At 63.5% G+C, this 56003-nt stretch carries 53 protein-coding genes, 4 tRNA genes and 2 pseudogenes (1 of these 59 cut by a window edge); 32 read left to right on the forward strand and 27 right to left on the reverse strand.

Features of this window, described 5'->3' with window-relative positions; translation table 11 throughout:
• From ACMUOY_RS06125 to greB, 4 genes and pseudogenes are all read left to right on the forward strand, one after another.
• Positions 1–280 (forward strand): annotated as a pseudogene (locus ACMUOY_RS06125) (heat-inducible transcriptional repressor HrcA); the annotation flags it as partial.
• 40 nt (positions 281–320) lie between these two features.
• Positions 321–397: transfer RNA gene (locus ACMUOY_RS06130), tRNA-Ile, on the forward strand.
• 29 nt (positions 398–426) lie between these two features.
• A tRNA-Arg gene (locus ACMUOY_RS06135) sits at positions 427–503 on the forward strand.
• Between the two features lie 75 nt (positions 504–578).
• The gene (gene greB, locus ACMUOY_RS06140) at positions 579–1133 is read left to right on the forward strand and encodes a transcription elongation factor GreB (RefSeq protein ID WP_413891818.1); all 555 of its coding nucleotides are present in this window, start codon (positions 579–581) and stop codon (positions 1131–1133) included.
• 14 nt (positions 1134–1147) lie between these two features.
• Here the strand turns inward: greB and ACMUOY_RS06145 are convergent, their stop codons facing one another.
• From ACMUOY_RS06145 to ACMUOY_RS06160, 4 genes are all read right to left on the reverse strand, one after another.
• Positions 1148–3409 (reverse strand): RelA/SpoT family protein, encoded by a 2262-nt coding sequence (locus ACMUOY_RS06145; protein WP_413891819.1) that lies wholly within the window; start codon positions 3407–3409, stop codon positions 1148–1150.
• A gap of 94 nt (positions 3410–3503) precedes the next feature.
• The gene (gene rpoZ, locus ACMUOY_RS06150) at positions 3504–3707 is read right to left on the reverse strand and encodes a DNA-directed RNA polymerase subunit omega (protein WP_413891820.1); all 204 of its coding nucleotides are present in this window, start codon (positions 3705–3707) and stop codon (positions 3504–3506) included.
• A 14-nt stretch (positions 3708–3721) separates the two neighbouring features.
• Positions 3722–4342 (reverse strand): guanylate kinase, encoded by a 621-nt coding sequence (gene gmk, locus ACMUOY_RS06155; protein WP_413891821.1) that lies wholly within the window; start codon positions 4340–4342, stop codon positions 3722–3724.
• Between the two features lie 35 nt (positions 4343–4377).
• Positions 4378–5295 carry a YicC/YloC family endoribonuclease gene (locus tag ACMUOY_RS06160; RefSeq protein WP_413891822.1) on the reverse strand — a complete coding sequence of 306 codons (918 nt, stop codon included), beginning with the start codon at positions 5293–5295 and terminating at the stop codon, positions 4378–4380.
• An 89-nt stretch (positions 5296–5384) separates the two neighbouring features.
• Between ACMUOY_RS06160 and ACMUOY_RS06165 the strand changes: the two are divergent.
• The 5 genes and pseudogenes from ACMUOY_RS06165 to hemW all read left to right on the forward strand — a co-directional run bounded on the left by ACMUOY_RS06165 (position 5385) and on the right by hemW (position 10002).
• A pseudogene (locus tag ACMUOY_RS06165) lies at positions 5385–6382 on the forward strand (serine/threonine protein kinase).
• The gene (locus tag ACMUOY_RS06170; protein WP_413891823.1) at positions 6379–7281 is read left to right on the forward strand and encodes a PP2C family protein-serine/threonine phosphatase; all 903 of its coding nucleotides are present in this window, start codon (positions 6379–6381) and stop codon (positions 7279–7281) included. Before ACMUOY_RS06165 ends, ACMUOY_RS06170 begins: the two are co-directional and overlap by 4 nt.
• A 65-nt stretch (positions 7282–7346) precedes the next feature.
• Positions 7347–8075 (forward strand): ribonuclease PH, encoded by a 729-nt coding sequence (gene rph, locus ACMUOY_RS06175; RefSeq protein ID WP_413891824.1) that lies wholly within the window; start codon positions 7347–7349, stop codon positions 8073–8075.
• Between the two features lie 45 nt (positions 8076–8120).
• On the forward strand, positions 8121–8720 hold the full coding sequence (gene rdgB / locus ACMUOY_RS06180) for an RdgB/HAM1 family non-canonical purine NTP pyrophosphatase (RefSeq protein WP_413891825.1): 600 nt from the start codon (positions 8121–8123) through the stop codon (positions 8718–8720).
• A 34-nt stretch (positions 8721–8754) separates the two neighbouring features.
• Entirely contained in the window at positions 8755–10002 is a 1248-nt protein-coding gene (hemW, locus tag ACMUOY_RS06185; RefSeq protein ID WP_413891826.1) for a radical SAM family heme chaperone HemW, read from the forward strand.
• 138 nt (positions 10003–10140) lie between these two features.
• Here the strand turns inward: hemW and ACMUOY_RS06190 are convergent, their stop codons facing one another.
• From ACMUOY_RS06190 to ACMUOY_RS06265, 16 genes are all read right to left on the reverse strand, one after another.
• Entirely contained in the window at positions 10141–10944 is an 804-nt protein-coding gene (locus ACMUOY_RS06190; RefSeq protein ID WP_413891827.1) for a metal ABC transporter permease, read from the reverse strand.
• A complete protein-coding gene (locus ACMUOY_RS06195; protein WP_413891828.1) occupies positions 10941–11846 on the reverse strand; it encodes a metal ABC transporter substrate-binding protein in 906 nt (301 codons plus the stop codon). The genes ACMUOY_RS06190 and ACMUOY_RS06195 overlap by 4 nt, the downstream gene beginning before the upstream one ends.
• Before the next feature lie 10 nt (positions 11847–11856).
• Positions 11857–13281 carry a hypothetical protein gene (locus ACMUOY_RS06200; RefSeq protein WP_413891829.1) on the reverse strand — a complete coding sequence of 475 codons (1425 nt, stop codon included), beginning with the start codon at positions 13279–13281 and terminating at the stop codon, positions 11857–11859.
• A 150-nt stretch (positions 13282–13431) separates the two neighbouring features.
• Positions 13432–13749 carry a hypothetical protein gene (locus ACMUOY_RS06205; protein ID WP_413891830.1) on the reverse strand — a complete coding sequence of 106 codons (318 nt, stop codon included), beginning with the start codon at positions 13747–13749 and terminating at the stop codon, positions 13432–13434.
• Between the two features lie 94 nt (positions 13750–13843).
• Positions 13844–14704, reverse strand: a complete 861-nt coding sequence (gene ygiD, locus ACMUOY_RS06210; protein WP_413891953.1) for a 4,5-DOPA dioxygenase extradiol — start codon at positions 14702–14704, stop codon at positions 13844–13846.
• A gap of 96 nt (positions 14705–14800) precedes the next feature.
• Positions 14801–15865, reverse strand: coding sequence for a pirin family protein (locus ACMUOY_RS06215; protein WP_413891831.1), 1065 nt, complete (start codon positions 15863–15865; stop codon positions 14801–14803).
• Positions 15866–16060: 195 nt separating this feature from the next.
• Positions 16061–18517, reverse strand: coding sequence for an apolipoprotein N-acyltransferase (lnt, locus tag ACMUOY_RS06220; RefSeq protein ID WP_413891832.1), 2457 nt, complete (start codon positions 18515–18517; stop codon positions 16061–16063).
• A 13-nt stretch (positions 18518–18530) separates the two neighbouring features.
• Positions 18531–18860 (reverse strand): hypothetical protein, encoded by a 330-nt coding sequence (locus tag ACMUOY_RS06225; protein WP_413891833.1) that lies wholly within the window; start codon positions 18858–18860, stop codon positions 18531–18533.
• A gap of 375 nt (positions 18861–19235) precedes the next feature.
• Positions 19236–20324: an SGNH/GDSL hydrolase family protein gene (locus tag ACMUOY_RS06230; RefSeq protein WP_413891834.1), complete on the reverse strand. Its 1089-nt coding sequence runs from the start codon at positions 20322–20324 to the stop codon at positions 19236–19238.
• Between the two features lie 189 nt (positions 20325–20513).
• Positions 20514–20601 (reverse strand) — tRNA-Ser (locus ACMUOY_RS06235).
• A 47-nt stretch (positions 20602–20648) separates the two neighbouring features.
• A complete protein-coding gene (ureG, locus tag ACMUOY_RS06240) occupies positions 20649–21308 on the reverse strand; it encodes an urease accessory protein UreG (RefSeq protein ID WP_413891835.1) in 660 nt (219 codons plus the stop codon).
• A gap of 42 nt (positions 21309–21350) precedes the next feature.
• Entirely contained in the window at positions 21351–22058 is a 708-nt protein-coding gene (locus ACMUOY_RS06245; RefSeq protein ID WP_413891836.1) for an urease accessory protein UreF, read from the reverse strand.
• Positions 22055–22690: an urease accessory protein UreE gene (gene ureE / locus ACMUOY_RS06250; protein ID WP_413891837.1), complete on the reverse strand. Its 636-nt coding sequence runs from the start codon at positions 22688–22690 to the stop codon at positions 22055–22057. The genes ACMUOY_RS06245 and ureE overlap by 4 nt, the downstream gene beginning before the upstream one ends.
• 14 nt (positions 22691–22704) lie before the next feature.
• The gene (gene ureC, locus ACMUOY_RS06255; protein ID WP_413891838.1) at positions 22705–24423 is read right to left on the reverse strand and encodes an urease subunit alpha; all 1719 of its coding nucleotides are present in this window, start codon (positions 24421–24423) and stop codon (positions 22705–22707) included.
• A gap of 87 nt (positions 24424–24510) precedes the next feature.
• On the reverse strand, positions 24511–24816 hold the full coding sequence (locus ACMUOY_RS06260; RefSeq protein ID WP_413891839.1) for an urease subunit beta: 306 nt from the start codon (positions 24814–24816) through the stop codon (positions 24511–24513).
• 140 nt (positions 24817–24956) lie between these two features.
• A complete protein-coding gene (locus ACMUOY_RS06265; RefSeq protein WP_413891840.1) occupies positions 24957–25259 on the reverse strand; it encodes an urease subunit gamma in 303 nt (100 codons plus the stop codon).
• A 398-nt stretch (positions 25260–25657) separates the two neighbouring features.
• Here ACMUOY_RS06265 and urtA point away from each other — a divergent pair, with 398 nt between their 5' ends.
• The 20 genes from urtA to ACMUOY_RS06365 all read left to right on the forward strand — a co-directional run bounded on the left by urtA (position 25658) and on the right by ACMUOY_RS06365 (position 44351).
• Positions 25658–26935, forward strand: coding sequence for an urea ABC transporter substrate-binding protein (gene urtA / locus ACMUOY_RS06270; RefSeq protein WP_413891841.1), 1278 nt, complete (start codon positions 25658–25660; stop codon positions 26933–26935).
• Between the two features lie 70 nt (positions 26936–27005).
• Complete coding sequence (gene urtB / locus ACMUOY_RS06275; RefSeq protein ID WP_413891842.1) at positions 27006–28595, forward strand: urea ABC transporter permease subunit UrtB; 1590 nt, start codon at positions 27006–27008, stop codon at positions 28593–28595.
• Entirely contained in the window at positions 28592–29707 is a 1116-nt protein-coding gene (urtC, locus tag ACMUOY_RS06280; RefSeq protein WP_413891843.1) for an urea ABC transporter permease subunit UrtC, read from the forward strand. Before urtB ends, urtC begins: the two co-directional genes overlap by 4 nt.
• Complete coding sequence (gene urtD / locus ACMUOY_RS06285; protein WP_413891844.1) at positions 29704–30582, forward strand: ABC transporter ATP-binding protein; 879 nt, start codon at positions 29704–29706, stop codon at positions 30580–30582. The genes urtC and urtD overlap by 4 nt, the downstream gene beginning before the upstream one ends.
• A 21-nt stretch (positions 30583–30603) precedes the next feature.
• Positions 30604–31296 (forward strand): ABC transporter ATP-binding protein, encoded by a 693-nt coding sequence (gene urtE / locus ACMUOY_RS06290; RefSeq protein WP_413891845.1) that lies wholly within the window; start codon positions 30604–30606, stop codon positions 31294–31296.
• A gap of 72 nt (positions 31297–31368) precedes the next feature.
• Positions 31369–32238: a glutathione-dependent disulfide-bond oxidoreductase gene (gene yghU / locus ACMUOY_RS06295; RefSeq protein ID WP_413891846.1), complete on the forward strand. Its 870-nt coding sequence runs from the start codon at positions 31369–31371 to the stop codon at positions 32236–32238.
• The gene (locus ACMUOY_RS06300) at positions 32235–32369 is read left to right on the forward strand and encodes a hypothetical protein (RefSeq protein ID WP_413891847.1); all 135 of its coding nucleotides are present in this window, start codon (positions 32235–32237) and stop codon (positions 32367–32369) included. Before yghU ends, ACMUOY_RS06300 begins: the two co-directional genes overlap by 4 nt.
• Positions 32370–32662: 293 nt before the next feature.
• A complete protein-coding gene (locus ACMUOY_RS06305) occupies positions 32663–33979 on the forward strand; it encodes a tyrosine-type recombinase/integrase (protein WP_413891848.1) in 1317 nt (438 codons plus the stop codon).
• 23 nt (positions 33980–34002) lie between these two features.
• Entirely contained in the window at positions 34003–34341 is a 339-nt protein-coding gene (locus ACMUOY_RS06310; protein ID WP_413891849.1) for a type II toxin-antitoxin system RelE/ParE family toxin, read from the forward strand.
• Positions 34338–34658: an addiction module antidote protein gene (locus tag ACMUOY_RS06315; RefSeq protein ID WP_413891850.1), complete on the forward strand. Its 321-nt coding sequence runs from the start codon at positions 34338–34340 to the stop codon at positions 34656–34658. Before ACMUOY_RS06310 ends, ACMUOY_RS06315 begins: the two co-directional genes overlap by 4 nt.
• Before the next feature lie 12 nt (positions 34659–34670).
• Positions 34671–34877, forward strand: coding sequence for a hypothetical protein (locus ACMUOY_RS06320; protein WP_413891851.1), 207 nt, complete (start codon positions 34671–34673; stop codon positions 34875–34877).
• 163 nt (positions 34878–35040) lie between these two features.
• Entirely contained in the window at positions 35041–35646 is a 606-nt protein-coding gene (locus ACMUOY_RS06325) for a hypothetical protein (RefSeq protein ID WP_413891852.1), read from the forward strand.
• 55 nt (positions 35647–35701) lie between these two features.
• Positions 35702–35941 carry a hypothetical protein gene (locus ACMUOY_RS06330; protein WP_413891853.1) on the forward strand — a complete coding sequence of 80 codons (240 nt, stop codon included), beginning with the start codon at positions 35702–35704 and terminating at the stop codon, positions 35939–35941.
• A 152-nt stretch (positions 35942–36093) separates the two neighbouring features.
• Entirely contained in the window at positions 36094–38613 is a 2520-nt protein-coding gene (locus tag ACMUOY_RS06335; protein WP_413891854.1) for a DEAD/DEAH box helicase family protein, read from the forward strand.
• A 43-nt stretch (positions 38614–38656) separates the two neighbouring features.
• The gene (locus tag ACMUOY_RS06340) at positions 38657–39376 is read left to right on the forward strand and encodes a DUF6946 family protein (protein WP_413891855.1); all 720 of its coding nucleotides are present in this window, start codon (positions 38657–38659) and stop codon (positions 39374–39376) included.
• Between the two features lie 571 nt (positions 39377–39947).
• Entirely contained in the window at positions 39948–40718 is a 771-nt protein-coding gene (locus tag ACMUOY_RS06345) for a hypothetical protein (RefSeq protein WP_413891856.1), read from the forward strand.
• 134 nt (positions 40719–40852) lie between these two features.
• Positions 40853–41377: a hypothetical protein gene (locus tag ACMUOY_RS06350; RefSeq protein ID WP_413891857.1), complete on the forward strand. Its 525-nt coding sequence runs from the start codon at positions 40853–40855 to the stop codon at positions 41375–41377.
• A gap of 415 nt (positions 41378–41792) precedes the next feature.
• Positions 41793–42416, forward strand: coding sequence for a hypothetical protein (locus ACMUOY_RS06355; RefSeq protein WP_413891858.1), 624 nt, complete (start codon positions 41793–41795; stop codon positions 42414–42416).
• Positions 42417–42514: 98 nt separating this feature from the next.
• On the forward strand, positions 42515–43333 hold the full coding sequence (locus ACMUOY_RS06360) for an OST-HTH/LOTUS domain-containing protein (protein ID WP_413891859.1): 819 nt from the start codon (positions 42515–42517) through the stop codon (positions 43331–43333).
• A 151-nt stretch (positions 43334–43484) separates the two neighbouring features.
• Positions 43485–44351, forward strand: coding sequence for an HNH endonuclease (locus ACMUOY_RS06365; protein WP_413891860.1), 867 nt, complete (start codon positions 43485–43487; stop codon positions 44349–44351).
• A gap of 227 nt (positions 44352–44578) precedes the next feature.
• Here ACMUOY_RS06365 and ACMUOY_RS06370 read toward each other — a convergent pair.
• The 6 genes from ACMUOY_RS06370 to ACMUOY_RS06395 all read right to left on the reverse strand — a co-directional run bounded on the left by ACMUOY_RS06370 (position 44579) and on the right by ACMUOY_RS06395 (position 51229).
• A tRNA-Thr gene (locus ACMUOY_RS06370) sits at positions 44579–44654 on the reverse strand.
• A gap of 11 nt (positions 44655–44665) precedes the next feature.
• Positions 44666–45685: a class 1 fructose-bisphosphatase gene (locus tag ACMUOY_RS06375; RefSeq protein WP_413891861.1), complete on the reverse strand. Its 1020-nt coding sequence runs from the start codon at positions 45683–45685 to the stop codon at positions 44666–44668.
• A gap of 39 nt (positions 45686–45724) precedes the next feature.
• Positions 45725–48397: an aminopeptidase N gene (gene pepN / locus ACMUOY_RS06380; protein WP_413891862.1), complete on the reverse strand. Its 2673-nt coding sequence runs from the start codon at positions 48395–48397 to the stop codon at positions 45725–45727.
• A complete protein-coding gene (locus ACMUOY_RS06385; RefSeq protein ID WP_413891863.1) occupies positions 48384–49058 on the reverse strand; it encodes an HAD family hydrolase in 675 nt (224 codons plus the stop codon). The genes pepN and ACMUOY_RS06385 overlap by 14 nt, the downstream gene beginning before the upstream one ends.
• Positions 49058–50162 (reverse strand): peptide chain release factor 2 gene (gene prfB, locus ACMUOY_RS06390; protein WP_413891864.1). Its coding sequence is split into 2 segments (ribosomal slippage): positions 49058–50080 and positions 50082–50162, totalling 1104 coding nucleotides; the frame shifts between segments, so codons are not numbered across the junction. Before prfB ends, ACMUOY_RS06385 begins: the two co-directional genes overlap by 1 nt.
• 137 nt (positions 50163–50299) lie before the next feature.
• Entirely contained in the window at positions 50300–51229 is a 930-nt protein-coding gene (locus ACMUOY_RS06395) for an alpha/beta fold hydrolase (protein WP_413891865.1), read from the reverse strand.
• Between the two features lie 26 nt (positions 51230–51255).
• Here ACMUOY_RS06395 and ACMUOY_RS06400 point away from each other — a divergent pair, with 26 nt between their 5' ends.
• Entirely contained in the window at positions 51256–53073 is a 1818-nt protein-coding gene (locus tag ACMUOY_RS06400) for an acyl-CoA synthetase (protein ID WP_413891866.1), read from the forward strand.
• 87 nt (positions 53074–53160) lie between these two features.
• The gene (locus ACMUOY_RS06405) at positions 53161–54219 is read left to right on the forward strand and encodes an aldo/keto reductase (RefSeq protein ID WP_413891867.1); all 1059 of its coding nucleotides are present in this window, start codon (positions 53161–53163) and stop codon (positions 54217–54219) included.
• Positions 54220–54289: 70 nt separating this feature from the next.
• Here the strand turns inward: ACMUOY_RS06405 and ACMUOY_RS06410 are convergent, their stop codons facing one another.
• A complete protein-coding gene (locus tag ACMUOY_RS06410) occupies positions 54290–55351 on the reverse strand; it encodes a hypothetical protein (RefSeq protein ID WP_413891868.1) in 1062 nt (353 codons plus the stop codon).
• Between the two features lie 252 nt (positions 55352–55603).
• Between ACMUOY_RS06410 and ACMUOY_RS06415 the strand changes: the two genes are divergently transcribed.
• Positions 55604–56003: the 5' portion of an aminoacyl-tRNA deacylase gene (locus ACMUOY_RS06415; RefSeq protein WP_413891869.1), read on the forward strand. Its footprint extends 92 nt past the window's final position; only the first 400 of its 492 coding nucleotides appear in the window; its start codon is at positions 55604–55606; its stop codon lies off the right edge, out of view.

The raw sequence follows: 56003 nt of genomic DNA on the forward strand, positions 1-56003 counted from the left end.
TCTGCGCCGCCTGTTCGATCTGTTCGAGCAGAAGACCCAGCTGATGCGCTTGCTCGACGTCTCCAGCCAGGCTGAGGGCGTGCGGATCTACATTGGCGGCGAAAGCCAGATCGTGCCCTTCGAGGAGCTGTCGATCGTGAGTGCACCCTATGAAGTGGACGGGGTCGTGGTGGGCACTCTTGGCGTGATCGGGCCGACTCGAATGCCCTACGACCGGATGATCCAGATTGTGGACATCACGTCGAAATTGGTCAGCAATGCACTGAGCCACTTCAAGTAGAGCACCTACAATCAAGATTGAAGGCGCGAAAATTTTGCGAGGGGCGTTAGCTCAGTTGGTCAGAGCAGAGGACTCATAATCCTTTGGTCGTTGGTTCAAGTCCAACACGCCCTACCAGCAAATTCAGTGGTATAATATGAGACTTGGCGGCTGTAGCTCAGCTGGATAGAGTACTTGGCTACGAACCAAGGGGTCGTGGGTTCGATTCCTGCCAGCCGCACCAAAAAGACGAAAAGCCTGCAACGAAAGTTGCAGGCTTTTTCGTTGGTCGTTCATTGTCTTGGGTTGGAGTACTGTCATGAGCAAGGCCTTTACCCGCGAAGAGACGGCGGACGATGACGACGCCGCCGTGTTGCCGCAGGTTCCAGCTGGTACCCGCAACTACATCACGCCGGCCGGATATGCGCGATTGCGGTCCGAATTGCTGGACCTGATCGACGTCGAGCGGCCGAAGGTGGTCGACGTCGTGCACTGGGCCGCCAGCAACGGGGACAGGTCGGAAAACGGCGACTATCTCTATGGGAAAAAACGGCTGCGCGAGATTGATCGCCGCATCCGTTTCCTGACCAAGCGCCTCGAAGTGGCCGAATTGACCGACCCTTCGGTACACCATGGAAACGAGCAGGTTTTTTTCGGCGCAGAAGTGACCTACATCGACGAGGACGGCATGCGAACTACCATCGTGATCCTCGGCATCGACGAAGCCGACAGCGCGCGAGGCGAGGTCACCTGGGTTTCACCGATTGCCCGGACCTTGCTGAAGGCCCGTGTCGGCGACGTGCTCAGATTAGTCACCCCAGGAGGGACAAAGGAAATCGAGGTGGTGGGTGTCCGCTATCCGAAAGGCATTTGAACGGCGCGGCAAGCTCAGCTGGCAGGTCGGGTACGGTTTGCGCGGAGCACCGACGTCGTGCGGTTCAGGGCGCGGAGCACCCCATCAAGATGGGTGCTGTCGCGAACGGCGATCAGGAACCGGAGATCGGTGGCTTCTTGTGCGGCCTCCTCACCCATGTCCATGTGAATGATGTCTGCCTCTGCGCCTGCAAAGGCCGACGCGACCCGCGCCAGCACACCCTTGCCGTTGGTCACCGTGACGATCACGCCGGTCTCGAACGGTCGCGCGGGCTCGTCCGCCCATTCCACATGGATGAACCGCTCCGCATCCTTGTGACGCAGGCGTGACGCGACGGGGCAGTCCGCGATGTGGACCACCAGGCCTTCGCCGCGACCAAGGTATCCCACGATGGGATCACTAGGAACCGGACGGCAACACGGTGCATACTGGACCGAGGCATTTTCGGCCCCGTCGAGCGAAACGGCACCTTGGGAGACGGTTTCATGGGCCGTGTAGCGTTCGCGGGTCATCAGCAAGGCATCGGGCTTTTCCCCGCGTTCGCCGAGCATCGTGACCAAGCGCTTGGCCACGATGCTGGCGATACGCCGGCCAAGTCCGATGTCGGTCAGCAGCTCGGCCTTGTTCCTGTTGCCAGTGAACCGGATCAGCTTTTCCCAGATGGGCTGATACACGGCGTCATCTGAAGGCAGTTTCTCGATGCCTTCTGCGCGAAGCGCTTGAGCAAGCAGTTTTTCGCCTAGCGCCTGTGACTCTGCCTGTGCCATCGTCTTCAGGTGGTGGCGAATCTTGGAGCGTGCCCGCCCGGTGCGCACGAAGCCGAGCCAGGCCGGGTTGGGCGTTGAGACGGGGGCAATGATGATCTCCACCACATCGCCGTTCTTCAGTTCCGTGCGCAGCGGCACCTGCTCTCCATTGATCTTGGCAGCAGCGGTGTGATCACCGACATTGCTATGGATGGCATAGGCGAAATCCACCACCGTCGCGCCTCGAGGAAGGGCCATGATCTGGCTTTTCGGGGTGAAGACATAAACCGCGTCCGGGAACAGATCGACCTTGACGTGGTCCCAGAACTCCGCGGCGTCACGGGTCTCATCCTGGATGTCCAGAAGCGACTGCAGCCATTTGACCCCCAGACGTCCGGCTGTCGGACTGTTAGGGTCTGTTGCCTTGTACAACCAGTGCGCGGCCACTCCCGACTCGGCGACCACGTGCATGGCCTCGGTCCGCATCTGAAACTCCACGTTGACACCCGCAGGGCCGACCAGCGTGGTATGGAGCGACTGGTAGCCGTTGAGCTTGGCGATGGCGATGTAGTCCTTGAAGCGGCCGGGAACCGGCTTGTACATCTGATGAAGCACACCGAGCGCCGTGTAGCAGTCCGTCACGGTGGGGACGATGACCCGGAACCCGTAGATGTCGGTCACCTGGGCAAAGCTCAGGTGCTTCTCATCCATCTTCCGGTAGATTGAGTACAGGGACTTCTCGCGTCCGGCGATCCTGACCTTCATGCCGATGGAGGCAAAGGCCGCTTCGACTTCACGCCGGACTTTCTGAATGAGATCGCGCCGTCGGTTGCGCGCCCGGCCCACCGCTTTGGACAAGACCGCATAACGCCACGGGCGCAGGTAGCGGAACGACAAGTCCTGCAGTTCCCGGTAGGTCTGGTTCAGACCCAGGCGGTGCGCGATGGGCGCGTAGATCTCAAGGGTTTCCGCCGATATGCGGGCCCACTTGGACCGCGGCATGTCGCCCATGGTGCGCATGTTGTGGGTTCGGTCGGCCAGCTTGATGAGGATCACCCGGACGTCCCGCGCCATGGCCAGCAGCATCTTGCGAAACGACTCGGCCTGGTTTTCTTCCCGGGTATGAAACTGAAGGCGGTCGAGTTTCGTCAGTCCGTCGACGAGTTCCGCCACCGGGGCGCCAAAACGCTCGATCAGGTCCGTCTTGGTGACGCCGCAATCCTCCATCGCGTCGTGCAACAACGCAGCCATGAGGGCCTGCGCATCAAGCTTCCATTCGGCGCACTGGACGGCGACTGCGATCGGGTGCGTGATGTAGGGTTCGCCACTGTTGCGGAGCTGTCCCAGGTGTGCCTCGTCCGCGTAACGGTAAGCGCGCCGAACCTGCTCGATGTCGCCTGCACTGAGATAGTCGAGACGTTCGGTCAGCGCAGCAAAGCTGGCCGCAGCCGCGTTGGCGGCAGCCAGAGGCCCGCCTTCCTTCTTTCGGGAGGCAACAGGCAGTGAGGTGGGGGGGACGACCGCGCTCATACCCTTACTGTAGCTCGGTCAGGGAACAAATGGGTCTGGCAAGAAAAAAGCACCGCCGAGCGGTGCTTTCTGGTCGGGTGCGAGGCCGCCGAACTCAGCCAGGCACCTTCTTCAGCATTTCAAGGCCGACCTTGCCCGCAGCAATCTCGCGCAAGGCAGTGACACCCGGCTTGTTGCGGCTCTCGATCTTTGGCGCGTGGCCCTGGCTCAGCATGCGCGCCCGGTACGTGGCGGCGAGAACCAGCTGGAAACGGTTCGGGATCTTCTGCAGGCAGTCTTCAACGGTAATGCGGGCCATGGTGTTCCAGGTGACTAGTCGATGTTGAGGGCTTTGAAGGTGTCGGCACGGGCGCGGCGCTGGGCCGTGTACTTGAGCCGTTGGGCATGAACGATCGCTTTGAGGTCGAAAAGTGCCCGTTCAAATAACTCGTTGATTATAACGAAGTCGAATTCGCGCACCTGGCGCATCTCCTTTTCGGCATTTCGCAGTCGCAGTTCGATCACTTCGGCGGCGTCTTCGCCCCGGCGTTCCAGCCGGGACCGGAGCTCTTCCCAGCTTGGGGGAAGAATGAAGATCAGGACGGCATTCGAAAAGATCCGCTTGATCTGGATCGCACCCTGGAAGTCGATTTCCAGCACCACGTCCGCGCCGGTCGCGATCCGGTCTTCGATGGCCTTGCGCGATGTGCCATAGCGCCGACCGTGGACATGGGCCCATTCCACAAAGGCTTCGCCAAGGACCATCGCGTCGAACTCGGGTTCAGAGACGAAGAAGTACTCCCGGCCGTGTTTCTCCTGGCCGCGCGGCGGGCGTGTGGTGTGCGAGACCGACGGTTGCACACCCGAGTCGAGTTCCATCAAGGCCTTCACCAGGCTGGATTTCCCGGCGCCGCTAGGCGCGGCGACCACAAACAAGTTGCCTGGATAGTCCATAAGTCGATTCAATGCGTTGCGTTTCGGAGATGCGTTCACTCGATGTTCTGAACCTGCTCGCGCATCTGCTCGATGAGAACCTTCATGTCGACCGAGATGCGGGTCATCTCGAGCGTGGCCGACTTGGAGCCCAGCGTGTTGGCCTCCCGGTGCAGTTCCTGGATCAGGAAATCGAGCCGCTTGCCGATTTCCCCGCCCTTGCCGACCAGACGTTCGATTTCGTCCAGATGCGAGTTCAGGCGCGTCAGCTCCTCAGCGACGTCGATCCGGATGGCGAATGCGGTCGCCTCGGTCAATGCCCGGTCCTGGGCGCCTTCCGGCAAGGTAGTGCCGTCCGTCAGGGCCATCGCCTCGCGCCAGCGTTCCAGAAAACGGGCCTGTTGCGCGGCCACCAGCTGGGGAACCAGCGGCACCGCCCTCAAACCCAGTTGTTTCAACTGGCCAAGGCGATCCATCAGCATGCTGGCCAGGCGGGCGCCTTCACGTTCGCGCGCCTCCAGCAGGGCCGTAACGGCGCGTTCGGCCAGCGGCAGCAGATCCTGCCCGGGATCGCTCGCCTGCGTGGATTCCGTCGAGGACAGCCGGATCACGTCGGCAACGCTCAGGGGGGTCGCGTCAGGCAGCCAGGCGCGAACGTTGTCCTGCACCGCATTCAACCGTTGCAACAGCCGTGGCGATGGCTCTGTGACGGCTGAGGCCGAGCCGGCGTCGATGGCGGCCCTGACTTCGACCTTGCCACGCTTGATGTGGCGGGTGATCAGCTCACGCAGGGCGGGTTCGTGCTGGCGCAGCTCATCTGGCAGACGCAGGCTCAGGTCCAGAAACCGGCTGTTGACCGAACGAATCTCGAGCCCGAGCCGCTGGACCGGTGTCGATCGGGACTCGGGCCCGGCCGGACTCTGGGGTGCACTTTGCTGTACGCCCGCATAGCCGGTCATGCTGTAAACTGACATTGAGGATCCCTGTTGGTGGTTGCGAGCCGCGTTTTCTGAGTCTTTGCCGGGCACTCAAACCTGTACCTGTGGTCGATACATCCCAAATTATGTCAAAGGTCAAGCCTGCCCCCCTTCCGCCCGACACCGTCATCGGTGGCTATCGGGGCTTGCTGCAGGCGGTTTTGGAGTGGTTTACCTGGCTGTCGACAACGAAGGGCAGCAGGTTGCGGTCAAGGAATACCTCCCGTCGTCACTGGCGACCCGGCCACCGGGCGAGTTGTTGCCACAGGTACAGCCCGAGAAGCTGTCTCTCTACCGCCTGGGCCTGAAGAGTTTCTTTGAAGAGGGACGTTCTCTGGCCCAGATTTCGCACCCCTCCGTCGTGAGCGTGCTGAACTTCTTCCGGGAGAACGAAACGGTCTACATGGTGATGAACTACCTGGAAGGCGCCACGCTACAGGATTTCATCGTCACTGCCCGCGATCTCAAGAAACAGAAGGTCTTCCGCGAATCCACCATCCGTTCCTTGTTCGACGAAGTTCTGCGGGGCCTGCGCATCGTGCACCAGCACAAGATGCTGCATCTGGACATCAAGCCCGCCAACATCTTCATCACCGACGAGAACCGCGCCGTGATGATCGATTTCGGCGCCGCACGCGAGGTTCTGAGCAAGGAAGGCAACTTCATCCGCCCGATGTACACGCCCGGATTTGCCGCCCCCGAGATGTACCGGCGCGACTCTTCGATGGGGCCCTGGACCGACATCTATGCGATCGGCGCCTGCATCTACGCCTGCATGCAGGGATACCCGCCCAATGATGCGCCGCAGCGCCTGGAGAAGGACCGCCTGTCCCTGTCGCTCTCGCGCCAGCGTGGCGTCTACTCCGACAACCTGATTGAGGTAGTGGAGTGGTGCATGTCGCTGGACCCCCTGTCGCGCCCGCAGTCGGTCTTTGCCTTGCAGAAAGAACTCAGTCGTGAAGGCGAGCGGCGCTACACCAAGCTTAGCGTGGGCGAAAAGGTCCGGCTGCAGTTTGACACCATCGTCACCGACACCAAGAAGAACCTGGCCAAGGGCACGCGCTTTGGGGCGAAGGCGAAATGAAGTTTTCAGTCTTTCAGGTCAGCCGAAAAGGCGGTCGCGACAAGAACGAAGACCGCATGGGCTATTGCTACACGCGGGAATCCGGCCTGTTTGTCCTGGCGGACGGCATGGGCGGCCATCCTGAAGGCGAGGTTGCTTCTCAACTGGCCCTGCAGACGGTCTCGGCACTGTTTCAGAAGGAGGCCAAGCCCTCCGTAAAGGACGTGCCGGGCTTCCTCAGCACCAGCATGATGGCGGCCCATCACCAGATCATCCGTTACGCCGGCGACAAGGGCATGTTGGACACGCCCCGCACCACGCTGGTGGCGGCGGTGGTTCAGGATGGCTGCGTCACCTGCATCCACTGCGGCGATTCGCGCCTGTACGTGGTGCGCGACCACGCCTTGCTGACGCGCACCCGCGACCACTCGTACATGGAGCACCAGCCGCCGGGCGTGGTGCGCATGGACCGCATCAATCGCAACATCCTGTTCACCTGCCTGGGTTCGCCGACGCGGCCGGTTTTCGACATCACCGGGCCCATCACACTGCAGCAAGGCGACAAGATCATGCTGTGCTCCGACGGGTTGTGGGGAACAGTGGGGGAGGAAGAAATCGTCGAACAGCTGGCGACCCAGCCGGTGTCCGACGCCGTTCCCGACCTGGCCGAGCGAGCCCTGCGCAAAGGTGGGGCGCGCAGCGACAACGTCACCGTGCTCGCGATGGAGTGGGAGACCGCCAACGCGTTTGAGTCGACGCGAGGCATCTCCACCGACAGCATCAGCGATGGGGTTTTCGCATCGACCATACAGTCCGGTGTGCTCGACAGCATGGTCGAGGAACTCGATGACGATGCGATCGAGCGCTCGATTGCGGAGATCAACGAAGCCATCCGGCGCTCTGCCTTGCGCAGGACCTGATCACCCTGCCTGCCGCGCCTCGCTGCGGCGCCAAACTGTTTCCCAATCTGCCGGACCTGTGAACCATGACTGAATTTGTACGAAGCGGCGGCCGCGCCGCGAACGCCCTGCGCCCGGTGCGTTTCACCCGCGGCTACACCATCCACGCCGAGGGCTCGGTGCTGGTCGAGTTTGGCCATACCCGGGTGCTCTGCACCGCGTCGGTCGAAGACAAGGTGCCGCCGCACAAGCGCGGCAGCGGCGAGGGCTGGGTCACGGCGGAATACGGCATGTTGCCGCGGGCGACACACACCCGCGGCGACCGCGAGGCCGCACGCGGCAAGCAGAGCGGGCGCACGCAGGAAATCCAGCGGCTGATCGGCCGTTCGCTGCGCGCAGTGTTCGACCTGAAGAAGCTCGGCGAGCGCACCATTCACCTCGACTGCGACGTGATCCAGGCCGACGGCGGCACGCGCACGGCCGCCATCACCGGCGCCTTCGTGGCGGCCCAGGACGCGGTGAACCAGCTGCTGGCGTCCGGCAAGCTGAGCGAGTCGCCGATCATCGATCATGTCGCGGCCATCTCGGTCGGCATGGTGCAAGGCACGCCGTTGCTGGACCTGGAGTACACCGAGGACGTGTCCTGCGACACCGACATGAACGTGGTCATGACCGGCGCTGGCAACTTCGTCGAAGTGCAGGGAACAGCCGAAGGCGCGGCGTTTTCGCGCAAGGAGATGGACGCGCTGCTGGCGCTGGCGGAAAAAGGCATCCGTGAACTGGTTCTCCTGCAGGGCGATTCGCTCTCTGATTGATAGCTGATTACGACCATCCGACGCTGGGAATTGGCATAAAACGTCATGAAAATCGTGCTTGCATCCAACAACCGGGGCAAACTGGCCGAATTGCAGGCCATGTTGGCGCCGCTGGACGTGGAACTGGTGCGCCAGGCCGACTTGGGCATTCCCGAGGCCGAGGAGCCACATCGCACCTTCGTGGAGAACGCGTTGGAGAAAGCGCGCCACGCCGCCCGAGCCAGTGGCCTGCCGGCGCTGGCTGACGACGCCGGCCTGTGCGTGGACGCCTTTGGCGGCCTGCCGGGGGTGGACACCGCGTACTACGCGACGCAATTTGGTTATGAAAAGAGTGACGACAACAATGTGCGGGCCTTGCTGGAGCAGATGCAGGGCATAGCCAACCGGCGCGCCGCGATGGTCAGCACGCTGGTGGCCGTGCGCAGTGCCGACGACCCCGAGCCGCTGATCGCCGTGGGCCGCGTGGTCGGCGAAATTGCCCGCGAGCCGGTTGGGAACAACGGCTTTGGCTTCGACCCCGTCATGTTCATTCCCGAGTTCGGGCAGACCTTTGCGCAATTGCCTGTCGAGGTGAAGAACGCGCACAGCCACCGCGGCCGGGCAGCCCGCACGATGCTGGAGCTGATCCGCGAGCGCTGGTTGTGAACCCGTGGCGGTGCGCCGGAAGTCGACAGACCCCATGAAGCAGATCATTCCCGTGGCGCAGGCGCTGTCTGCCACGGTGCCCCTGAAGGACATCCAGCACTACATGCGGCCCGGCACGCTGCGACTGCCTGTTTTGCCCCCGCTGTCGCTCTACGTGCACTTGCCGTGGTGCCTGCGCAAATGCCCCTATTGCGATTTCAACTCCCATGAGTTCCGTGCAGGCGGCGAAGCGGGCGAGCTTCCAGAGCAGCGCTATATCGATGCCCTGGTCGCCGATCTGGAGACCAGCCTCCCACTGGTCTGGGGCCGCCCGGTGCATAGCATTTTCATCGGCGGCGGCACGCCCAGCCTTTTTTCGCCGCAGGCGATCGACCGCCTGCTGGGCGACATCCGGGCGCGGCTGCCGCTGACGCCCGATTGCGAGATCACGCTTGAGGCCAACCCCGGCACTTTCGAGAAGGATCGCTTCAAGGCGTTTCGCACTGCAGGCGTGACGCGCCTGTCGGTCGGCGTGCAAAGCTTCAACGACGCGCACCTGTCAGCGCTGGGCCGCGTGCACGACCGGGCGCAGGCGCTGGCCGCCGTTGAAGAGGCTGCGCAGGCGTTTGACACCTTCAACCTGGACCTGATGTACGCGCTGCCCGGCCAGACGCTGGCAGAGCTCGACGAAGACATTCACACCGCGCTGGCGCTGGGGCCGCCGCACATTTCGATCTACCACCTGACGATCGAGCCGAACACCGTGTTCGCCAAGTACCCTCCGGCGGTTCCCGAGGACGACATGGCCTACGCCATGCTCGACCGCCTGACCGAGCTGACGGGTGTCGCGGGGCTGCAGCGTTACGAGGTCTCTGCCTTCGCCCGGCCCGGACATCGCTGCTGGAACAACCTGAATTACTGGCAGTTCGGTGACTACGTCGGTATCGGCGCAGGTGCCCACAGCAAGCTCAGTTTCGCGCACCGTATGGTGCGTCAGGTGCGTTACCGTGAGCCCCTCGGCTACATGGACCGCGCGCTGGCGGGGCAGGCTGTGACGCAGGACGACGAGGTGGCCCGCGCTGATCTGCCGTTTGAATTCATGCTCAACGCGTTGCGGTTGAAGGAGGGTTTTGCCCTGCAGGACTTCACCGCGCGCACCGGTTTGCCCGTGACCGCCATCCAGGCTGCCCTGGAAGCGGCAGAAGGCAAGGGCCTGATTCAGCGCGACTTCACCCACGTGCGACCGACCGAGCGGGGTTTCGACTTCCTGAGCGATCTGCAGGCGCTTTTCCTGCCCACCTGAAGCCTTTGCATGGCGGACCCGAAGCGTCCTTCATTCCACCGGTGAAGTCCTGAAAAGATAGCTGGCAGTGACCATTCGACGCTGGGAAGGCGCCAAGAACACTCTGAATATAGGCCAGATGACCTTCCAGCCGTCGTTTCAGTCCATGCGCCCCTTGTCTGGGGTGGTTTCCGGCGGCGACGGCTTCGCCCATCGAACGGCGACCCATGGGACCACCGGCGCAATCCCCGCCATCACCAGCACCACCACCGCCCCTGACGGCAGGTCGAAGCGCGCGGAAAGTGCCAGCCCCAGCAGGTAGCCGAGCGCGCCGATGGCGTAAGCGACTGGCAGTCGCAGGGCAGGGCGCAGACTTCGCACCGCCAGCGCCGGCACGATCAGGCTGGTGAACACCAGGTACACGCCCACGAGCTGCACGGATGCCGTGACCGCCAGCGAGAACAGCAGGTAGAACCCTGCTCGCCCGAGCCGCTCACGCAGCCCGAACCACAAGGCCAGCACCAGCACGGTCAGTGCCGCCATACCGATGAGCTGCTGGGTCGAGACCCACAGGATCTGCCCCACCAGCAGGTCCTTCAGGTGCTCGCCGCCGTGCGGGTTGCCCGCCAGCAGCAACAGGCCGGCGCACGAGGCCAGCACGAACAGCACGCCGATCAGCGCCTCCTGGATGTCGGGCCAGCGCCGCTCGGTCCAGGTCAGCGCCAGGGCGCCAAGCAGGGCTGCCGACAGGGCCGCCGCCTGCACCGCCCAGCCTTGCGGCTCGAAGCCCATCGCGTCCGCCGCGATGACACCGATGCCGGCAATCTGCGCGATCGCCAGGTCGATGAAGACGATGCCGCGCTGCAGCACCTGCGCGCCCAGCGGCACATGGGTGGCCAGCACCAGCAGGCCGGCCAGCAGGGCGGGCAGCAAGATGTGCCAGTCGATGGCCGTGGACGTCATCGGGCGCCCTTCAGCAGCCGCTGCACCGTGTCGTCGAACAGCGAGAACAGGTCTTTCGCCTGCTCATTGCCACCCACGGTGAAGGGCAGCACCACGACCGGCAGCTTCGTGCGATCGGCCAGCCATTCCGCACCCCGGCCGTCGTTGTAGGCCGCGCGCAGGATCATCTTGGCTGGCTTGGCCTGTAGACCGGCCAGCACCGCGCTCAGGTGCGCGCTGGTGGGCTCCACGCCGGGCTTGGGTTCCAGCACGGCCACCTCCACCAGCCCCAGCCATTGCTGCAGGTACGGAAACGCCTTGTGCTGCACCACGACCGGCACGCCGCGCAGCGGTGAGGCTTCCTTGTCCCAGCGCTGGATGGCCGCCTTCCAGCGCGCCAGGAAGTCCGCGCTGCGCGCCTGGTAGACAGCAGCATTGGCCGGGTCGAGCTCGGCCAGGCGGCGTGCGAGGGGCTCGGCCACCAGCGCAAGGTTGCGCGGGTCGGTCTGGATGTGCGGGTTGCCGGCGGCGTGCACGTCGCCATCGGCCCGGTCCAGACGGTCTGGAATTTCGAGTTTTCGGACGTACGCAGCGGCTTCGAAGTTGCCGGGTTTACCGGGCTGTATCGCGCTGTTGCCCGACTGGCGGATCAGCAGCGGCAGCCAGCCGACCTCCAGGTCGGCGCCGGTGCAGACCGCCAGCTGGGTATTGCGTGCGGCCGCAACCAGGCTCGGGCGGGCTTCGATGCGGTGGGGGTCTTGCAGGCCTGTCGTGGCCACGTAGACGCTGGCCTTGTCGCCAGCCAGTTCCTTGACCAGCGCGCCCCATTCGGGTTCGCAGGCCAGCACCTTGATGTCGGCCCGAGCGGTCTGCATGCCAAGTGCCAGTAGCACGGTCGACGCGATAGGAATCAGTCTCTTCATGGTATTTCTTTCAATAGCCGTGGGCGCCGTGGGAACCCAGACTCATCATGTACTGGATCATGATCTGGTTGTCGGTCAGGCCATAGCGGGCGCGGTCCTGGGCCAGCTGCAGTCGTACGCGGCTGTATTCGCTGGGCGCCCAGTCGAACATCAGCGTGGTGCGGTTTGGCGAGTAGGACGGCAGGTAGAGGTTCTCCGTGTTGCTGGAGGCGTTGACGTTGCCGACGTCGAGCCGGTCGTAGCGCAAACCCACCCGCCACTCGGGCAGGAACTTGTACACCGCCTGCGCGTACCAGCCGCTCTGGGCTGAACGGAAGCTGTCGGCCAGCGCCTGACCGCCTTCGTCGTAGACCAGCGAGCCGGATTCCAGGCGGCGGAAGTATTCGCCCTGCAGCGTCAGGCTGGTTCGCGTCGAATTGCCATTGGGGGACCATTTCCAGACCGCATCCAGGATGCCCAGGCGGGTGTTGCCGGTGAACACGTTGCTGACCGGGTTGCCAGCGCTGTCGATGTCCTCGAAGGGGCGGTCGTAGGCTTTGGCCCAGACCATGGAGGCGCCGGCGCGCCAGCTGTTGCTGGCAGCGACGTCGCCCCCGGTGTGGGCGAACAAGGTGCCGGTGCCCGGCTTCTTGCGATTGCCGGTGCCGCTGGGGTACTCGCCTGCGGCACCGATCCCGCCACCGAGTTCGATGAACTGGGAGGTCGGCAATACCGCCTTGATCTGCAGGCCGTCCTGCGCCAGCGCGCCACCCAGGAACACCTGGTAGGCGAGTGGGGCATTGATGAAGTCCCAGGTGTGGGCGTGCTTGTCGTTCTGATACCCGACGGACGCCAGGAAGCGACCGGCTTTCAGCCCCAGGCCACCCGGCAGCGACGTGGTCTGGATGAAGGCCTCCTCGACCGAGGCCGAGTTGTCGGCGGCCAGCGCCACGCTCATCGAGCCGTAGAACCAAGGATCGATGGTGGCAGACATCGTCAGCTCCGACTCGCCCAGCGAGAAACCCTGCACGCCCGGCCCGATCTCGCCGCCCGTCAGGAAGCCGGGAATGCGGTACTGCGTCGGGTCCTTGGAAAAACTGGCGTAGCTGCCGGCCAGTACCAGGGCGATGTCCGGGTTGAAGCCCTTGCCCGCGGAAGGGGCGGCGGGAGGGGCTCCAGCCGAAGGTGGCGGGGTGGCCACTGCGACCGTGGGCGCAGACGACGGGGCCGCTTGTGCCGCAGGCAATTGGCCGGCGGACGCCGCCTGGGTAGCCAAGCTGGCCTCGGCCTGTTTCAGCCGCACCTCGAGCGCTTTGAGTTGGGTTTCATAGTCCTTGCGCATGGCGGCAATCTCTTGCTGAAGTTGTTGCAGCTGGGTGTTGTCGGCAGCAAGCAGCGGCGGCGAAGCGATGGCCAACGCAATCAGCGTAGCGGAAAAAGGGATGGGTCGGTTCATGGCGAGGCGTTTCCGAAAGGGTCGGCGGCGGCATGACAACGCAGTCGCGCCACAACCGATGAACAAGAGAGAAGAGGTCTTGGCCGACCGCACTCCTTGCCGGGCAAGGGTGGGAAGGGTTCGACAGGGGCCGGTACGGCCCGGAGACAATCAGGCCAGTGCCGGAGGCGCTCTGGACGCGTAGGCGGTGAAGGCGGATGCGCGGCACGCGACCGCCTTGCAGGGAAACGCCGAGGCCTGCGCCGGCGCTTGCGGCAGGGCCAAGTCCGCAACGGGCATGGCGCCGTCAACCGAAGCAAACTGCAGACACTGTTCGCAAACGGCTTCGTGCTCCGGCGCTCCGTCCTGGACATGAACCGCATCCAGCGCACGCAGCACATGCGACAGGCCGTGCCACTGCCAGCCCGCGCCCATCCACAGGCTGGTGGCCATGCAGATCCAGACGAGCAGGTGGCGGGGGTGGCGCATGAGCGTGTTCATTGGAGGATCACGGCATTGTAGGCGTCGGGATCTGGGTCAGCGCCGCCCTTGGAGGGCCAGCGCCCGATGTGCATGGGCGGGTTCAGCCCCAGATCACGGAGCGCATCGAGATCGATGCCGCCTGGAAACCGGTGTTGAAAAAACGGGGCATCTCGTTGGCGCTGGCGGCGCCGGCCGCGTACAGCAGCGGCAGGTAGTGGTCGTAAGTGGGATGGGCCAGCCGGGCCACTTCGCCCAGTGCCTGGAAATTCTGCAACTCGCCCAGCTGGCCGTTGGCGATCTGCTTCTGGATGGCGGCGTCGAACGCCTGGGCCCAGTCGTAGGCCTCGTTGTCAGCGACCCCGCGTCGCACCGCGCGCAGGTTGTGCACGATGTTGCCGGTGCCCACGATCAGCACACCTCGGTTGCGCAGCTGCTGGAGCTGCTTGCCCAGCGCATAGTGCTCCGACGGCGCGCGGCTGTAGTCCATGCTGAGCTGCAGCACCGGGATGTTGGCCAAGGGAAACATGGGCTTCAGGACCGACCAGGTGCCATGGTCGAAGCCCCATTCAGACGGGTCGACACCCAGCGGCTTGCCGGTTGCGGGGGACTTCAGCTCGCGCGCGAGCGTGGCCGCCACCGCCGGCGCACCCGGTGCCGGGTACTGCTGGTCAAAAAGCGCCTGCGGAAAGCCGCCGAAGTCATGGATCGTCTTGGGTCGGGCCATGCCGGTCAGCTGCCAGCCCCCGTCGGTCAGCCAGTGGGCCGAAATGCACAGGATCAGCTGGGGCGCCTCGGGCCGCTTCAGCAGTTCGGTGCCCATCGCCTGCCAGGTGCGGCGCCATGCGGTGTCCTCGATGGCGTTCATGGGGCTGCCGTGGCCCACGAACAGCACCGGCATCCGGGGTGAGGGCTTCAGCGCCTGGATCAGGGGCTGGACGGCGGCGTCGGAAAGAGGGGTCATGAACGGGGTGGTTCCTGCGGCCAGGGTGGCCAGAAAGTGTCTGCGGTGCATCCTGAGCTTCATCAAGCGGTTGAGGGTCATGGACCCGCCATCGGCCTAGATGGTTCCCGTCGTTTCAACATCGGTTGTCGGGCGCTCCACCCGGCCGTCGGGATGGCGCGCGAAGCGCGCCGGGTCGCGCCCGTGGACGGGCGCATCGTCAGGCCAGGGCCAGCCGCCGAACTGGTTGCGCCGGTAGTCCTGCATCGCCTGCATGATCTCGGCCTGCGTGTTCATCACGAACGGGCCGTACTGTGCCACCGGCTCGCCGATCGGCTGGCCTTGCAGGAGCAGGAACTCGCCGACCGCCTGCTCGTTGTTGTGCAGCTCCACAGCCTGATCGGCACGGAGTTCGATGGCGGCCGGGGCCGCGATGCGCTGGCCGCCCACCGTCACGGCATCGCCCTTGAAGAAATACAGGTGGCGGCGTGTGCCCTTGCCGGCGGCCGCGGGCAGCGTCCAGCGCGCGCCGGGCGCCATCGTGACTGTCCAGATCGCCAGGTCCGCGTCGGCCTGGGCCGCACGCGAGTTGGGTGGTGGCGCCAGCGGAACCACCTGCGGCGCGGTCGGTACCCGCCCGGCGACCACCGTCACCTCGGTGGCGCGGCCGTTCGCGTCAAGCTGCGTGACGCGTGGAATGGTGTCCGACCAGAACATCGTGAAATACGGCTCCACCATCTTGCTGCGTGCCGGCAGGTTCAGCCAGATCTGGAACAGCTCCAGCGGGTTGGCAGCGTGCTGGTGCAGCAGCGGAAACATCTCCGAGTGCACCACGCCGCGGCCCGCTGTGAGCCACTGCACGTCGCCGCGCCCGAAGCGAGCCTGCGCGCCCAGCGAGTCGGAATGGTCGATCAGCCCCTTGCGGACGATGGTCACGGTCTCGAAGCCCCGGTGCGGGTGCTGGGGAAAGCCCGGCACCGTGGCGCCGTGGTACAGGCTCCAGCCGTCCTTGCGGCTGAAGTCCTGTCCGATGTCGCGGCCGGCCAGCGAGGCGGCCGGGCCCATCTGCGCGTTGCCCAGCGGATAGGCATCGTCGTGGTAGGCGCAGAACAGGAAGGGGTCGGCTGTCTCCCACGGAAAACCCAAAGGCTGGACGCGGATGATGGGGTGGGAATCGGACATGGCGGGGCGCTCGATCGAGCCGCAGTGGAGGGTGGCGGGATGATAAGTCGGGTGCGCTGCTGCTGCAGGCGGGCGCCTTTAGCGCATTCGAGTAGCTATACGATTGATAGCTACTGGTGACCATCTGACGCTGGGAAATGGCCGAAAAAGCATTAAGAACCCGCGAAGAGCCCGGTTTACAGGCGGCCTGACCGCTCACCAACTCGCGTGCAGCAGCAGCCAGCCGGGAAGGCCCAGGTAGAGGACGGCCAGCGCCATGCGTTCCAGAGTGGCGCGCACGGCAGCCGTTTGCGGAGGGTGCACGGCCAGTGTCAGCAAGGTTGCCGCTTCGACCACCGCACGCAGCGCCGCTGCGCAGAGCACCACGCCCATGGTCCAGGAGGCCCACCAGAGGGCGAACGTGAGGCCGTAAGCTTTGAGGCCGAAAGTGTAGAACTCGCCGAACCAACCGCCGTAGGCGATGTTCTGGTGCAGGTGAAAGGCCGGCAGGGCCAGCAGAAGCGGGAACAGCAGAAACCTCACCCAGGGGCTGTCGAACCGCCCGCGCCGCACCGACGCCACCGCTTGGGCATAGCGCACCGCGCGCGACGGGGCTTTCGCCAGCATGGCCGGGGCGCCTGCGGCTTCGAGCGCGCCGGCCAGTGCGAGCGGGTCGGCAGTGGCCAGGTGGTAGGTGGGCGCCTGTGCCGGCGTCAGGTGCAGTGTCAATCCTGTGCCCGGCGTGGGCAGCGGCCAGAGCGTCACGGCGGCGATGTCCTTCATCGCAATGTCCAGCCGCTGCTTGCCGCGTTGCAGGACCAGCATGCCTGGGTCCACCGAGAGCCGGGCCGAGTACGCCAGCAGCACGCATCCGGCCACGGCTTCCGGCAACAGGAAAAAGCCGGCAAACAGGCGCATCTGGGCCAGGGTGTTGCCGCGCAGCGTGTCGTCGAGCAGCATGGCGGCGCCCATTCCCAGCAGGCTCAACCGGGCAAAGCCGCGCAGCAGGCCGGCGAGCAGGCGCGCCGAGCCTGGCAGGACCGATGCCTGAGCCGGGGTGTGAACAGGCGTCGGGACGGGCGCCTCGCCGCTGGCGTGGCGGGTGAGCCACCGTGGCGATGCCGCCAGCAAGGTCAGAAAGACCAGGAATCCAACGCCCAGGGGTCCCACCCAATCGCCCCACATCACCATCAAGGTGCGCGGGGGCTGGGGCACCGGCAGTTGCCCGACCACCAGCGTTCGCTCGCCCATGTTTGAGCCGGCCACCACCGCGCCCGTGGCGTCGATCACCGCGCTGGTGCCATTGGACGTGACCCGAAACTGCGGCAGGCGGGTCTCGATACTGCGAAACGCCGCCGCTGTGTGATGGATTCGAGCGCCCAACGGATAGCGGGTGAACCAGGAGTCGTTCGACAGGGTCAGGATCGCCCGCGCGCCCAGGCGGGCCCCCTCGATCGCGAGCAGGGTGTCGACATCGTCCAGGCAGATGGAGGCCATCACCGGCACCTCGCGGCCGTCCCGGAGCCGCAACGGAAACACCCTGGCGCCGTCTCCCGCAAGCCAGGAGCCGGTCCAGGGCAGCCATCGCCGCAGGGCCGGGCCGTCCAGCCAATGCGGCACATACTCGGTCAGCGGGAACAAACGGGTCTTGCGGTAGAAGCCCAGCAGCCCTGATTCAGGGAGCACAAACGCTGCCGCGTTGTACTCGCCGCGAGCATCCTTCTCGTAGGTGCCGAACACGAACGGCACCTTGGCGGCATTGACGATGGTCTGGATCGCGGCGTCGAACTCGGCGCCGGCCTCACTCTTGGGGTTGCCGAAGGTGGTGGGGTAGACGGTTTCCGACCAGAGCACGGCGTCGGCGCGCTGGCGCTCCACCGCGTCGTAGGTCATCGCGAAATGCGTGTCGAGAACTTCGCGCACCACCGCTTGGGCGCCGGATTCGCGTCGGCGCTGCTCGTAATCGACCAGATTGGACTGCACCATCCCGACCCGCAGCGTTTCACCGGACGGCGCGGGGTGCAGGGCCAGTGCAAAAAAACCATAGGCGGCGATCACGCCAGGCACCAGCGCGGCGTAAACCATCGGCTTGCTGACCTTGCGCCATCCACCGGCGCGGCGCGCCCAGGCCAGCGCAAACCCTTCATTCGCCAGCAACAACAGCACCGTCAGCCCGGCGCTGCCGCCGAGGTCGGCAAACTGGCGCATGACGGCAGACGGGTAGAGCCCATAACCCAGGGTGTCGCCCAAGACCTTGGGCAGCGCCCATTCGGCGCCCACCCACGCGGCGGCCGCGGCCAGCGCACGCACGGCGGGGCCATGCCGTTTCCCGGCCAGGTGGCGGACCAGGGAAAAAGCCAGGAACTGCGGCTGAAAGACGGGCGCCAGCAGCAGCAGAACCGCCAGGCCGATGGAGCCCCCGACCCGCGTGTAGTCGCCGATGGCCAGGCCGAACCACCAGAACGCCGCAGCCGTGAACGCCACCGACATGAGCCATGCGCTCATCAGCGCGCCAGGCAGTGTTGGGCGGGTGTCCATCGTGCAAAGCCATGGCACCAGCATGACCAAGCCCAGCACCCAGGCGTGGCCGCCGTGCACGTAGATGGCCGACAACACCCCGCTCAGGGCGATACCGGCCAACATGCGCCCGCCAGGGCGCCTGAAAGAGGGCATGGAGACCATGAGGCTAGTTCGGTCCGGCGGCGGGTGGCGGAATCACGATGCGCCGGATGGGCAAGCCGGGGGGCGCGAGTTCCGGGGGGACCACGCGGTTCGCTGGCATTTCCACCGGTTTCTGCTGGGCGTCGAGCAGTTGGAATCCCGGCGCAAACATCAGAATCGCCTCGATGCGTTGCCCGTCGTCGGTCGCCTGGTGGTGGCGCACGTAGCCCGGCGGCAAGGCATAGTCTTCAGGCACCGCCAACCCGATCAACGGTGGTCGGGTGCCCGGGGGCGAGAAGGCACCCAGTCCGGTGGACACGCCAGCCTCGTTCAGTCGGGTGATGACTTCAGCCATGCTGGGTTGTGCGCCGCGCGGGACATAAGAAGAGAGATCGCGGGTCGGATCGTTGTCCCGTTCCGGGTCCGGGACCACAGGATGTGTTGCCTGGGGGGCTTGCCACGTGGGGACGTCTTTCTGAATGCGCCACACCGCCAGGCCCGGGTCTTCGGCGGCAGAGCGGGTGGAAGGCAGGGGAGGGTGAGCCACCGCGGTCGCTTCGGGCGGCGAATCGGGCACAAACAGGAACCAGGCCAACCCGCTGGCCGCGAGCAGCGCCGCAACAACAAGAAGGCCCCTATTGGGGCCCCAGACTGGTCTCTCGGCCGGTCTCTCGGCCGCATCGGTTTTGCTCTTGCGTCGCAATACCTGATTCCAGTGTCCCGACCGCAATCAGGGTGACGCGGGGTTGTAGGTGGATACCGCCCAGCCCATGCGTTCGTGCCCGTACTGGTTCCAGATCGGACTCTTCCCGCCCGCAAAGGACGTGTAGCGCGGGGCGCCTGAGCCGGTGGTACCGCCGAACAGGCCGGCCGTCACAGTACCCCCGGTGTAGGTGGGGTGCGTGTCGTCCGACTGGATGTAGTCAAAACTGCTGCTGGCCGAAACGAAGTGGGCATTGGCGTCGCGCAACGTCGCCTTCAACGTGCTGGTGATGCGAGTCAGGTAGCTGGCTTCACTGTCACCGGAAACGTAGCGCAAGGCGTCCGAGTCGATCTGCCCGTCGCCGTTGCTGTCGTAGTCGGCCCCCATGTACTGGGCAAAGTTGTCCGCGCACTGGAAGCCCTTCTGACGCGCGTATTCGCACATCCAGTAGTTCATGGCGGCCAGCTTGGGCAGGAACTTGTCGCGCAGGTTGATCGTGGCGCCGGTGGTGGCGTCCTTGCAGGTGCTCTGCACGTTGTCGGCGGCGTAGCCCGGATAGTGCAGGTTGGAGATCACCTTGACCTTGACACCGGCATACGCGTTGGCATTGATGTAGTCCATCGCAGCGGCCACATAGGTCTTGCAGTTGTTGACAGCAGCGTCCATGCCGCTGTAATTGCAGGTCCCGGTCTGCTTCTTGAAGGCGGTACGGGCCTGCAGCCCATCATTTCCGCACATCTCGAACGTGACGGCGCGGGTGCTGGCGTTCTGCATGTAGGAACGCTCGGCCACGATCTTGTTGTTGTAGATGTCGGAGGCAACCGCACCGGACTTGGTGCGCCGCACACTTTCAATGTCCGCGTTCCAAAGCGCCGAAAGGTACTCGGCATCCACCGTGGGCGCCGAGAACTTGGCCGCGTTGGTGGTTGAGCCGTTGTAGCCCGCGTAGATCGAATCCCCATAGGCCACCACGCGGTACTTGGTGGTGGTGCCGGCCCGGTCGATCGTCCAGGAGACGTTCTGGTTCAGGGTGCTGGCTGACGCTGCGGACCCAAAAGCCATGAGCGCAAGGGCGGGGATCAAAGCGAGCAAAGCAGAACGCAATAGAGATTTCATGTCATCGCACCTCAGGTTGGAGTGGTTACCGTACCTCTTGGGCACTGAGCCCTCTGCACAACGCGCAGTCTCCCTTTGCGGCCAAAGCCTACCTATAGGGATAACCCGCAGAGAGACAAAGGGCCGCTTGGCTCGCCCGGGTGGTGCAAAAGAAAAAGCGCCTCGAGTGGCGCTTGATTCTTCAGGGTCTGGCGGAGACGGTGAGATTCGAACTCACGGACGGTTACCCGTCGGCAGTTTTCAAGACTGCTGGTTTAAACCACTCACCCACGTCTCCGAAGGCTGGCCGGGATTCTACCCGCAGGCCGGGCGCGGCCGAGGGGCTCAGGCGGGCTGCAGCATGCCTTTTTGCTCAATGAAGGCGATCACCTCGGCCAGGCCGGCATTGGTCTTGAGGTTGGTCATCACGAAGGGCTTGAGCCCCTGGGCGTTGGTGCGCATGCGCCGGGTGTCGGCCTCCATCACGGCCAGGTCCGCGCCCACGTAGGGGGCCAGGTCGGTCTTGTTGATGACGAACAGGTCGCTCTTGGTGATGCCAGGGCCGCCCTTGCGCGGGATCTTCTCGCCGGCGGCCACGTCGATCACGTAGATGGTGAGGTCGCTGAGCTCGGGGCTGAAGGTGGCGGCCAGGTTGTCGCCGCCGCTTTCCACGAACACGATGTCGGCGTTCGGGTGCTCGGCCAGCATGCGGTCGATGGCTTCCAGGTTGATCGAGCAGTCTTCGCGAATGGCGGTGTGCGGGCAGCCACCGGTCTCCACGCCCATGATGCGGTCGGCCGGCAGCGCGCCGCTGACGGTGAGCAGGCGCTGGTCTTCCTTGGTGTAGATGTCGTTGGTGATGGCCACCAGGTCGTAGCGCTCGCGCAGGGCCTTGCAGAGCATCTCCAGCAGCGTGGTCTTGCCGGAGCCCACGGGCCCGCCGATGCCCACGCGCAGGGGCGGCAGCGGCTTGGTGCGGTGGGGGATGTGGTGCAGGGCGGTCATGGAGCTTTCGGGTCGATGGGGTTGGACGGGGCGGCGGCCCGCTCAGGAGCGGAACAGCCGCGAATACTGGGTTTCGTGCCGGGCCGACAAAATGGCCAGCATCGGGGCGAAGGCCTGCTGCGTGCCGGCGGGGCGCGCCAGCGCGGCTTCGACCGCGTCGGGAATCTCGCGCGTGAGCCGCGCCAGGATGCGCTGGCCGGCGTTCTGGCCCAGCGGCACGGCTTTCAGCGCCGCCTGCACCATGTTCTCGGCCCAGCCGAAGGCGTAGGCCAGGGCGATGTCGCGCACGGGCGCGCCGGTGCGCGAGGCGGCCAGCGCAAAGGCGACCGGGTAGGTGGGGTCGAAGCCGGCCAGCGCCTCGATGGCGGCCAGGCGGGGGGCGTCGCCGGCGTCCTGGTTGCGCAGCCATTCCAGCAGGGAGCGGCCCATTTGCTCGGCCTGCAGGCGCAGCTCGCTGCTTTCGCGCGTGTGCAGCACCCAGTCGTTGAGCGTGCGCACCCGCGCCAGGTCGCCGGCCTGCCAGGCGGCCACGGCCTGCGCCAGCACGGGCAGGTCGGCGCGCGCCAGCGTCAGGTGCAGCTGATCGGTCAGCCAGTCGGACGCTTCGCTTTCAGTAGCAACAAATGACCGATCGACGCTGGCTTCTAGCCCTTCTGAGTATGAAAAGCCGCCAATGGGCAGCGCGGGAGAGGCCAGCCAGATCAGTTGCAGCAGGCTGGCGGCCGCCAGCGGGCTGGCGCCGGGGCTCATCCGTGGTGGTGCCCGCAGCCCGGGCCGTGCACATGGGGCTGGGCAGCGGCGACGACCGGGATCGCCACGCGCGCCGCCGGCGCGGTCAGTGCGTGGGCGTGCGTGTGACCGTGGCCGGCATCGTGGGCATGGTCGTGATCGTGATCGTGACCATGGCTGTGGCCATGACCGTGCCCGCCGGCCGCGTAGGCGCCGCCTTCGGGCTCGAAGGCGTCCTGGGCTTCGGTCACGGTCAGGTGCATGGCGCGCAGCATGTCGGCCAGCACGTGGTCGGGCTCGATCTTCAGGTGATCCGGCTGCAGCTCGATGGGCACGTGGCGGTTGCCCAGGTGGTAGGCGGCGCGGGTCAGGTCAAAGGCGGTGCCGTGCTCGGTGCACGCGGTGATCACCAGCACCGGCTGCGGCGCGGCCAGCACGCGCACCAGCGAGCCGTCCTCGGCCACCAGCACGTCGCCGCCGCGCACCACGGTGCCGCGCGGCAGAAAGATGCCGAGTTCGCGCCCGGTGCTGTCGGTGGCGGCGAAGCGGCTTTTCTGGCGCACGTCCCAGTCGAGCTCGACGGTGGCGGCGTGCTTGAGCAGGGCGCTGGCCAGGCCGCGCCCCTGCGCGATGACTTTGGAGACCTGGATCATGGATTGGATCGGATTCAGAACAGGAAGTAACGCTGCGCCATTGGCAGCTTGACCGCGGGCTCGCAGGTCAGCAGGTGGCCGTCGGCGCGCACGGTGTAGGTCTGCGCGTCGATCTCCATCCTGGGCAGGTAGTGGTTGTGCACCATGTGCTGCTTGCGCACGCCGCGGATGGCCTTGACGGCTGACACCGGCTTGGCCAGGCCGAAGCGCTCCTTGATGCCCGCATTCAACCCGGCCTGCGACACAAAGGTGAGCGAGCCGCGCGTCAGCGCGCCCCCGTAGGCGCCGAACATGGGCCTGTAGTGCACCGGCTGCGGCGTGGGGATGGAGGCGTTCGGGTCACCCATGGCGGCCATGGCGATTAAGCCGCCCTTCAGGATCAGGGCCGGCTTGACGCCGAAGAAGGCCGGCTTCCAGATCACCAGATCGGCCCACTTGCCGACTTCGATGCTGCCCACCTCGTGGCTGATGCCGTGGGCGATGGCCGGGTTGATGGTGTACTTGGCCACGTAGCGCTTCACGCGGAAGTTGTCATGGCGGGCCGGGTCTTCGGGCAGCTTGCCGCGCTGCGCCTTCATCTTGTCGGCGGTCTGCCAGGTGCGGATGACGACCTCGCCCACGCGGCCCATGGCCTGGCTGTCGCTGCTCATCATGCTGATGGCGCCCAGGTCGTGCAGGATGTCTTCAGCGGCGATGGTTTCCTTGCGGATGCGGCTTTCGGCAAAGGCCAGGTCTTCGGCAATGCCGGCGTCCAGGTGGTGGCACACCATCAGCATGTCCACATGCTCGTCCAGCGTGTTGCGCGTGTACGGCATGGTGGGGTTGGTGGAGCTGGGCAGGAAGTTGGCCTCGCCCACCACCTTCAGAATATCGGGCGCGTGGCCGCCGCCAGCGCCCTCGGTGTGGAAGGCGCACAGGCCGCGGCCCTTCGTGGCGGCGATGGTGTTCTCCACGAAGCCGCTCTCATTGAGCGTGTCGGAGTGGATGGCCACCTGCGTGTCGGTGGCCTCGGCCACGTCCAGGCAGTTGCTGATGGCGGCCGGTGTGGTGCCCCAGTCTTCGTGCAGCTTCAGGCCGATGGCGCCGGCGTTGATCTGCTCGTGCAGCGCGGCGGGCAGGGCGGCGTTGCCCTTGCCCAGGAAGCCCAGGTTCATCGGAAAGGCATCGGCCGCCTGCAGCATGCGCTCCATGTTCCACGGCCCCGGCGTGCAGGTGGTGGCAAAGGTGCCGGTGGCCGGGCCGGTGCCGCCGCCCAGCATGGTGGTCACGCCGCTGGCCAGGGCCTCCTCGATCTGTTGCGGGCAGATGAAGTGGATGTGGCTGTCGATGCCGCCAGCGGTGACGAGGTTGCCCTCCACACTGATGACCTCGGTGCCCGGGCCGATGATGATGTCCACGCCGGGCTGGGTGTCGGGGTTGCCGGCCTTGCCGATGGCCACGATGCGCCCGCCCTTCAGGCCGATGTCGGCCTTGACGATGCCCCAGTGGTCGACGATCAGCGCGTTGGTCAGCACCGTGTCCACGGCGCCTTCAGCGCGCGTCTTCTGGCTTTGCGCCATGCCGTCGCGGATGGTCTTGCCGCCGCCGAACTTGACCTCTTCGCCGTAGCCGCCGGCGCGCAGGGTGTAGTCGTGCTCGACTTCGATGATCAGGTCGGTGTCGGCCAGGCGAAGCCGGTCGCCGACGGTGGGGCCGAACATTTCGGCATAGGCGCGTTTTCCGATGGTGGCCATGTCAGTGTGCCTCCCGCCGGGCCGCCCCAAGGGAGGCAGCGGCCCCCGTGGGGGGCAGTGAATACACGCAGTGATGAACGTGGGGGCTCATAGTCTTCCTTGTGTCAAGCCGCGAAAGCCGTACACCGCGCGCTCGCCGGCGTAGTCCACCAGTTCGACGGTGCGCTGCTGGCCGGGCTCGAAGCGCACGGCGGTGCCCGAGGCGATGTTCAGGCGCATGCCGCGCGCGGCCTCGCGGTCGAAGCCCAGCGCGCCGTTGGTTTCGCTGAAGTGATAGTGCGAGCCGACCTGGATCGGGCGGTCACCGGTGTTCTGCACCACCAGGCTCAGGGTGCGGCGCCCCGGGTTCAGCGGGTGTTCACCCTCGTCGATCAGAAGTTCTCCAGGAATCATGGAACGCTCCGTGGGGCAGGTTGGCAAGAGGCATTCGGGCACGCAGGCGCGTCGGGTCCGGCGGCACGAACACTACGATGTTGATAGCTGAATGTGACCATTCGACGCTGGGAAATGGCAAGAAAGATTCAAAATTTGGCTCAGAGGATCGGCTGGTGCACCGTCACAAGCTTGGTGCCGTCCGGAAACGTGGCCTCGACCTGGATGTCGGGGATCATCTCGGGCACGCCGTCCATCACGTCGGCGCGGGTCAGCACGGTGCGGCCTTCGCTCATGAGCTGGGCCACGGTCTTGCCATCGCGCGCGCCCTCCATCACGGCGGCGCTGATCAGCGCCAGGGCCTCGGGGTAGTTCAGCTTCAGGCCGCGCGCCTTGCGCCGTTCCGCCAGCAGGGCGGCCGTGAAGATCAGCAGCTTGTCTTTTTCACGAGGAGTCAGTTCCATGTCGTTTCACTCAATACTTTGATGGACCCGCTCGTGCAGCCGCAGATGCCGGCCGAACGCGGGGTGTGAGTTCCATGATGGGTCGAAGCAGGCGGTGAGCACAGGGAGAAGGCGCTCATTGTGATGCAACTTGCATGCCGGTGCGCGCCCTGATGAACGATTCGGGTGCATGCGGGCAGCAAAGGGCTGAGTTGTTCCCGGCTCGACAGGCGTGCGCTTTGCTTTGGTGCGTGGAATAAGCTCCAGGATGGTGCACGGGCGCCCATCTGTCGTCTCCGAAAAGGAATGCAGCCGGTGACAGGGAGTTGGCACGGTGCTTGCGAAGCAGGGTTCAGCGGCTTGATCGCAGGCTGCCCAACCTTACTGGCCGACCCACTCTTTCACTCTGGAGAATCACCATGAATCGTCGAGGACATCTCAAGACCATCGCTGCCGCCGCTGCCGTGGCAGCGGGCGCACTGACCTTCGCCACCCAAGCCCAGGCACAAGCCAAGGACACCATCAAGGTGGGCGTGCTGCACAGCCTGTCCGGCACCATGGCCATCTCTGAAACGGTGTTGAAGGACACGGTGCTGATGGCCATTGACGACATCAACGCCAAGGGCGGCCTGCTGGGCAAGAAGCTCGAGGCCGTCGTGGTGGATCCAGCCTCCAACTGGCCGCTGTTCGCCGAAAAGACCAAGCAGCTGCTGGGCCAGGACAAGGTTGCCGTCATCTTCGGTTGCTGGACGTCCGTGTCGCGCAAGTCGGTGCTGCCGGTGGTGGAAGAAATGAACGGCCTGCTGTTCTACCCTGTTCAGTACGAGGGTGAAGAGCTGTCCAAGAACGTGTTCTACACCGGTGCCGCGCCCAACCAGCAGGCCATTCCGGCCGTGGACTACCTCATGAGCAAGGAAGGCGGCGGCGCCAAGCGCTGGGTGCTGCTGGGCACCGACTACGTGTATCCGCGCACCACCAACAAGATCCTGCGCGCCTACCTCAAGAGCAAGGGCGTAAAGGACAGCGACATCGACGAGAAGTACACCCCGTTCGGCCACAGCGATTACCAGACCATCGTGGCCGACATCAAGAAATTCTCGGCCGGTGGCAAGACCGCGGTCGTGTCGACCATCAACGGCGACTCCAACGTGCCCTTCTACAAGGAACTGGGCAACGCCGGCCTGAAGGCCAAGGACGTGCCGGTGGTGGCCTTCTCCGTGGGCGAGGAAGAGCTGCGCGGCGTGGACACCAAGCCGCTGGTGGGCCACCTGGCGGCCTGGAACTACTTCATGTCGATCAAGAGCCCGGCCAACGATGCCTTCATCAAGCAGTGGAGCGCCTACGCCAAGGCCAAGAAGATTCCGGGTCACATGGACAAGCCGCTGACCAACGATCCGATGGAGGCCACCTGGATCGGTTTCAACATGTGGGCCCAGGCCGTGAAGAAGGCCAACTCCACCGACGTGGACAAGGTGATCGCCGCCATGGCCGGCCAGACCTTCAATGCGCCCAGCGGCATCGTGAGCAAGATGGACGAGAAGAACCACCACTTGCACAAGTCGGTGTTCATTGGCGAGATCAAGGCCGACGGCCAGTTCAACGTGGTCTGGAAGACGCCGGGCCCGGTCAAGGCCAAGCCGTGGTCGCCGTACATCGAAGGCAACGACAAGAAGCCTGACGAGCCGGCCAAGAAGTAAGCACCTCGCGCGCGTCCGATGGGGGGAGGGCGCAGGCCTTTCCCCCTTTTCTTTTTCTGAGTGGGCCACCATGCACCGACTCCGCCTCTTTCGACTGTTTCACGTGCTGATCTGCCTCGGCCTCTGGTCCGGCGCCGTGCAGGCGCTGACCGCCTCTGAAGCCAGCGCCATTGCCGTGGGCGAAACCGACGCCCGTCTTGAGGCCCTCGCCAAGGCGGTTGCCACAGCCGATGACCGCACCGCCGCATTCATCCAGGCATTGGCTGATGATGCGGTCAAGGTGTCCGGCGGCCGAGTCTTCATCGTGCGTGATGGCAAGGGGGTGGATCCCCTGACCGGTCTGGGCATCGCCGTGCCGGCCGATGCCGAGGACGTGGTCAGCAACAACCGGATGCGCGGTGAGCTGGACAACGCGATGGCTGCGCTCAAGCTGTTCAGCAAGGATGACAAGCTGCGCCTGCAGGGCGTCAAGGCCCTGCTCAAGGAGCCGGACGAAGCCCGTCTGCCGCTGGTGGAAAAGGCGCTGGCCGCCGAGAAGGACGAGACCATTCGCACGCAGCTGGAACTGGCCCGTGCGGCCGCGTTGCTGGGCAGCAGCGACAAAGACCGTCGTCTCGAAGCCGCTCGGGCGATGGGACAGAGCAAAACGCCCGAGACCAAGCTCCTGCTCAACGAGCGCATGAAGGCGGAGGCCGACCCCGCGGTCAAGGCGCAGCTCGAAGCCTCCTTGCGCGCCATCGAAGGCGCACTGGCCTGGGGCGACAAGCTCGGCGCCCTGTTCTCGGGCATCAGCCTGGGCTCCATCCTTCTGCTGGTGGCGCTCGGCCTGGCCATCACCTACGGACTGATGGGCGTGATCAACATGGCCCACGGCGAACTCATGATGATCGGCGCCTATGCCACCTACGTGGTGCAGGGCCTGTTCCAGAAGTTTCTTCCCGGTGCCTTTGACTGGTACCTGCTGGCCGCCGTGCCGGTGGCGTTCATGGCGTCGGCGCTGGTGGGCGCCGCGCTGGAGCGCAGCGTGATCCGATTTCTTTATGGCCGGCCCCTGGAAACGCTGCTGGCCACCTGGGGCATCAGCCTGATGCTGATGCAGGGCATCCGGTCGATTTTTGGTGCGCAGAACGTGGGGGTGGAGAACCCTTCGTGGATGAGCGGCGGGGTGCAGGTCCTGTCCAACCTCAGTCTGCCCTACAACCGCCTGGTCATCATCGGCTTTGCCGCTGCCGTGCTGTTGGGCATGGCTTTCCTGATCGGCAAGACCCGCCTGGGTCTGTTCGTGCGCGGTGTCACGCAAAACCGTCCGATCGCGTCCTGCATGGGTGTGAATACCGCCCGTGTCGACACGTATGCCTTTGCGCTGGGCTCCGGCATTGCCGGGCTGGCCGGCTGCGCGCTGAGCCAGGTCGGCAACGTGGGCCCGGACCTGGGCCAGAGCTATATCGTCGACGCCTTCATGGTGGTGGTGCTTGGCGGCGTGGGTCAACTGGCCGGCACGGTCTACGCGGCCATGGGCCTGGGCATCCTGAACAAGTTGCTCGAGGGCTGGACCGGCGCGGTGCTGGCCAAGATCGCCGTGCTGGTGTTCATCATCATCTTCATCCAGAAGCGGCCGCAGGGCATCTTCGCGATGAAGGGCCGGAGCGCAGAAGCATGAGCACGAAAGAGAATTCCCTGACTCTGCCCGCCCCGGCGCCGCTGCTCAGCCGCACCGGCTGGTCGGCCTTCATCGTCGCGCTGATCGTGGTCTGCGCCGTGGCGCCGGTGCTCAACATGGTGGTGCCACAGGGCAGCGTATTCCACATGAGCGACTATGCCGTGGCGCTGGTCGGCAAGATCATGTGCTACGCCATCTGCGCGCTGGCCATGGACCTGATCTGGGGCTACACCGGCATCCTGAGCCTGGGCCACGGCCTGTTCTTCGCGCTCGGCGGCTACGTCATGGGCATGTACCTGATGCGCCAGATCGGCCGCGACGGCAACTACAAGAGCGACCTGCCCGACTTCATGGTGTTCCTGGACTGGAAGACGCTGCCCTGGCACTGGACCTTCAGTGACAGTTTCATCGCCACGCTGATCCTGATCATTGCCGTGCCCGGCCTGGTGGCCTTCGTGTTTGGCTACTTCGCCTTCCGCTCGCGCATCAAGGGCGTGTACTTCTCCATCATCACGCAGGCCATGACCTTTGCCGCGATGCTGCTGTTCTTCCGCAACGAGACCGGTTTCGGCGGCAACAATGGCTTCACCGACTTCAAGCGCATCCTGGGCCTGCCGGTGGCCACGCAGTCGATGCGCATGACCCTGTTCGTACTGACCGGCCTCACTCTGCTGGGCTGCTTTCTGTTTGCGCGCTGGCTGGTGCGCAGCAAGTTCGGCCGCGTGCTGCAGGCGATCCGCGATGCGGAAACCCGGGTGATGTTTTCAGGCTACTCGCCGCTGCCCTACAAGCTGACGATCTGGACCATCTCCGCCATCATGTGCGGCGTGGCCGGCGCGCTGTATGTGCCGCAGGTCGGCATCATCAATCCCGGCGAGATGAGTCCGGCCAACTCGATCGAGATCGCCATCTGGGCGGCCGTGGGCGGACGCGCCACGCTGATCGGACCGATCATCGGCGCTTTCATCGTCAACGGAGCCAAGAGCTGGCTGACCGTCACCGCGCCGGAGTTCTGGCTGTACTTCCTCGGGGCTCTGTTCATCGCTGTCACGCTGTTCCTGCCCAATGGGGTGGTCGGCCTGGTGAAGAAATTGAAGGGAGGTGAAAAGTGACCCCCGACCTGATGGAAGAAGGCGCGCGGATTCGCGAGGCGCGCGCGGCAAGGCCCGCTCCCACCGGAAAGACCGAATCCGGCGGGCGCAAGGCGGGCTTCTCGCGCATCGCCACACCGGGCGAGGTGGACATCACCCACGGCCGCATCCTGTATCTGGAAGATGTCAGCGTGAGCTTCGACGGGTTCAAGGCCATCAACAAGCTGAGCCTGGACATCGCCCCCGGCGAGCTGCGCTGCATCATTGGCCCCAACGGCGCCGGCAAGACCACGATGATGGACATCATCACCGGCAAGACCCGGCCCGACTCGGGCACCGTGTTCTTTGGCAGCACCATCGACCTGCTTCGCCACAACGAGCCGCAGATCGCCCAGCTGGGCATCGGTCGCAAGTTCCAGAAACCCACGGTGTTCGAGCAACTCAGCGTGTTCGAGAACCTGGAACTCGCGCTCAAGACGCACAAGGGCGTGGCCGCTTCGATGCGCTTCCGCCTCGATTCGGCCCAGAGCGACCGCGTCGCCGAGCTGCTGCACACCATCCATCTGGCCGACAGCGTGCGGCGCATGGCCGGCAACCTGAGCCATGGCCAGAAGCAGTGGCTGGAGATCGGCATGCTGCTGATGCAGGACCCCAAGCTGCTGCTGCTCGACGAGCCCGTGGCCGGCATGACCGACGAGGAAACCGCCCGCACCGCCGAGCTCTTCCTCACGCTCAAGGGCAAGCACAGCCTGATGGTGGTGGAGCACGACATGAGCTTTATCAAGACCATCAGCGAGATCGTCACCGTGCTGTGCGACGGCTCCGTACTGGCGCAAGGCACGCTGGACCAGGTGCAGGCGGACGAGCGCGTGATCGAGGTGTATCTTGGCCGATGACGCGCCGCTTGGGAGCATGAAATGTTGAACGTCAAGAATATCAACCAGTACTACGGCGGATCCCACATCCTGCGCGACGTGAGCCTGCAGGCGCACCAGGGCAAGGTCACCGTGCTGCTGGGGCGCAACGGCGTGGGCAAGACCACGTTGCTCAAGAGCCTGATGGGTTTGGTGCCCATCAAGACCGGCACGATTGAGTTCGACGGCAAGCCCCTGCAGGCCGCCACGCCTTACGAGCGCGCCCGCGCCGGCATTGGCTTCGTGCCGCAGGGCCGTGAAATCTTCGCCCGCCTCACGGTGGAAGAAAACCTGCGCATGGGCCTGGCCTACAAACCCGGCAGCACGCCGATCCCGGCCGAGCTGTACGAGCTGTTTCCGGTGCTCAAGCAGATGCTGCACCGGCGCGGGGGTGACCTCTCCGGTGGGCAGCAGCAGCAGCTGGCCATTGCCCGCGCGCTGGCCGCCGGCCCCAAGCTGCTCATCCTGGACGAACCCACCGAAGGCATCCAGCCCAGCATCATCAAGGACATCGGCCGGGTCATCCGCATGCTGGCCGACCGCGGCACCATGGCCATCCTGCTGTGCGAGCAGTTCTACGACTTTGCCCAGGAACTGGCCGACGACTACCTGGTCATGGAGCGCGGCGAGTTCATCGCCCGCGGGCCGGGCAGCGAAATGGAAGACAAAGGCATCCGGCAGCTGGTGGCGATCTGAGGGCTGCCTGGGTGATTGCCCGTGTCGCTCTGTGGTCTGCAGCCCGGCGCAAACTCGGGCACCATTGCGGGCATGAACGACACCATCCCCTACATCCCCCCCAAGGTCTGGACCCCGCCCGAAAGCAGCGGCGGCCGGTTTGCCAACATCAACCGCCCCGTGGCCGGCGCCACGCACGAGAAAGAACTGCCGGTGGGTCAACACCCGCTGCAGCTGTATTCGCTGGGCACGCCCAACGGCGTCAAGGTCACGGTGATGCTCGAAGAGCTGCTGGCCGCCGGCCACAGTGGCGCCGAATACGACGCCTGGCTGGTCCGTATCAACGAGGGGCAGCAGTTCGGCAGTGGGTTTGTGGCGATTAACCCCAACTCCAAGATCCCGGCGCTTCTGGACCAAAGCGGGCCGCAGCCGGTGCGGGTGTTCGAGTCTGGCGCCATCCTGCTGTACCTGGCCGAAAAGTTCGACGCCTTCGTGCCCACCGAGCGGGCTGCGCGCGCCGAGTGCCTGAGCTGGCTGTTTTGGCAGATGGGCAGCGCGCCATACCTGGGCGGCGGTTTCGGCCACTTCTACGCCTATGCCCCGGAGAAGATCCGCTACGCCATCGACCGCTACGCCATGGAAGTCAAGCGCCAGATGGACGTGCTGGATCGCCGCTTGGCCGAAGTGCCCTACGTGGCCGGCGAAAGCTACACCATCGCCGACATGGCCATCTGGCCCTGGTACGGGCAGCTGGCCAAGGGCCTCACGTACGAGGCTGGCGAGTTCCTGCAGGTGCACACCTATACGAATGTGGTGCGCTGGGCCGAGCGCCTGTACGAGCGCCCCGCCGTGCGCCGAGGCCGCATGGTCAACCGCGTGCAGGGCGACCCCGCCAGCCAGTTGCATGAGCGCCACGACGCCAGCGATTTCGAATTAAGGACGCAGGACAAGTTGGGGCGGTGACTGCCGAATCCGTCAAGCGGATTTCGCAGCGCTTTTTGCTGCAACTGACGACGCCAGGTGGCGAGAAACTGAGCGTTGAATGGATTCGCCAACCGGATGTTTTCGGTGATGCTCTGGCCAGTTTCACCTAAGGTGCATACAGAAATCCTGCAGGCCCGCCAAATGAACAAAGCCCCGCTACCTTTTGAGTAGCGGGGCTTCTATTGCTGACTTGGTGCCGGAGAGATGAATCGAACACCAGACCTTCTCATTACGAATGATGGGATAGGTGTATTTGGCGTTGTTGATTGCTGCTGATACAATCTATACAAATCAACAACTTACAAGCTTTTTACTGGACGCAATGACAGTTTGAGCGTTGATTGAAATGTGGCAGTTTCCATTGAATTTGCCTACAGATTGCCTACAGATTTTCGGGGGTGCCATGAAACAGCAAACAAACCGGGTTCGCCTGACTGCTGGGCGGGTTGACGAATTCGCCTGTCCGGCCGACAAGCCCCAGGCTTTTCTATGGGACACCGATACCCCGACGCTGGCGCTACGGGTGACGCCCACGGGCCGGAAAACCTACGTTTTCGAGTCTCGCCTTGATGGCGCGACCATCCGAATCAATCTGGGCACGGTGGCAGACTGGCCGATTGAAAAAGCACGCACCAAAGCCCAAGGCTTGAAGATGCTTGTTGACGATGGGAAAGACCCGCGAGAAATAGAGCGTCAGCAGCAGGCCGACAAAGCCGCCGCCAAGGCCGCCGCCGCCGCCCAGGCGCTGACCGTGGGTGATGTCTGGCCGCTGTATCTGGAGCAGGGCAGGCCCAAGCGCAAAGACGCATGGAAGCCGCGCTATCTGGCCGACCTGAAAGCGATGGCCGCGACCGGAGGCGAAAAGAAAAAGCGGGGGCAGGGCAACACCCGACCAGGTCCGCTGTATCCGCTGCTGGCACTGCCGCTGGCTGGGGTGAATGAGGACAGTCTGAAAAGTTGGTATGACCGCGAAGCACTGACCGGCCAGCACCAAGCCGCCCGCGCATTGATGATGTTTCGCGGTTTCCTGCGCTGGTGCGCTGGCCGCCCTGAATACCGCGCCATGACCGACCGCGAGGCCGGCCGGGCCGCCGCCATCGTGGAAAATCTGCCCTGCAACACCCGCCGCACCGATGCCCTGGAGGCCGCCCAGGTGCCCGGCTGGTGGTCTGGTGTGGAGCAACTGAGCAACCGCACCGCCAGCGCCTATCTTCGCGCCCTGCTGCTGACAGGCGCACGGCGCGAGGAACTGGCCGCCCTCAAATGGGCGAACGTGGATTTCCAGTGGCGCAAGCTGACCATTGCCGACAAGGTGGACGCAACCCGCACCATTCCGTTGACCCCGTATCTGGCGCAGCTGCTGGCAACCCTGCCCAGGGTGAATGCGTTTGTGTTCGCGTCAAGTGGCAAAGCTGGACGAATTGCCGACGCCCGCGCCAGCCATGCGAGAGCCCTGCAAAGTGCCGGAATTGAGAGCCTGACCATTCACGGCCTGCGCCGTTCGTTCTCGCTGCTGGGTGAATCGGCCGGGGCGCCTGCCGGTGCCATCGCGCAGGTCATGGGGCACAAGCCCAGCGCGACCGCTGAAGGCTACCGCCCGCGCAGTGTGGACGCCTTGAGGCCGTATCTGGCGCAGATTGAAGCGCACATTCTGGAGCAGGCCGGCGTGGAGTTCGTGCCGAGCGTGGAGCCGGGCAAGCTGGCGCTGGTGGCCGCTTGAAGGCTTTCTATTTGTAACGCATAATGCACAACGTCATGGTTGAAGTCAAAGCCTACCAAGACAACGCGGGGCGCACGCCTTACGCCGAATGGCTCAGTGACCTGACCGACAACAAGACCAAAGCCCGGATTGTGGTTCGCGTCAACCGCATAGCCGCTGGCAACTTCGGGGACTGCAAGCCGCTGCGCGATGGCGTGCAAGAGTTGAAGATTGACATTGGGCCGGGGTACCGGGTGTATCTGAGCAGGCAGGGGCCGATTCTGGTGTTGCTGCTGTGTGGCGGCGACAAGGGCGACCAAAGCCGCGACATAGAGCGAGCCATTGAGTATTTGAAAGACTGGAAACAAAGGGGCAAACCATGAATGCACCGCGAGACGTGAGCCATGATGAAGCCGTGGTCGCCATGCTGAAAGCAGACCCGGATTTTGCAAACGAGTATCTGGCCGCTGCGCTGGAAGAGGCGGAGCTACCCGGCGGGCAAGTTGCGCTACTGGCGGCACTACGCCACATTGCGGAAGCGCAAGGCATGAGCGCCGTCGCCGCCCGCGCTGGTATACCCCGCGAGAGCCTTTACCGGGCCCTAAGTCCCAAGGGAAACCCGACCATCAAGACCTTCTTGGCCGTGGTGCGTGGCGCTGGTCTGCACCTTGATGTGAGCCGCGAGTCTGCAGTCGCCTGACCCGCTTGCACCATGACGCAAGTTGGCAAGAAACCCACTGAGCCCAAGCCCACGGGCACCGACTGGGCGCGCGTCAAGCGCGAGGCCGCGCAAAATGTGCGTGTGTCGTTTGACCCGGCCGCCGATGCCGACAGAGAGCTCTACAACCCGAACGACGCCGCCGCCGTGGCTGCGTACCGGAGTGGTGCGTCCATCAAGCGCGGCGTGGTGAAGGCGTGAATATGCACAACTCCGCCTATCCCGGCGAACTGCTTTCAGGCTGAAATACTGGCCGCCTGACCCATTCGCCCCAGCTAGGCCCGCGTCGAAACCGGGCTGAAAAGCCAGTTCCCCCGCTGGCCTGCTGGGGCCCCTTCACGGGGTTGCATCGGGGGATGCTGTCATGGACTTTTCACCCTGGGACCGTGCGAAGAGTTTTCAACTGCATGAGGCTGCCTGCCTTATTGCTGGCGTGATGCCTTCATCGAAGCGGCTTCCTGACAGAGAGGAACTGCCCTCCAATGCTCTTCAGTATTACAAGTCCCTGGCGACGGCGTACGTACTGTGGGTCACGCATCACGACCAGCCCGATGACCCGAACTACCCCAAAGCTGAGATGCTAAGGGGAGAGCCGCAGATAGGGAGCGACGAGCCGACCCTTTCGGTGTCGATTGACAAACTGGCCGGTGAGTTTGTTTCGCGCGAGGAGCTTCACCGCTGGGTCAAGGCAACGGGTATCACGTCGGCCTACGCCTTTGCGCCGTGGAGCCGCCCCACGACACCCAGCCCCGCGCCCGTGGTGGCTGAGAGCGCATCCGGTGGCGAATCCACAGAGCAACGACAAGCCCGTAGGTATCAGGCGTGCATTGATGCCGGGTTGACCATGCCCAACGACGATTATTCGCACCTGCCGAGGGGGATTGGGGCGCTGGCAAGAGTTGAGGGCATTAGCAGACAGTCATTTTCCGAGGATTTGAAGGCACACATCAACCGGAAAAACGGCAGGTAAACGGCAGGCATACGGCAGGCGCCTACCTGCCGAAATGTGACAAGAATGGGTTTCCATGTTCAACAGCCCCGAAAGGGTCAACATGGAAAAGCAAGCCGCTACACAGTTCCCGACACTGGAATCTGTGACCCGCCCGACATTGGAAACTGCATCCGCTGCCCACTACTTGAATCGCCGCCCGCAGACCTTGCGAGGTTGGGCCTGTCATGAGGATGGCCCGCTGCGCCCCGTGCGTATCAATGGCCGCCTTGCGTGGCCGGTTGCAGAACTGCGCCGCCTGCTGGGGGTAGCTTGAAATGAACGCGCCCGACCCCACCGGCAAACCAAAACCGAGCTCCGCGAACAGCGCGGAGTTCTTCGGAACCGACAACCCCCGGCACCTGCGGGCACTTGCCGTCATGCTGCGCCGGCCAATCAGCCGCCAGGAACTGGACAGCGTGGCCGGTTGTGCGAATGGCCCCGCGTTGGTACGAGCACTGGTTGTGGGACGACGCCCGCTATGCGCCGCGTGCCGTTCAGGGGTTCTTCAAGAAGCCCGAGCTGGAGCTGATGATTCAGCGGCGCACCAGCCTCAAGAAGCTGGCCGAAGCGGTCATCAACCCGGAGATTGTGGAGCGGCCCTACCAGCACCGCGCCATCCGCCGGATTGACGAAGCCTTCGAGGTGGACAACCAGCGCAAGGCCCTGGTGGTGATGGCCACGGGCGCGGGCAAGACCCGCACCGTCATCGCGCTGGCGGACGTGCTGATGCGCTGCAACTGGGCCAAGCGCGTGCTCTTCCTGGCGGACCGGGTAGCGTTGGTGAACCAGGCGGTGAATGCCTTCAAGATGCAACTGCCGGATTCGTCGCCGGTGAATCTGGTGACGGAGAAGTACACCGAGGGGCGGGTGTTCGTGTCCACCTACCCGACGATGATGGGGCTGATTGACGATGCCTTCGACGGGCAGCGCCGCTTCGGGGTGGGTCATTTTGACCTCATCGTCATCGACGAGGCGCACCGCTCGGTGTACCAGAAGTACCGGGCCATCTTCGAGTATTTCGATGCGCTGCTGGTGGGGCTGACGGCCACACCCAAGGATGAAATTGACCACAACACCTATGGGCTGTTCGACCTGGAGAGCGGTGTGCCGACGGACGCCTACGGGCTGGACGAGGCGGTGTCGGAAGGGTATCTGGTGCCGCCCAAGGCTGTTTCCGTGCCGCTCAAGTTCCAGCGAGAAGGCATCAAGTACGACGACCTGTCCGAGGCGGAGCAGGAGCAGTGGGACGCGCTGGAGTGGAACGAGGAGGGCACCACGCCGGATTCTGTGGACCCGGCTGCCCTGAACCAGTGGCTGTTCAACACCGACACCGTGGACAAGGTGCTGGCGCACCTGATGACCAAGGGCCAGAAGGTGGCCGGCGGCGACCGCCTGGGCAAGACCATCGTGTTCGCCAAGAACAACGACCACGCGGAATTCATCGCCGACCGCTTCAACGTCAATTACCCGCACTACAAGGGCGCGTTCGCCCGGGTGGTGACGTACAAGACCGAGTATGCCCAGAGCCTGATTGACGACTTCTCGGCAAAGGAGAAGATGCCGCACATCGCCATTTCGGTGGACATGCTGGACACCGGCATCGACGTGCCGGAGGTGGTGAACCTGGTGTTCTTCAAGGCGGTGCGCTCGAAGACCAAGTTCTGGCAGATGGTGGGGCGGGGCACCCGCCTGTGCCGGGACCTGTTCGCTCCCGGTGAGGACAAACAGTTCTTCTATGTGTTCGACTACTGCCAGAACCTGGAATTCTTCAGCCAGAACCCCGACCTGGTGGAGGGCTCGGCCGGCGAGGCGCTGGGCACGCGGCTGTTCAAGGCGCGGCTGGAGATGATTGCGGAATTGGACCGCCGCGTGACGGCGGGGACCGTGATGGCCGAGCCGCGCCCGGCCCTGGGCGACCCGGCCGACGAGGGGCAGTTGCGCACAGAGATTGCTGCCCATCTGCACCAGCTTGTGGCGGCCATGAAACTGGACAACTTTGTGGTCCGGCCGCAGCGCCGGCTGGTGGAGAAATACGCGAAGCCTGAGCCCTGGCATGCGCTAGGTCCAGACGACTTCAATGAGCTGGCGAACGGGGTGGCCAAGCTGCCAACCGAATTTGTCGATGACGACGAGGAGGCCAAGCGGTTTGACCTGCTGGTGCTGCGCACGCAGCTGGCCATCTTGCAGGCCCAGCCGGGGTTTGCCGGGCTGAAGGAGAAGATTCAGAGCATTGCCAGCGCGCTTGAGGAGCAGGAGGCCATCCCCGCCATCAAGGCGCAGATGGTGCTGATTCAGTCGCTGACCGGCGAGGAGTGGTGGGAAGACGTGACCGTGGCCATGCTGGAGACAGCACGCAAGCGGCTGCGGGCGCTGGTCAAGCTGATTGAGAAGGGAAAGAAGAACGTCGTCTATACCAACTTCGAGGACGAGCTTGGCGACGAGACCGCGATTGACCTGCCCCAGGTCGGCACCGGCATGAACCTGGCGAAGTTCAAGGACAAGGCGCGGCAGTTCCTCAAGGCGCACGAGAGCCATGTGTCGCTGCAACGCCTGCGGCGCAACCAGCCCTTGACGCCCTCAGACCTGACGGAGCTGGAGCGCATGCTGGTGGAGGCGGGCGGCTCGCAGGAGGTCATCGAGCAGGCCAAGGAGCAGAGCCATGGGCTGGGCATCTTCATCCGCTCCCTGGTGGGGCTGGACAGCGAAACGGCGCGGCAGGCGTTCAGCCAGTTCATCACCGGCACCACCGCCACGGCCAGCCAGATTGAGTTCATCGACCTCATCGTCCAGGAACTCACGGAGAACGGCGTGATGGAGCCAGCGCGGCTCTATGAGCCGCCTTTCATCGACATCAACGACAAGGGGCCGGAGGCGATTTTCCTGCCGGCGAAGGTGACGGAGATGGTGCGGGTACTGGAGGAAATTCGGGAGAGGGCGGTGGGGTGAGGGCGACCCAAAGAAAAGTGGATTTGATGTGAAGAGAATATTTGTGCCTACATCGACTGGTGCCGACTGGCAGCCTCTGCTTGCGAAGCCTGTTACACACTGGAAGCCAGGTGCATCGGCAATGACCGCAGCCGCCGCTTGGGAGGCCGCTGGTGATGCTCTTCCCCCTGAAATAACCCGCATATTGGATTCGTCGCGGGAGCCGTTTCTCGTCGGGCAGAAGCTGTTGTTGGCCATACCAGAATGGCAGGTGGCGTTGCGGGGTGGAACGACCAATTCCAGTACTGACGTTCTTGCTATTTGCAGGAATGACTTTGGGTTGTGCATCCTTGGTGTCGAGGCGAAAGTCCTTGAAGACTTCGGCCCGTTGGTTTCCAGCAAACGGACGGACGCCTCTGCAGGTCAAAGCGAGCGGTTGGCATACCTACACTCACTTCTGCGCGTCGAGCGATTTGACGATGCCATTCGCTATCAACTCTTGCATCGCACTGCATCCGCGCTTCTCACAGCAAGGGAGTTCCACGCTGGCGCGGCTGTCATGCTGGTGCAGGCATTCGATACGCCAGAGTCACAACGCGCGGACTTCGAGGCGTTCAGAGTTGCGCTTCGCGCAAGGGAGATTGCGCCGCTCACTTACAAGGTGGATTCGTTCAGTGGACCCTGTCTGTATTTGGCCTGGTGCGATGGCAACGTCGATTTCAGAGAGGTGGTGTTGCCAAGCGCGCCCCAGTTCACTTCTGAAAAGTCCAGTTCAATGCTTTGACGAGGAGTTGGAAGCGAACTTGACGCATGGAATGGCTTTTCGCTTGGGGATCCACATTATTCGTAGGACAGGAGGGACCACTTTATGACGAGAAAAAACCGGGGAGACCCAAGCGGGCGGTGGAAGCAAGGGTAATGTAAGGCTTGTCAAATGATAAATAGATTCTTGCGAGGTCTTCCTTACTCATTGGTCGAACCGATGGGCAGAGAGTACGAGGGAAAATGCCGAGACCTACAACGGTGGGCTGTCGCAACCAGGAGAGCCTCAGTTAGGAAATTCCTGGCCCACGAGGACACACTACATTTGATATTTGCAATGGGTATCTATTTCAGATACGTCATGGCTCCACTTTCCAGTTGCACAGATTTTTTTGAGCGACTGCAGGCAAATGAAGATGTAACCTTGAAGATTGGTGGTCATGAGATTGACCGAAGATTTCAAACCTCCATTCGCCGAGCGACGATGAGTTTTCATGCCGTTGCAGCGAGGTATGGGTTGTCAGAGGCATTTTTTGCTGAGTCTGATGTACGACGAATCGTCATGAAACTAATGGAAACCGAACGGAGGCGGCTTGATAGCTCAAACTAAGTCACCCTTCAAGGCAAACAGTCAGTTCGCGCAGGAGATAGACAGTTTCCTCGCGCAATACGGCGCAGTTTTTGCCCAAGAGGCGAAGCGAACATCTGCATTTTTTGAACTTGCTGCGTACAACGATATCGTCAAGTTTTACGAAACTGCTGATTACACGGTGAGTCCTGAGAATCTCAAGGGCACAGGAGGCAAACAGTTCGTTTACGCTCTTAGTCCCAGCGCAAAACCCGAGAACTGCTCTTACTTTCTCGCCAAAAAGGTGTACAAAAGCGGTAAGACTTACAGTTTTGAGATTCGGCACAACGTCCGAATACAGTCATTTCACGATGAAGAAATTTTTGTTTCTCCTGACTACGCAGTCATCGAAAAAGGAAGCATTGTTTCAATTAAAAAGGTCGATTTCTATAATGGAAAAGTAGATTATTTCTTTGTGGCTGCGGATAAGGTCAAAACGTTTGCTGAAACTAAGCATTATGCCCCTGGGCCAGAATTGGTCTTGAATTTTGTCGGTCTTGTAAATGAACTGATGCCAAAGTTGATGGCCAACAATTTTCCAACTAAGCCTCCTATGCATTTTGGTCCTTCATTGTTTGTGTCCGGTATCGGAAATCCGCACCTGCAGAAGATTCGAGATAGCCTTGGAAAGCGTTATACGATAAATGTATTTCTCGGGCTTTTTGCATTTCCAAGTCAAGTCTACTCAGCCTCAAATCAGGTGAACATTAAAAAAATAGGCAGTTCATGGAAGTGAACGGCCGAGACACAATAGAATTGATGAGAATTTATTTCTCTTTATTGTGAAGCGCCGTTACTTTAAATATTAAATGCAACGACCGGCGGCTCGCCTTCGATGGGAAAGTGCCTTTAGTTCGTTAGAATTTTCACATGGTTACACACCTAAAATCTAATTGCTATATTTCATTCCCACCGGTTAAGGGTAACGTCGGTTTTGTCTTCATTTGTCCAGGACGGTTTGAAGAGAGAGCCGGAAAACCTTGCGCAGGCCAAACCGGTAAAATACTCGAAGTTGCACTGCCCTTTCTATGCGCATTGAAGCCGAATATTTTCTTATCTGAAAATCGCTACAGTTATCTTATTACGAACGCTTGGCCTGTGGTTGAATATAAGGAGAAAACCAACCGTTCGGTTCCGACAAGATTCGAGGTTTCGGCGATTGAAACCGTGGCGCGTCTTTATGCTGAAATTAAAGATTTGCAATATGTGGTGGCCTGCGGGAACCTTGCCCATCTAGCCGTCGAGCTCTGCAAAACCAACCATGGGCTCAAAGCTGCAGTTGCCAAGGCTACCCATACGTCGCGTCAAGCGTTTGGATGCCCAACCAATGAAGAGCTACCCATTCGACTTTGGGAGTGGGCCGACCAAGTCGCCAAGCAGTTCAAGCAGGTCTAGAACTGAATGCCCGCATGCTGCCTGTATCAGTGCCTTCCGCGACGCTTCGATGGTGGTTAGTCCGCCGTTTAAAACCGCTTTGGCGTGGATCGAATTTCGCTAGCAAATCATGCTGCTGACGCCCACCAACCTCAATACACATGCCTTTGCGGTGCCGGCGGCGTCAAGGCGAAATGGTGTTCATCGATGTACCAATGAAGCTCGCTTCGCGCTGGTCTTTACATGACTGGGGCTGTCAGAATGAAGCTATGAATCTCCGTTCTGATTGCATTACTCCGTGGGTTGGCCTGCCATGCTGAAACCATTTGGGCAACGTGGTGGGTGTTGCTGAAGGCGACACGGTGGATGCCCAAAACGGCGAACGCTTTTTGACTTGGTGGCACACAGTTTTTCATGCGACAGGAAGGGCATACAAATGACTAGAAGGAACAGGGTGGACCCAAGCGGTCGTTTAACGGCGGACCCATCGAAAGCGGGAACACTGTTTGGAAATCGAGGTTGCCTGCATGACGACAACGGTGTCGTCGTGAAGGAAAGAACCTCTTTGAAGCGGTGGATTGCCTGTACCTTGGAGCCGATTTACGGGGCCAACCCGTTGATGCAACCTGGCTGCTATACCGAACTTTTTTTTCTGGATGAAGCCACGGCACTGGCCGCCGGCCATCGGCCTTGCGCGCAGTGCCGGCCCGATGCATACAAGTTGTTCACCACTGCTTGGCTCAAGGCCGGACTTTCTGATGTGGCGTTGGCCGCGAACATCGACAAAGCTCTGGATGCTGAACGAAGGAACATTGAAAAGCCCCTGGTCAGCCCGGCAAGTCTTCCAAGTGGCGCCATGGTCAGGCACCCCGAGGATGGCGCTTTCCACCTTGTCTATGAAGGGCAACTTTTCCCGTGGTCCTTTTCCGGGTACGGGACGCCAATGCCGTTGAAGGCAGCAGCCGGGAAATATGAGTTGATGACGCCGCCAAGTGCGGTCAAAGGGCTGGAGGCAGGGTACCCGCTGGAGGTTCACAGCAGTGCCAAGGGGAGTCATTGAGCTTGACGGAGCCTATCGACGCATCCCCTAGTCCTGTTCCGGCCGAACCTGATTTTGCTGCCCCGCAGCGTGAGGTTCAACGCAAACTCGGACGTTGCATGTTCCGCCTGCAGCAATATGAAATCCTTGCCAAGGCTTTGGTGGGGCACAGGGAGCTTTCGGCCCCATCCGGGAAGATGCATGAAGTCCAGGCCAAGAACGTCGCACTGGCTGCAAGCAAAACACTAGGGCAATTGGTAGGGGAACTGACCGGTACCTTCCTGAAGCCACTTCAGTCTGAGCCGGAGAACAATTCAGCCGAAAGCGAGGACGGGTTTGGTGATGACCAGCAAGCCTGGTTCCGTTTTTCAAATGCGATTGAACTCCCGCCAGAACGCCACCAACAGCTTATGCAGGACTTGGCCGACTTGGTAAAGATGCGAAACGAGTTGGTGCATCACTTTATCGAGCGGTTTGACGTATTCACCATCGACGGGTGCCTGGTAGCAGACAACTACCTCCAAGGCTGTTACGAGACCATCGACGGCCATTATCTGACGCTGAGAGCTTGGGTCGAGGGGGTGAACGGTGCGCGCAAAGCTGCCGCCGAATTCATGCAAAGCCCCGAATTCCTTGATTTTTTCATGAACGTTGTCGTGCCTGATGTGAAAGGCGTGGACTGGCCAAGTAGCCGTATTGTCCAGTTGCTGAAGGGGGAGGAGGAAGCCAGCGCGGTTGAGAGCTGGACCTTGCTCAATGCCGCCATACCGTCCATTCGTGCAAAGGAGCCCGAGCAGACGCCCAAGCAGTACGGGTGCAGCAGTTGGCGTGAGGTGATTCACAAGTCCCAGTTATTTGAGATACGAAAGACTAAGTCAGCCGGTGAAAACGGTACGCTGGTTTGGTATCGGAGTAAGCCGATGCAACTACTCGGATGAGTCGGCACGAACCGGGTGGGAGAACGTCGCCATTTCCACCAAGAAGACGCCATCAACACACAACTCCTAGCCTCTCCTTGCGCGGTATCGCAGGGATCGACTGGGCTAGCCAACTTGGTATCGGTAAATTTTCCCGTCAAAGGAGTCGCCCATGAACATTAAGGATGGACTTAAACCTACGACTAGCCCAAGGGTTATCGACCTCGTCGCTGCGGCCGGGGTCGATGTCAGTCCCTGGGCAGTGTCGAAGAAGGGCCCTGTCAAAGTACCTGCGTCAAATCCGGCCTATTGCTATGAGTGGGCCTACATTGAGCCCGACAAGCTGGTCCTTCTCAACCTCTGGTGGCACGAAATTCAAGAGGCCAATGGCCAGGTCTTTACCGAAACGAACTTGAAAGACTGGGCCGCTCAATTGCGTGACTCATCCCTATTGTCGCCCGAGCAACGCAGGGCGGGTGTGCGTCGAGCTCTCAGGATGGACCAGGCGATTGCGTATGCCCAGGAGCACAATTTGCCAGTGCGTGTCATCGTCGGCGAAGGCAAGCCGCGCGACCTGGCTGACCCCAACTCCCCGTTGTCTTCGCGCATGGACTTGCGTCTTCTCGACCCGGAGCCATGGTCAGTAGCGAGATACGACCCCGTCAGTGGCGCAGCGAGAATTGCCCGCGGTTCATTTCCAAAGTATGTTGACCAATTCGATGCGGAGTCTGCGGCCGAGCCACTGCGCCGAACCGTGACAGGTGATGTCCTTATCCGTGACCCCAAGGTGCGGGCTGACGCGCTACGTCGTGCGGGAGGGTGTTGCGAGTTCTGCGGAAAGCGGGGCTTTCAGACGATTAACGGTGAGACCTACCTGGAAACGCACCATGTCTTGCCGCTATGCGAGGGCGGACCGGATATGGTTCGCAACGTCGCGGCCCTGTGCCCGGACGACCATCGGAAGGCACACTATGGCGAGGACCGCGACACGATGCGTGCGTGCCTTCAGGACTTTCTGGACGAGCACTACCGTCGGTGATTCCGATTGGCGACAACCGCGTCAGGTATCTGAATGACTTTGGGGCGAGCCTTATGACATGACGGCCTTTCCAAGCCTCTGGCGGTATGCCACAGGCGGCCACTTCACCGTGTTCTTCCAGCATTTGCCGAGACTGTATTTGGACAAGTTGCCTACAGATTGCCTACAAGGTTCCACAAAAGCAAAACCCCGCTACCTTTACGATAGCGGGGTTTTCTTTGCTGTATTGGTGCCGGAGAGATGAATCGAACACCCGACCTTCTCATTACGAATGAGCTGCTCTACCGACTGAGCTACACCGGCTTAGCCCCGCATTATAGCGGGTTGTGGTAACGGGTCACGCGGTCGACTTCATTTCTTGAGCCCAGCACCACACTGACCCGCTGGTGGAGCAGGGTGGGCTGGATGTCCAGGATGCGTTGGCGGCCGTCGGTGGCGCAACCGCCGGCTTGCTCGATCAGCCAGGCCATCGGATTGGCCTCGTACATCAGGCGCAACTTGCCGGGCTTGTTGGGTTCGCGCTTGTCCCAGGGGTACATGAAGACGCCGCCGCGGGTCATGATGCGATGGACGTCTGCGACCATGCTCGCCACCCACCGCATATTGAAATCCTTGCCGCGCGGACCTTCCTTGCCTTGCAGGCATTCGTCGATGTAGCGTTTGACGGGGGCGTCCCAGTGGCGCAGGTTGCTCATGTTGATCGCAAATTCCTTGGTGTCCTCGGGAATCTTCAGACCCTCAGCAGTCAGCACGAACGAGCCTTGCTCGCGATCCAGCGTGAACATGGCCACGCCGTCACCCACAGTCAATACCAGCGTGGTCTGGGGGCCATAGACGCAGTAGCCCGCGGCCACCTGCTGGTTCCCCGCCTGCAGGAAATCGGCCGCGCTGACCGGGTCCACAGCCTGAGGGTCGTCGTTCTGCTTGCGCAGCACCGAAAAGATGGTGCCGATGCTCACATTGACGTCAATGTTGCTGGAGCCATCCAGCGGATCGAACAGCAGCAGGTACTCGCCTTTCGGAAAGCGATGCGGCACCACGTAGATGTCGTCCATCTCCTCCGATGCCATCGCGGCCAGGTGGCCGCCCCATTCGTTGGCTTCGATCAGCACCTCGTTGGCGATGATGTCGAGCTTCTTCTGTACCTCGCCCTGGACGTTTTCGCTTTCTGCGGAGCCCAGGACTTCGCCCAGCGCCCCTTTGGTCACGGCGAGGCTGATGCGCTTGCAGGCGCGGGCCACGACTTCCAGCAGCAGGCGCAGCTCGGGCGGAATGCGCCCGTCATTGTGCTGCTTTTCAACCAGGTAGCGGGTCAGTGAGATTCTTCGGTGCATGGTCTTCCTCCTTGGGCCTTTACTTCAGGGTGTTCGGGGTCATTCGGCCAGTGCCCGGGTGACGACCTCGCGCACGTCGTTGCTCAGATCGTTGCGAGCGGCCACGCGGGCAATGGCTTCGCGGGCGGCATTGCGATAGGGTTCGGCCAGCTTCTTCCAGCGATCCAGGGCGCGGGCCAGGCGGGCGGCAACCTGCGGATTGATGGCATCGAGTTCGATGACGCGCTCGCTCCAGAACACGTAGCCTGCCGCATCGATGCGGTGGAACGCGCCCGGATTGGCGCTGCAATAGCTGAAGATCACGCTGCGCGCGCGGTTGGGGTTGCGCAGGGAGAAGTCGGGATGCTGCAGCAACTGGCGAACCTTGGGCAGCACGTCACCCCCACGGTCAGGTGCGCCAGCCTGGAGGGCAAACCATTTGTCCAGCACCAGGGCTTCGTCCCGGAACAGCGCGTGAAAGCGCGCCAATGCATCGGCCGCCAGCGCATGGTCGGCACCGACCAGTGCGCTCAGGGCGTTGAAGCGGTCGGTCATGTTGCCCGCATCCTTGAAGCGCTGGTAGGCCTTGCCAGGCCAGATCACGTCGCCGTTGTGGCGGGCCGCCAGGCAGAGCATGGTCAAGGCCAGGCCGGCCAGCGCACGCCGCCCGCAGGAAACCGTGTCCGGGCTGTAGCCCCCGTTGTCCCGGTGCGCGTCCCAGGCCCATTGCCAGTCGTGGGCCAGTTCGCTGGCCAGTTGTTCGCGCATGGCTTCCCGCACCGCATGCACCCGCTGGGGGTCCACGATGTCCAGCTGCTCCGAAATGTAGGTTTCCGATGGCAGCGTCAGCACCAGTTCCTTGAACGCGGCGTCCAGGGCCGGATGGCGCAGCACCGCGCGCATGGCATCGATGAAAGCGGCGTCCAGCACCCGGACCTCGCGCGGGTTTGACGGGCCCTGGATGAAGTGCACCGCGCGCTTGAGCGCCAGCCGCTGCCCGGCTTCCCAGCGGTTGAACGGATCGGTGTCATGGGCCAGCAGCGTCAACAGCTGATGATCGCTGTACTCGAAGTCCAGCACCACCGGCGCGCTGAACCCGCGCAGGATGGAAGGAACGGGCTCGGCATCCACGTCTTCGAAGACCACGGTTTCACTGGCCTGCGTCAGGACCTGTGTGCGCGCCGAGGTTGGAAGCTCCTGGCCGTCCGCCTGCAGCAAGCCCATGGCCACGGGGATCACGAACGGCTGTTTGTCGGTCTGGCCCGGTGTCGGCGCGCAAGTCTGTTCGAACGTGAGCGTGTAAGTGCGCGCGTCGCGGTCGTGGTGCCCGCTGGCGCGCAGGTGAGGGGTGCCGGCCTGGCTGTACCAGCGCTTGAACTGTGGCAACTGCGCGGCCAGTGGCGAGTCAGGGTTGGTGTCCGCGATCGCCTGCGCAAAGTCGTCGCAGGTCACGGCCTGGCCATCAAAGCGTTCGAAGTACAGCTTCATGCCGCGGGTGAAGCCTTCGCGGCCCACCAGCGTCTGCATCATCCGCACCACCTCTGCGCCCTTTTCGTAGATCGTGACGGTGTAGAAGTTGCTGATTTCCAGGTACTGGTCCGGGCGCACCGGATGGGCCATGGGGCCGGCATCCTCGGGGAACTGCGCGGTGCGCAGCACGCGCACGTCTTCGATGCGGCGAACCGCGCGCGCGCTGGCCTCGCCGGCCATGTCCTGGCTGAACTCCTGGTCGCGGAAGACGGTCAGGCCTTCTTTCAGGGACAGCTGGAACCAGTCACGGCAGGTCACGCGGTTGCCGGTCCAGTTGTGAAAGTACTCGTGGCCGACCACACTTTCGATGTTGGCGTAATCGGTGTCGGTGGCGGTGGCGGGGTTGGCCAGCACGTACTTGGTGTTGAAGACGTTCAGGCCCTTGTTTTCCATGGCGCCCATGTTGAAGTCGCTGGTGGCGACGATCATGAAACGCTCCAGGTCCAGCGGCAACCCGAAGCGGGCTTCGTCCCAGGCCACGCTGGCCATCAGGGAGTTCATGGCGTGTTCGGTCTTGTCGAGGTCACCCGGGCGCACGTAGACCTGCAGCGTGTGCTCCTGCCCGCTGCGCGAGACGATGCGCTGCTCCCGGCTGACCAGCACGCCGGCCACCAGTGCGAACAGGTAGGCGGGCTTGCGATGCGGGTCCACCCATTTCGCGAAGTGCCGGCCGTCGTCCAGGTCACCCTGTTCGACGAGGTTGCCGTTGGACAGCAGCACGGGGTACTTCGCCTTGTCTGCGCGCAGCGTCACGGTGTAGCTGGCCATCACGTCCGGGCGGTCGAGGAAATAGGTGATGCGGCGGAAGCCCTCGGCCTCGCACTGGGTGAAGAACGAGTCGTTGCTGACGTACAGGCCCATCAGCTTGGTGTTTTTCGCTGGGGCACAGGTGGTGAAGATTTCCAGCTCGATGGGTTCGGGGCCTTCGGGCAGGTTCTCCAGAACCAGCTGGCTGCCGTCCATCTTGAACGAGGTGCCGGCCCCGTTGACCAGCACGCGGGCCAGGTTGAGCTCGTCGCCGTCCAGGCGCAGGGGCTGGCCGGGCAGATCGGTGTTGCGGCGCAGGCGCATGCGGTTGAGCACCCGCGTCTTGGCCGGGTCGAGGTCGAAACTCAGCTCGACGGTGTCGATCCAGTACGGCGGTGGGCTGTAGTCTTCGCGACGGGTCGCGGTGGACGTGCCAGGGGCATCACGAAACAACATGAAGTGTCTCCAGAAAATTTGAATGAACCAGCTCGTCGAAATCCCGCACCGCCGCCAAGACGTGCGGGCCGGCGAGCTCCTCGGCGGTGTGGCTGCTGCAGACCGCCACGGCCTGCATGCCGCCGCGCCGGGCCGCCTCGATGCCAAAGGGAGCGTCCTCGAACACGATGCAGTGCGCCGGGTCGGCGCCGATGCGCCGCGCGGCCTCCAGAAAGATGTCCGGCCGGGGCTTGCCAGGTAGGCCCTCATCGCCGCCGACAATGGCCAGCGGGGCCGGGTCCATCTGCAGCTGCGACAAGGTGAAGGCGATGTTGTGCCGGTCGCCCGCGGTGCCCACGGCGATCTTCAGCCCGCGCGCGGCTGCGTCGCAGGCAAATCGCTTGAAGCCACTCACCTCCCGGAACTCGGCGGCAAAGAGCTCCCGGTAGATGGTTTCCTTCTCGTGGGTGATCTGCGCCGCCTCCTCTGCGCTGACGTTGCGGCCCATCAGTTCGCAGGCGCACTCATAGGCGGTACGGCCGGTGGTGCGTCGCATGAGGTCGGGCACGTCCACCGCCAGTTCGCGGCGGCGCGCGAACTCCACCCAGGCCCGGGCGTGCCAAGGCATGGAGTCGACCATGGTGCCGTCCATATCGAAAACAAGGGCCTCGACCCTGCGCATCAGACGCCCTGCTTCAGCGAGGCTTCGATGAACACGTCCAGGTCGCCATCCAGCACTTTCTGGGTGGCCGAGACCTCGACGTTGGTGCGCAGGTCCTTGATGCGGCTGTTGTCGAGCACGTAGCTGCGGATCTGGTGGCCCCAGCCGACATCGGTCTTGGTGTCTTCGAGCTTCTGCTGCTCTTCCATGCGCTTGCGCATCTCGAAGTCGTACAGCCGCGACCGCAGGCGCTTCCAGGCCACGTCGCGGTTGCTGTGCTGGCTGCGGCCGTCCTGGCACTGCACCACGATGCCGGTAGGGATGTGGGTCAGGCGTACCGCCGAATCGGTCTTGTTGATGTGCTGACCGCCAGCGCCGGACGCGCGGAAGGTGTCGGTGCGCACATCGGCCGGGTTGATCTCGATCTCGATCGAGTCGTCGATTTCTGGGTAGACGAACAGCGAGGCGAACGAGGTGTGGCGGCCGCCGGAGCTGTCGAACGGGCTCTTGCGCACCAGGCGGTGCACGCCGGTTTCGGTGCGCAGCAGACCGAAGGCGTACTCGCCCTCGACCTTGATCGTGGCGCTCTTGATGCCGGCGGTGTCACCGGGCGTCTCGTCTTCCACCGTCGCCTTGAAGCCCTTGCGCTCGGCGTACTTGAGGTACTGGCGCAGCAGCATGCTGGCCCAGTCGCAGGCCTCCGTGCCGCCGGCACCTGCCTGGATGTCCACAAAGGCGTTCAGCGGGTCGGCCGGGTTGTTGAACATGCGCCGGAACTCGAGCTGTTCCACATCGGCGGCCAGCTTGGCGGCTTCGCCCTCGATCGTGAGCAGGCTGGCTTCGTCGCCTTCTTCCTTGCTCATGTCATAGAGTTCGATGTTGTCGGCGAGCTCGCTGGTGAGCTTGGTCAGAGTGACCACCACGCCGTCGAGTGCCTTCTTTTCCTTGCCCAGTTCCTGGGCGCGTTTCGGGTCGTTCCAGACGGTGGGGTCCTCGAGCCAGGCGTTGACGGTTCTCAGGCGCTCCGATTTGGCATCGAAGTCAAAGATACCCCCGGAGGGCTTCGGTCCTGGCGCGCAGGTCCGTGAGTTGGGCGCCGATCTGGTTGATGTGTTCTGCTTCCATGACGGGTTCTTCCAATGTGTCTGTGACCCGTCATTTTCTCACGCCGCACCGTCTGACGCCGAGGGGCCAGACGTGGGCGACCGGCCCCGCCTGGCGCACCGGCAAAAAGGCCTCGGCAGTCAGGTTCAGCGCGTTCGTCAACCCGCCAGGAATTCCTCGATCAGCGCCGCCAGCGCCTCGGGCTGGTCGTGCTGCAACATGTGGCCCGCGTCCTGCACCACGGCGATGCGGCAGTCGGGCACGGCTTTCAGGCGCTCGTGGTACTCGTCCAGCGTGTACTTGCCCTGCCACCACTGGCCCAGGCTGTCGTCGGTGGCCTCCACAGCCAGTGTCGGCGCGGTGATGCGGCGGTAGATTTCCAGCACCTCGTCCACCCGGTACAGCTGCGCGTTGATGATCTTGTGGGCCGGGTCGCCCTGGATTTGCCACTTCGTGGTTCCGTCCGGCTGGACACGGGGCGCCGCCCACTCACGGGCCAGCCACTCGGCCCGGTCCTGGCCCAGGCGCGGGTTGGTCTTCATCAGGCGGCGCGCGACGCCCGCCGCGTCGTCATAGGCCTTGAGGTCCAGCTCGCCGCGGTGCAACGCCTTGAGGTCGTCCATCCACTTCGCCAGTCGCCCGGGCGCCTGCGAGGGCCGGGTGGCCGGCATGCCGAAGCCTTCCAGGTTGATCAGCCGGCGGATGCGCTGCGGGCGCACCCCGGCATACAGCATGACCACGTTGCCGCCCATGCTGTGGCCGACCAGGTCGACCGGCTGCTCGGGCGCATAGTGGTCCAGCAGGGTGTCCAGGTCCGCCAGGTAGTCAGGGAACCAGTAGTTGTCGGTGCCGGGCAGGGCGGTCTGGCCGTAACCGCGCCAGTCCGGGGCAATGATCTGCCGCCCTTGTGCAAACGCGTCGGACAGGGCATCGACCACGAACTGGTACGACGCCGCCACATCCATCCAGCCATGCACCATTACCAGCGGCGGCACGCCGGGGCGGGCCTCGCCCCAGATGCGGACGTGGTACGTGAGGTGGCGGACGGGGATGAACTCGCTGCGCGAGGCTCTCTTGATTGGGTACATTGGGCGCATTATTCAGGAGACACCCCATGGCAGTCAGTCAAGACAGGGACAAAGCAGGTTCCGGCGCAACCGACCCCTACGCGGCAATGCACCACGGCTTTCGCTGGCCCCGGCCGGAACGCTTCAACATCGCCCAGGTGTGTTGCCGGCGCTGGGCGCTGGGCGGCAAGGGCGCATCGGGTGGTCCTGAAAACATAGCAGTCATCGACCATTCCACGCTGGGAAGTGGCACGTTTCATTCATATTCTGAGCTGCAGGAGGCCGCCAACCGGCTGTCGAACCTGCTGGTCGCGCAAGGCGTGTGCCGGGGCGACCGGGTGGCCATCGTGCTGCCGCAGCGCTTTGAGACCGCGGTGGCCTACATGGCCGTGCTGCAGATGGGCGCAGTGGCCATGCCGCTGTCCATTCTGTTCGGTCCCGAGGCGTTGGAGTTCCGGTTGCAGGACAGTGAGGCCGTGCTGGCGATCGGCGACGAGGCTTCGATCGGCGCCGTGCAGGGCGTGCGCGCACGCTGCCCGCAGTTGCGGACCGTGGTAGGCCTTGGGGCGGCCACGGACGCTGACCTGGACGCCGCGGCGTCCATGCGGGGCGCGTCGCCCGATTTCGATCTGGTGGAAACCCAAGCCGACGATCCGGCGGTGCTGATCTACACCAGCGGCACCACCGGCAACCCGAAGGGCGCGCTGATTCCCCACCGCGCGATGATCGGCAACCTGAGCGGCTTCATCTGCAGCCAGAACTGGTTCGGGTTTGACCCGGCGGCGTATCCAACCCTGGCCGATGTGGTGGCCGTCGGGTCCGCCGAACCGTCCGTGCGGCCATCATCGCAGGCGGTGTTCTGGTCGCCCGCCGACTGGGCCTGGACGGGCGGCCTGATGGATGCGCTGCTGCCCAGCCTGTACTTTGGCCGCCCCATCGTCGCGTACAACGGCCGCTTCAGCCCAGAGTTGGCGTTTTCGCTGATGCAGCAGCACGGCGTGACCCATAGCTTTCTTTTCCCGACCGCGCTCAAGGCCATGATGAAGGCCTACCCCGAGCCGGCAAAACATTTCGCGGTGCACCTGCAGGGCCTGATGAGTGCGGGCGAGGCGGTGGGTGACGCCGTCTTCAACTGGTGCCGCGAGCAGCTGGGCGTGACGGTCAACGAGATGTTCGGCCAGACCGAGATCAACTACATCGTGGGCAACTGCGCGGTCCAGTGGCCGGCCAGGGCCGGCAGCATGGGCAAGGGCTACCCAGGCCATCGCGTCGCAGTGATCGATGACGAAGGCCAGGAATGCCCGGTGGGCGTGCCCGGCGATGTGTCGCTGCACCGGTTCGACGTGCATGGCGACCCCGACCCGATCTTTTTCCTGGGCTACTGGAAGAACGAAGCCGCCACGGCGGGCAAATTCACCGGCGACTGGTGCCGCACCGGTGATGTGGCCGTGCGCGACGCCGATGGCTACCTCTGGTACCAGGGCCGGGCCGACGATGTGTTCAAGGCGGCCGGCTACCGCATTGGCCCCGGCGAGATCGAGAACTGCCTCGTCAAGCACCCGGCGGTGGCCAACGCGGCCGTGGTGCCCAAGCCGGACCGGGAGCGCGGCTCGCTGGTCAAGGCCTATGTCGTGCTATCTCCTGAAACAATAGCAAAACGTGACCATTCTGCGCTGGGAAGGATGCAGTTTGAGCAGGAACTGGTCGCAGAACTGCAGGCCCACGTGCGCGGCCAGCTCGCGCCCTACGAGTACCCCAAAGAGATCGAGTTCATCGACGCACTGCCCATGACCACCACGGGCAAAGTGCAGCGGCGCGTGCTGCGGCTGCAGGAGGAGGCCAGGGCGCGGGGCGACACGAACTGAAAACCCGGCGACAGCGCGCTCGCGTCTGAGCCCGTAAACTGGCCGCCCGTTCGCCCACCATCCCCGACATTCAAGCCGATACCACCGATGAACACCATCCAACTGGGTCAAAGCGACCTGCACGTCACCCCGATCTGCCTCGGCACCATGACCTTCGGCGAGCAGGTCGATGAGGCCAGCGCCCACGCGATTCTGAACCGCTCGCTGGAGCGCGGCGTCAACTTCATCGACACCGCCGAGATGTACGCGGTGCCGGCGCGTGCCGAAACCTGTGGCGCCACCGAAACCATCATCGGCAACTGGTTTGCGAAAAACCCTGGCGTGCGCCAGAAGGTGGTGCTGGCCACCAAGGTCGCGGGCCCTTCGCGCGGCATGCCCTGGATCCGCGCCGGCGGTGGGATGACGGCGGCCGACATCGGGGCCTCGTGCGACGCCAGCCTGCGCCGGCTGCAGACCGATGTGATCGACCTGTACCAGATCCATTGGCCCGAGCGCCACGTGCCGGCCTTCGGCATCGTCTATTACGACCCGACCAAGGAGAAGTCCGAAACGTCCATCCGCGAACAGCTGGAGGCCCTGGCGGTCCTGGTCAGGGCCGGCAAGGTGCGCCACATCGGCCTGTCGAATGAAACGCCGTACGGTGTGCACGAGTTCCTGCGCCTGGCCGAGCAGCACGGTCTGCCCCGCGTGGCGAGCATCCAGAACCCGTACTGCCTGATCAACCGGACCTTCGAGAACGGTCTGGACGAAACCTGCCACCGACTGGGCGTGTCGCTGCTGGCCTACTCGCCGCTGGGCTTCGGCCTGCTGACCGGCAAGTACGACGCCACCGGCATCGCCTCGCCCGAGGCGCCTCAGGGCCGCATGGCGAAGTTCGAATCGATGAAGAAGCAGCGTTGGGGCCGCCCGGAGGCGCTGGTGGCCGCGCGTCGCTACAACGCCCTGGCCCGCGAGCACGGCCTGACGCCCTCGCAGCTGGCGCTGGCCTTCTGCTACACCAAGTGGCAGGTCGCCAGCACCATCATCGGTGTCACCTCGCTGGCGCAGCTCGACGAAGACCTCGACGCATGGGGCACCACCCTGTCGCCCGAGCTGCTCAAGGCGATCGATGCGATCCGTTGGGAGCTGCGCGACCCGGCGCTTTAAAGTGGACTAGAGCGGCGCACGCGCGTCAGAGTTCTGCGCAAGCCGTACTCAGACGGCAACGGCACCGGGCCTACTTCCCGTCTGGTGCCGTCATCGCCTTCACAAACAGGCCGAGAACCTGCAGGCCGCCTTGGGTGATTTGTGCCGTGAAGTTTGCAGGCTGAATATCGATATAGGCGTCCGCAGGCGCGTCTGCGCCTTGGGCTGCGCGTCCCAGGGCGCCCAGCAGGCCCGATCCCCGCGCATTGGTGCCTTCACCCTTGACACCCGAGAGTTCGAGTCCGCGCACGGGCACCGCCTTGGTGAGTGTGAACAGGTTGCGCGAGCTGGGCAGGCCGCTCAGGTTGACCCCGTTGACGAAAATGGCCGTGCCATCTTCCACGAAGCGCGGCAAGGGGTCGGTCTCGAACTCCCAGGAGGCGGACTTGAGGATCATGTTTCCATACTGCGCCGACGAACCCCAGCCCTTGCCTTTCTGCTCGATCATGGAGACCGTCATCCGCACCGCCAGCAGGGGCGCCTGCAATGTTTTTGCAGCTGTAGCACTGCCCAGCACCAGGGTCATTCCCCGCAGGGACTGACCGCCGTCGCCGGGGAGCCACTTCTTGTCGATCAGGCCGTTCAGGATGATGGGCAGCCCTTTCGCCGAGACCAGCATGTTGACCGCCATGTGCTTGTCCTTGCGCACACCGGTCTCAATGTTGTCGATGAATGGCGAGGCGGTCCCCGCCTTGCGGATTTCCTGGAAATTGGCGTTGGCATCGAGTTCGGATTGCGGCACGACCTCGATGCCAGCGGCCTTCAGGTCTGCGACGAAGCCGTCATACAGCTTGTCAGCCACCGTTTGCAGAAGGGCAGCATCGACGCCGCGGGTCTGCGTGAAATAGGTGGCGCTTTGTGCCTGGAACATTCCAAAGCTGCCAGCCGACCGTTCAATGCCCTGGTCGCGCACGAACTGGATGAAGAACGACGAAATGGCGACACGCTTGTTGGCGCCCAGGCCTCCGGATTCCTGGGCCTTGACGTAGTCCGCGACGGAAAGTGCCTGGTCGGAAGGCGGTGTTTGGGCAAACGCAAACGTCGCGAAAGCGCTGAATGCAAGTGCAACTGTCGCTTTGGAGAACTTCAGCATGGGGGCCTCGTGGGTGTCAAAAAGTGGTTCAAGCAGGTCGTTTGACCCATTGGTGTCGATGCATAGGGGGTCTGCGATATCCGCAGAAAACTTGCGCCGCGGTTTCAGCATAGCCCGATACCCTTTGGAATGAAAACACCTCAAACAGGGGGGCGTTTGCAGCGCCAAGGCGTCGATCGATCCGCGAGGCTGGCCAACCGAAGCTTTGACGGGTACGAAGTGGCCCCTCGTGGTTGTGGAAAATGCGCCGATATGGCCAAAAAGGATCACGTCTCCGAAACCCCCGCCACCGCGCTGCTCAAGGCGAACCGTGTGGCCTTCACCGAGCACCCGTACGAGTACCTGGAGCACGGCGGCGCGCAGCACAGCGCGGAGGTGCTGGGCTGGGACCCGTTTGCCGTCGTGAAGACGCTGGTCATGCAGGACCAGGACGCCAGGCCGCTGCTGGTGCTGATGCACGGCAACCGCAAGGTGTCGACCAAGAACCTGGCGCGGCAGATCGGTGCCAAGTCGGTCGAGCCCTGCAAGCCCGAGGTCGCCAACCGGCACAGCGGCTACCTCGTGGGGGGCACCTCGCCGTTCGGCACCCGGCGGACCATGCCGGTGTTCATCGAAGAGAGCATTCTGGCGCTGCCGAAAATCCTGATCAACG

The organism is Candidatus Skiveiella danica, assembly GCF_022705245.1.
Classification (GTDB): domain Bacteria; phylum Pseudomonadota; class Gammaproteobacteria; order Burkholderiales; family Burkholderiaceae_C; genus Skiveiella; species Skiveiella danica.

Bases quoted from the DNA above. Each gene is read 5' to 3' on its own strand.
- greB (WP_413891818.1), top strand. From the start codon at position 579: ATGAGCAAGGCCTTTACCCGCGAAGAGACGGCGGACGATGACGACGCC.
- ACMUOY_RS06145 (WP_413891819.1), bottom strand. From the start codon at position 3,409: ATGAGCGCGGTCGTCCCCCCCACCTCACTGCCTGTTGCCTCCCGAAAG.
- rpoZ (WP_413891820.1), bottom strand. From the start codon at position 3,707: ATGGCCCGCATTACCGTTGAAGACTGCCTGCAGAAGATCCCGAACCGT.
- gmk (WP_413891821.1), bottom strand. From the start codon at position 4,342: ATGGACTATCCAGGCAACTTGTTTGTGGTCGCCGCGCCTAGCGGCGCC.
- ACMUOY_RS06160 (WP_413891822.1), bottom strand. From the start codon at position 5,295: ATGTCAGTTTACAGCATGACCGGCTATGCGGGCGTACAGCAAAGTGCA.
- ACMUOY_RS06170 (WP_413891823.1), top strand. From the start codon at position 6,379: ATGAAGTTTTCAGTCTTTCAGGTCAGCCGAAAAGGCGGTCGCGACAAG.
- rph (WP_413891824.1), top strand. From the start codon at position 7,347: ATGACTGAATTTGTACGAAGCGGCGGCCGCGCCGCGAACGCCCTGCGC.
- rdgB (WP_413891825.1), top strand. From the start codon at position 8,121: ATGAAAATCGTGCTTGCATCCAACAACCGGGGCAAACTGGCCGAATTG.
- hemW (WP_413891826.1), top strand. From the start codon at position 8,755: ATGAAGCAGATCATTCCCGTGGCGCAGGCGCTGTCTGCCACGGTGCCC.
- ACMUOY_RS06190 (WP_413891827.1), bottom strand. From the start codon at position 10,944: ATGACGTCCACGGCCATCGACTGGCACATCTTGCTGCCCGCCCTGCTG.
- ACMUOY_RS06195 (WP_413891828.1), bottom strand. From the start codon at position 11,846: ATGAAGAGACTGATTCCTATCGCGTCGACCGTGCTACTGGCACTTGGC.
- ACMUOY_RS06200 (WP_413891829.1), bottom strand. From the start codon at position 13,281: ATGAACCGACCCATCCCTTTTTCCGCTACGCTGATTGCGTTGGCCATC.
- ACMUOY_RS06205 (WP_413891830.1), bottom strand. From the start codon at position 13,749: ATGCGCCACCCCCGCCACCTGCTCGTCTGGATCTGCATGGCCACCAGC.
- ygiD (WP_413891953.1), bottom strand. From the start codon at position 14,704: ATGACCCCTCTTTCCGACGCCGCCGTCCAGCCCCTGATCCAGGCGCTG.
- ACMUOY_RS06215 (WP_413891831.1), bottom strand. From the start codon at position 15,865: ATGTCCGATTCCCACCCCATCATCCGCGTCCAGCCTTTGGGTTTTCCG.
- lnt (WP_413891832.1), bottom strand. From the start codon at position 18,517: ATGCCCTCTTTCAGGCGCCCTGGCGGGCGCATGTTGGCCGGTATCGCC.
- ACMUOY_RS06225 (WP_413891833.1), bottom strand. From the start codon at position 18,860: ATGGCTGAAGTCATCACCCGACTGAACGAGGCTGGCGTGTCCACCGGA.
- ACMUOY_RS06230 (WP_413891834.1), bottom strand. From the start codon at position 20,324: ATGAAATCTCTATTGCGTTCTGCTTTGCTCGCTTTGATCCCCGCCCTT.
- ureG (WP_413891835.1), bottom strand. From the start codon at position 21,308: ATGACCGCCCTGCACCACATCCCCCACCGCACCAAGCCGCTGCCGCCC.
- ACMUOY_RS06245 (WP_413891836.1), bottom strand. From the start codon at position 22,058: ATGAGCCCCGGCGCCAGCCCGCTGGCGGCCGCCAGCCTGCTGCAACTG.
- ureE (WP_413891837.1), bottom strand. From the start codon at position 22,690: ATGATCCAGGTCTCCAAAGTCATCGCGCAGGGGCGCGGCCTGGCCAGC.
- ureC (WP_413891838.1), bottom strand. From the start codon at position 24,423: ATGGCCACCATCGGAAAACGCGCCTATGCCGAAATGTTCGGCCCCACC.
- ACMUOY_RS06260 (WP_413891839.1), bottom strand. From the start codon at position 24,816: ATGATTCCTGGAGAACTTCTGATCGACGAGGGTGAACACCCGCTGAAC.
- ACMUOY_RS06265 (WP_413891840.1), bottom strand. From the start codon at position 25,259: ATGGAACTGACTCCTCGTGAAAAAGACAAGCTGCTGATCTTCACGGCC.
- urtA (WP_413891841.1), top strand. From the start codon at position 25,658: ATGAATCGTCGAGGACATCTCAAGACCATCGCTGCCGCCGCTGCCGTG.
- urtB (WP_413891842.1), top strand. From the start codon at position 27,006: ATGCACCGACTCCGCCTCTTTCGACTGTTTCACGTGCTGATCTGCCTC.
- urtC (WP_413891843.1), top strand. From the start codon at position 28,592: ATGAGCACGAAAGAGAATTCCCTGACTCTGCCCGCCCCGGCGCCGCTG.
- urtE (WP_413891845.1), top strand. From the start codon at position 30,604: ATGTTGAACGTCAAGAATATCAACCAGTACTACGGCGGATCCCACATC.
- yghU (WP_413891846.1), top strand. From the start codon at position 31,369: ATGAACGACACCATCCCCTACATCCCCCCCAAGGTCTGGACCCCGCCC.
- ACMUOY_RS06305 (WP_413891848.1), top strand. From the start codon at position 32,663: ATGAAACAGCAAACAAACCGGGTTCGCCTGACTGCTGGGCGGGTTGAC.
- ACMUOY_RS06310 (WP_413891849.1), top strand. From the start codon at position 34,003: ATGCACAACGTCATGGTTGAAGTCAAAGCCTACCAAGACAACGCGGGG.
- ACMUOY_RS06315 (WP_413891850.1), top strand. From the start codon at position 34,338: ATGAATGCACCGCGAGACGTGAGCCATGATGAAGCCGTGGTCGCCATG.
- ACMUOY_RS06320 (WP_413891851.1), top strand. From the start codon at position 34,671: ATGACGCAAGTTGGCAAGAAACCCACTGAGCCCAAGCCCACGGGCACC.
- ACMUOY_RS06325 (WP_413891852.1), top strand. From the start codon at position 35,041: ATGGACTTTTCACCCTGGGACCGTGCGAAGAGTTTTCAACTGCATGAG.
- ACMUOY_RS06330 (WP_413891853.1), top strand. From the start codon at position 35,702: ATGTTCAACAGCCCCGAAAGGGTCAACATGGAAAAGCAAGCCGCTACA.
- ACMUOY_RS06350 (WP_413891857.1), top strand. From the start codon at position 40,853: ATGGTTACACACCTAAAATCTAATTGCTATATTTCATTCCCACCGGTT.
- ACMUOY_RS06355 (WP_413891858.1), top strand. From the start codon at position 41,793: ATGACTAGAAGGAACAGGGTGGACCCAAGCGGTCGTTTAACGGCGGAC.
- ACMUOY_RS06360 (WP_413891859.1), top strand. From the start codon at position 42,515: ATGTTCCGCCTGCAGCAATATGAAATCCTTGCCAAGGCTTTGGTGGGG.
- ACMUOY_RS06365 (WP_413891860.1), top strand. From the start codon at position 43,485: ATGAACATTAAGGATGGACTTAAACCTACGACTAGCCCAAGGGTTATC.
- ACMUOY_RS06375 (WP_413891861.1), bottom strand. From the start codon at position 45,685: ATGCACCGAAGAATCTCACTGACCCGCTACCTGGTTGAAAAGCAGCAC.
- pepN (WP_413891862.1), bottom strand. From the start codon at position 48,397: ATGTTGTTTCGTGATGCCCCTGGCACGTCCACCGCGACCCGTCGCGAA.
- ACMUOY_RS06385 (WP_413891863.1), bottom strand. From the start codon at position 49,058: ATGCGCAGGGTCGAGGCCCTTGTTTTCGATATGGACGGCACCATGGTC.
- ACMUOY_RS06395 (WP_413891865.1), bottom strand. From the start codon at position 51,229: ATGTACCCAATCAAGAGAGCCTCGCGCAGCGAGTTCATCCCCGTCCGC.
- ACMUOY_RS06400 (WP_413891866.1), top strand. From the start codon at position 51,256: ATGGCAGTCAGTCAAGACAGGGACAAAGCAGGTTCCGGCGCAACCGAC.
- ACMUOY_RS06405 (WP_413891867.1), top strand. From the start codon at position 53,161: ATGAACACCATCCAACTGGGTCAAAGCGACCTGCACGTCACCCCGATC.
- ACMUOY_RS06410 (WP_413891868.1), bottom strand. From the start codon at position 55,351: ATGCTGAAGTTCTCCAAAGCGACAGTTGCACTTGCATTCAGCGCTTTC.